Source organism: Mycobacterium sp. Soil_C_30 (genome assembly GCF_057656995.1).
Genome location: NZ_JBDGJH010000036.1, coordinates 1 through 42,261 on the forward strand (window position 1 = coordinate 1; position 42,261 = coordinate 42,261).

41 protein-coding genes are annotated in these 42,261 nt (G+C 67.3%); 24 read left to right on the top strand and 17 right to left on the bottom strand.

The genetic code is table 11. The annotated features are described in order from the left end of the window. Both cofH and AC3A6P_RS34850 read left to right on the top strand, forming a co-directional pair. On the top strand, positions 1 to 747 hold a 747-nt coding region (gene cofH / locus AC3A6P_RS34845), incomplete at its 5' end, for a 5-amino-6-(D-ribitylamino)uracil--L-tyrosine 4-hydroxyphenyl transferase CofH (RefSeq protein ID WP_487697034.1). Positions 748 to 952: 205 nt separating this feature from the next. Next, positions 953 to 1,501, top strand: coding sequence for a YceI family protein (locus AC3A6P_RS34850; protein ID WP_487697036.1), 549 nt, complete (start codon positions 953 to 955; stop codon positions 1,499 to 1,501). 100 nt (positions 1,502 to 1,601) lie between these two features. On the opposite strand, the gene AC3A6P_RS34855 is transcribed toward AC3A6P_RS34850, so the two are convergent. Next, positions 1,602 to 3,614, bottom strand: a complete 2,013-nt coding sequence (locus AC3A6P_RS34855; protein ID WP_487697134.1) for an FAD-dependent oxidoreductase — start codon at positions 3,612 to 3,614, stop codon at positions 1,602 to 1,604. Between the two features lie 337 nt (positions 3,615 to 3,951). On the opposite strand from AC3A6P_RS34855, the gene fdxA reads away from it, so the two are divergent. Further along, positions 3,952 to 4,275 carry a ferredoxin gene (gene fdxA / locus AC3A6P_RS34860; protein WP_487697038.1) on the top strand — a complete coding sequence of 108 codons (324 nt, stop codon included), beginning with the start codon at positions 3,952 to 3,954 and terminating at the stop codon, positions 4,273 to 4,275. 23 nt (positions 4,276 to 4,298) lie between these two features. After that, entirely contained in the window at positions 4,299 to 5,390 is a 1,092-nt protein-coding gene (gene dapC, locus AC3A6P_RS34865; protein WP_487697136.1) for a succinyldiaminopimelate transaminase, read from the top strand. Positions 5,391 to 5,400: 10 nt separating this feature from the next. On the opposite strand, the gene AC3A6P_RS34870 is transcribed toward dapC, so the two are convergent. Continuing rightward, on the bottom strand, positions 5,401 to 6,999 hold the full coding sequence (locus AC3A6P_RS34870) for a PucR family transcriptional regulator (protein WP_487697040.1): 1,599 nt from the start codon (positions 6,997 to 6,999) through the stop codon (positions 5,401 to 5,403). An 82-nt stretch (positions 7,000 to 7,081) separates the two neighbouring features. Here AC3A6P_RS34870 and pruA point away from each other — a divergent pair, with 82 nt between their 5' ends. Together pruA and AC3A6P_RS34880 are read left to right on the top strand one after the other, a co-directional pair. Then, on the top strand, positions 7,082 to 8,710 hold the full coding sequence (gene pruA, locus AC3A6P_RS34875; protein ID WP_487697041.1) for an L-glutamate gamma-semialdehyde dehydrogenase: 1,629 nt from the start codon (positions 7,082 to 7,084) through the stop codon (positions 8,708 to 8,710). Between the two features lie 3 nt (positions 8,711 to 8,713). Next, entirely contained in the window at positions 8,714 to 9,679 is a 966-nt protein-coding gene (locus AC3A6P_RS34880; RefSeq protein WP_487697042.1) for a proline dehydrogenase family protein, read from the top strand. Between the two features lie 102 nt (positions 9,680 to 9,781). On the opposite strand, the gene AC3A6P_RS34885 is transcribed toward AC3A6P_RS34880, so the two are convergent. Then, on the bottom strand, positions 9,782 to 10,255 hold the full coding sequence (locus AC3A6P_RS34885; protein WP_487697138.1) for an Rv2253 family sensor-like surface protein: 474 nt from the start codon (positions 10,253 to 10,255) through the stop codon (positions 9,782 to 9,784). A gap of 580 nt (positions 10,256 to 10,835) precedes the next feature. On the opposite strand from AC3A6P_RS34885, the gene AC3A6P_RS34890 reads away from it, so the two are divergent. The 5 genes from AC3A6P_RS34890 to AC3A6P_RS34910 are packed head-to-tail and all read left to right on the top strand — an operon-like array spanning position 10,836 to position 16,407. Then, positions 10,836 to 12,215: a GntP family permease gene (locus AC3A6P_RS34890; protein ID WP_487697044.1), complete on the top strand. Its 1,380-nt coding sequence runs from the start codon at positions 10,836 to 10,838 to the stop codon at positions 12,213 to 12,215. Positions 12,216 to 12,240: 25 nt separating this feature from the next. Further along, complete coding sequence (locus tag AC3A6P_RS34895) at positions 12,241 to 13,440, top strand: CaiB/BaiF CoA transferase family protein (RefSeq protein WP_487697046.1); 1,200 nt, start codon at positions 12,241 to 12,243, stop codon at positions 13,438 to 13,440. Further along, the gene (locus tag AC3A6P_RS34900; RefSeq protein ID WP_487697048.1) at positions 13,437 to 14,366 is read left to right on the top strand and encodes a beta/alpha barrel domain-containing protein; all 930 of its coding nucleotides are present in this window, start codon (positions 13,437 to 13,439) and stop codon (positions 14,364 to 14,366) included. Before AC3A6P_RS34895 ends, AC3A6P_RS34900 begins: the two co-directional genes overlap by 4 nt. Continuing rightward, positions 14,366 to 15,358, top strand: coding sequence for a 2-hydroxyacid dehydrogenase (locus AC3A6P_RS34905; protein ID WP_487697050.1), 993 nt, complete (start codon positions 14,366 to 14,368; stop codon positions 15,356 to 15,358). The genes AC3A6P_RS34900 and AC3A6P_RS34905 overlap by 1 nt, the downstream gene beginning before the upstream one ends. Then, positions 15,355 to 16,407: a glycerate kinase family protein gene (locus AC3A6P_RS34910; protein ID WP_487697052.1), complete on the top strand. Its 1,053-nt coding sequence runs from the start codon at positions 15,355 to 15,357 to the stop codon at positions 16,405 to 16,407. The genes AC3A6P_RS34905 and AC3A6P_RS34910 overlap by 4 nt, the downstream gene beginning before the upstream one ends. On the opposite strand, the gene AC3A6P_RS34915 is transcribed toward AC3A6P_RS34910, so the two are convergent. Next, the gene (locus tag AC3A6P_RS34915; RefSeq protein WP_487697053.1) at positions 16,295 to 17,080 is read right to left on the bottom strand and encodes an IclR family transcriptional regulator; all 786 of its coding nucleotides are present in this window, start codon (positions 17,078 to 17,080) and stop codon (positions 16,295 to 16,297) included. The two genes, AC3A6P_RS34910 and AC3A6P_RS34915, sit on opposite strands and share 113 nt — an antisense overlap. A 9-nt stretch (positions 17,081 to 17,089) precedes the next feature. Continuing rightward, entirely contained in the window at positions 17,090 to 18,745 is a 1,656-nt protein-coding gene (locus AC3A6P_RS34920; RefSeq protein ID WP_487697055.1) for a nucleobase:cation symporter-2 family protein, read from the bottom strand. A gap of 86 nt (positions 18,746 to 18,831) precedes the next feature. Here AC3A6P_RS34920 and AC3A6P_RS34925 point away from each other — a divergent pair, with 86 nt between their 5' ends. Then, the gene (locus AC3A6P_RS34925) at positions 18,832 to 19,668 is read left to right on the top strand and encodes an oxidoreductase (protein ID WP_487697056.1); all 837 of its coding nucleotides are present in this window, start codon (positions 18,832 to 18,834) and stop codon (positions 19,666 to 19,668) included. On the opposite strand, the gene AC3A6P_RS34930 is transcribed toward AC3A6P_RS34925, so the two are convergent. Continuing rightward, the gene (locus AC3A6P_RS34930; protein WP_487697058.1) at positions 19,665 to 20,210 is read right to left on the bottom strand and encodes an NUDIX domain-containing protein; all 546 of its coding nucleotides are present in this window, start codon (positions 20,208 to 20,210) and stop codon (positions 19,665 to 19,667) included. The two genes, AC3A6P_RS34925 and AC3A6P_RS34930, sit on opposite strands and share 4 nt — an antisense overlap. Positions 20,211 to 20,241: 31 nt before the next feature. Between AC3A6P_RS34930 and AC3A6P_RS34935 the strand changes: the two genes are divergently transcribed. Next, positions 20,242 to 21,642: an acyl-CoA synthetase gene (locus AC3A6P_RS34935; RefSeq protein WP_487697060.1), complete on the top strand. Its 1,401-nt coding sequence runs from the start codon at positions 20,242 to 20,244 to the stop codon at positions 21,640 to 21,642. After that, positions 21,639 to 21,983: a VOC family protein gene (locus tag AC3A6P_RS34940; protein WP_487697062.1), complete on the top strand. Its 345-nt coding sequence runs from the start codon at positions 21,639 to 21,641 to the stop codon at positions 21,981 to 21,983. The genes AC3A6P_RS34935 and AC3A6P_RS34940 overlap by 4 nt, the downstream gene beginning before the upstream one ends. 97 nt (positions 21,984 to 22,080) lie before the next feature. Here the strand turns inward: AC3A6P_RS34940 and dapD are convergent, their stop codons facing one another. Then, positions 22,081 to 23,052: a 2,3,4,5-tetrahydropyridine-2,6-dicarboxylate N-succinyltransferase gene (gene dapD / locus AC3A6P_RS34945; RefSeq protein ID WP_487697139.1), complete on the bottom strand. Its 972-nt coding sequence runs from the start codon at positions 23,050 to 23,052 to the stop codon at positions 22,081 to 22,083. 89 nt (positions 23,053 to 23,141) lie between these two features. Here dapD and dapE point away from each other — a divergent pair, with 89 nt between their 5' ends. After that, a complete protein-coding gene (gene dapE, locus AC3A6P_RS34950) occupies positions 23,142 to 24,206 on the top strand; it encodes a succinyl-diaminopimelate desuccinylase (RefSeq protein ID WP_487697063.1) in 1,065 nt (354 codons plus the stop codon). Here dapE and AC3A6P_RS34955 read toward each other — a convergent pair. Continuing rightward, positions 24,183 to 25,274 (bottom strand): hypothetical protein, encoded by a 1,092-nt coding sequence (locus AC3A6P_RS34955; protein WP_487697064.1) that lies wholly within the window; start codon positions 25,272 to 25,274, stop codon positions 24,183 to 24,185. The genes dapE and AC3A6P_RS34955 overlap by 24 nt on opposite strands. A gap of 59 nt (positions 25,275 to 25,333) precedes the next feature. On the opposite strand from AC3A6P_RS34955, the gene log reads away from it, so the two are divergent. Together log and fadD6 are read left to right on the top strand one after the other, a co-directional pair. Continuing rightward, a complete protein-coding gene (gene log / locus AC3A6P_RS34960) occupies positions 25,334 to 25,897 on the top strand; it encodes a cytokinin riboside 5'-monophosphate phosphoribohydrolase (RefSeq protein WP_487697066.1) in 564 nt (187 codons plus the stop codon). Positions 25,898 to 25,968: 71 nt separating this feature from the next. Next, a complete protein-coding gene (gene fadD6 / locus AC3A6P_RS34965; protein WP_487697068.1) occupies positions 25,969 to 27,756 on the top strand; it encodes a long-chain-acyl-CoA synthetase FadD6 in 1,788 nt (595 codons plus the stop codon). A gap of 200 nt (positions 27,757 to 27,956) precedes the next feature. Here the strand turns inward: fadD6 and AC3A6P_RS34970 are convergent, their stop codons facing one another. Together AC3A6P_RS34970 and AC3A6P_RS34975 are read right to left on the bottom strand one after the other, a co-directional pair. Beyond that, positions 27,957 to 29,333: an HNH endonuclease signature motif containing protein gene (locus tag AC3A6P_RS34970; protein ID WP_487697070.1), complete on the bottom strand. Its 1,377-nt coding sequence runs from the start codon at positions 29,331 to 29,333 to the stop codon at positions 27,957 to 27,959. A gap of 47 nt (positions 29,334 to 29,380) precedes the next feature. Next, the gene (locus tag AC3A6P_RS34975; RefSeq protein ID WP_487697072.1) at positions 29,381 to 29,704 is read right to left on the bottom strand and encodes an ATP-binding protein; all 324 of its coding nucleotides are present in this window, start codon (positions 29,702 to 29,704) and stop codon (positions 29,381 to 29,383) included. Between the two features lie 176 nt (positions 29,705 to 29,880). Between AC3A6P_RS34975 and folP the strand changes: the two genes are divergently transcribed. The 5 genes from folP to AC3A6P_RS35000 all read left to right on the top strand — a co-directional run bounded on the left by folP (position 29,881) and on the right by AC3A6P_RS35000 (position 32,905). Next, positions 29,881 to 30,705 (top strand): dihydropteroate synthase, encoded by an 825-nt coding sequence (gene folP / locus AC3A6P_RS34980; RefSeq protein WP_487697141.1) that lies wholly within the window; start codon positions 29,881 to 29,883, stop codon positions 30,703 to 30,705. Next, a complete protein-coding gene (locus AC3A6P_RS34985; RefSeq protein ID WP_487697074.1) occupies positions 30,702 to 31,655 on the top strand; it encodes a glucosyl-3-phosphoglycerate synthase in 954 nt (317 codons plus the stop codon). Before folP ends, AC3A6P_RS34985 begins: the two co-directional genes overlap by 4 nt. Before the next feature lie 37 nt (positions 31,656 to 31,692). Further along, positions 31,693 to 32,031, top strand: a complete 339-nt coding sequence (locus AC3A6P_RS34990; protein WP_487697076.1) for a DivIVA domain-containing protein — start codon at positions 31,693 to 31,695, stop codon at positions 32,029 to 32,031. Then, positions 32,018 to 32,590, top strand: coding sequence for a DNA-3-methyladenine glycosylase I (locus AC3A6P_RS34995; protein ID WP_487697078.1), 573 nt, complete (start codon positions 32,018 to 32,020; stop codon positions 32,588 to 32,590). The genes AC3A6P_RS34990 and AC3A6P_RS34995 overlap by 14 nt, the downstream gene beginning before the upstream one ends. 147 nt (positions 32,591 to 32,737) lie before the next feature. Continuing rightward, complete coding sequence (locus AC3A6P_RS35000; protein ID WP_005059648.1) at positions 32,738 to 32,905, top strand: DUF3117 domain-containing protein; 168 nt, start codon at positions 32,738 to 32,740, stop codon at positions 32,903 to 32,905. A gap of 52 nt (positions 32,906 to 32,957) precedes the next feature. Here AC3A6P_RS35000 and glgA read toward each other — a convergent pair whose 3' ends face one another. Next, the gene (glgA, locus tag AC3A6P_RS35005) at positions 32,958 to 34,130 is read right to left on the bottom strand and encodes a glycogen synthase (protein WP_487697118.1); all 1,173 of its coding nucleotides are present in this window, start codon (positions 34,128 to 34,130) and stop codon (positions 32,958 to 32,960) included. Between the two features lie 177 nt (positions 34,131 to 34,307). On the opposite strand from glgA, the gene glgC reads away from it, so the two are divergent. Continuing rightward, positions 34,308 to 35,522, top strand: a complete 1,215-nt coding sequence (gene glgC / locus AC3A6P_RS35010) for a glucose-1-phosphate adenylyltransferase (RefSeq protein WP_487697120.1) — start codon at positions 34,308 to 34,310, stop codon at positions 35,520 to 35,522. Positions 35,523 to 35,525: 3 nt separating this feature from the next. On the opposite strand, the gene AC3A6P_RS35015 is transcribed toward glgC, so the two are convergent. Genes AC3A6P_RS35015 through AC3A6P_RS35040 form a run of 6 tightly spaced genes read right to left on the bottom strand, consistent with a single transcriptional unit; the run spans position 35,526 to position 40,626 of the window. Then, positions 35,526 to 36,011 carry an MSMEG_6728 family protein gene (locus AC3A6P_RS35015; protein WP_487697122.1) on the bottom strand — a complete coding sequence of 162 codons (486 nt, stop codon included), beginning with the start codon at positions 36,009 to 36,011 and terminating at the stop codon, positions 35,526 to 35,528. 19 nt (positions 36,012 to 36,030) lie between these two features. Then, positions 36,031 to 36,648: a DUF4126 domain-containing protein gene (locus AC3A6P_RS35020; RefSeq protein WP_487697124.1), complete on the bottom strand. Its 618-nt coding sequence runs from the start codon at positions 36,646 to 36,648 to the stop codon at positions 36,031 to 36,033. Between the two features lie 46 nt (positions 36,649 to 36,694). Next, positions 36,695 to 37,369, bottom strand: a complete 675-nt coding sequence (locus tag AC3A6P_RS35025) for a methyltransferase family protein (RefSeq protein ID WP_487697126.1) — start codon at positions 37,367 to 37,369, stop codon at positions 36,695 to 36,697. Between the two features lie 11 nt (positions 37,370 to 37,380). After that, a complete protein-coding gene (locus AC3A6P_RS35030; protein WP_487697128.1) occupies positions 37,381 to 39,018 on the bottom strand; it encodes an ABC transporter permease in 1,638 nt (545 codons plus the stop codon). After that, positions 39,015 to 39,971 (bottom strand): ABC transporter ATP-binding protein, encoded by a 957-nt coding sequence (locus tag AC3A6P_RS35035; RefSeq protein WP_487697129.1) that lies wholly within the window; start codon positions 39,969 to 39,971, stop codon positions 39,015 to 39,017. The genes AC3A6P_RS35030 and AC3A6P_RS35035 overlap by 4 nt, the downstream gene beginning before the upstream one ends. Beyond that, a complete protein-coding gene (locus tag AC3A6P_RS35040; RefSeq protein ID WP_487697131.1) occupies positions 39,949 to 40,626 on the bottom strand; it encodes a TetR/AcrR family transcriptional regulator in 678 nt (225 codons plus the stop codon). Before AC3A6P_RS35040 ends, AC3A6P_RS35035 begins: the two co-directional genes overlap by 23 nt. 493 nt (positions 40,627 to 41,119) lie before the next feature. On the opposite strand from AC3A6P_RS35040, the gene AC3A6P_RS35045 reads away from it, so the two are divergent. Further along, positions 41,120 to 42,261: PGRS repeat-containing protein (locus AC3A6P_RS35045; RefSeq protein WP_487697133.1), on the top strand; the 1,142-nt coding region annotated here is incomplete at its 3' end.

The window sequence follows — 42,261 nt, forward strand, 5'->3', positions numbered from 1 at the left end:
TTGCCCGTCACCGGGTACGCCGATCTGGTGCGGGCGGTCAAGGCGCGGGTGCCGTCGATGCACGTGCATGCGTTCTCGCCGATGGAGATCGCCAACGGTGTGACGCGGGCCGGGTCGTCGATCCGGGATTGGCTGACGCAGTTGCGTGAAGCCGGGCTGGACTCGATTCCGGGTACCGCCGCCGAGATCCTCGACGACGAGGTGCGCTGGGTGCTCACCAAGGGCAAGCTGCCGACGTCGATGTGGATCGACGTGGTGACCACCGCGCATCAGGTGGGGCTCAAGTCGTCGTCGACGATGATGTACGGCCACGTCGACACCCCGCGGCACTGGGTGGGGCATCTGAACATCCTGCGCAAGATCCAGGATGAGACCGGTGGGTTCACCGAGTTCGTGCCGTTGCCGTTCGTGCACCAGAGCTCTCCGCTGTATCTGGCCGGTGCCGCCCGCCCGGGTCCGACGCACCGGGACAACCGTGCTGTGCACGCGCTGGCTCGGATCATGTTGCACGGCAGGATCCCGTCGATCCAGACCAGCTGGGTCAAGCTCGGCGTCGAGCGCACGCAGGTGATGCTCAACGGCGGTGCCAACGATCTGGGCGGCACGTTGATGGAGGAGACCATCTCGCGGATGGCGGGCTCGGAGAACGGGTCGGCCAAGTCGGTGGAAGAACTCGTCGCCATCGCCGCGGGCATCGGCCGCCCGGCCCGCCAACGCACCACCACCTACGCCGAACGCGCCGCCTGATCACTCACTCCTGCGAGCGAGCGTGTCTGCCCGCGACACGCCGGCGGTTTCCGTACAAAAGCGTGCGTTCGCGCTCCGCTGAGACCTGTGAGCCGGCCTGTGGCTTGAAAGTGGACCATAGTCCGGAATAGATTCGGACCTGGGTCCGGTTGGACTCGACGAGGGCGCCGGACGGACCGACACCCACCTGCCGAAGGAGAACCACATGACCACCGCAGCAGCCACCGGCCTGACCGCCGGAACCTGGGCCATCGACCCGGTGCACTCGTCCATCAGCTTTTCTGTCCGCCACCTCGTGGTCAGCAAGGTCCGCGGCACCTTCGGTGCGTTCAGCGGTGCCATCACCATCGCCGAGGACGGCACCCCCGCAGTGACCGCCGAAATCGACGTCGACTCGCTGCACACCGGCAACGAGCAGCGCGAAGCCCACCTCAAGTCCGCCGATTTCTTCGATGTCGAGAAGTTCCCCACCGCCAGCTTCCGGTCCACCGGCGTACAGGCCAAGGGCGACGACTACGTACTCGACGGCGAGTTCACGCTCAAGGGCATCACCAAGCCGATCAGCCTGGCACTCGAGTTCAACGGCGTGAACCCCGGGATGGGCCACGGCGAGGTGGCCGGCTTCGAGGCCTCAGTGGTGTTGAACCGCAAGGAGTTCGGCATCGACATCGACATGCCGCTGGAGACCGGCGGTGCCGTCGTCGGTGACAAGGTGACCGTCACCCTCGAGATCGAGGCCCTCAAGCAAGCCTGATCCACGCGAGATCCCCTCGGCGAGCGCGCGTGTTGGTACAGAAATGCCCGGCGTTTCGCGTACAAACACGCGCGCTCGCGGGGGAGTGTTTGGTCTGGGGTCAGAGGCGGGCGGCGAGTTCGGTGCCCTGCCGGATGGCCCGCTTGGCGTCGAGCTCGGCCGCCATCGACGCACCCCCGATGACATGCGGGGTTATTCCGTTGGCGCGCAAGGCCTCGTCGAGGTCACGCACCGACTCCTGGCCGGCACACACCACCACATTGTCGACGGCGAGCAGCCGGGACTGCCCCCCGATCCTGATGTGTAGGCCGGCGTCGTCGATGCGCTCATAGCTCACTCCGGAAATCTGCTCCACGCCTTTGGCTTTCAGTGAGGCGCGGTGAACCCAGCCGCTGGTCTTGCCCAGCCGCTTGCCTTGAGAACCCTTGGTGCGCTGCAGCAGATACACCTGGCGGACCGCCGGAGCGGGCAGTGGCGGTACCAACGCCCCGCGGCCGTCCTGGGGATCGCCGGCGCCCCATTCAGCTTTCCATTCCTTGAGGTTCAAGGTGGGGGACTGGTCCGTCGTCAGCAATTCGCTGACGTCAAAACCGATTCCGCCCGCGCCGATCACCGCGACACGGTTGCCGATCGGCCGCACACCGTGGATGGCCTCGGGGTAGGTGAGCACCATCGGGTGATCGATACCCGGGATGTCCGGAAGCCGTGGCGCCACACCGGTGGCCAGCACCACCTCATCGAATCCCGACAGGTCCCCGGCCGTGGCCCGGGTGCTCAACCGCGTGGTGACGCCGTGCTTGTCGAGCATGGTCGAGTAGTAGCGAATCGTCTGGTCGAACTCCTCCTTGCCGGGAATGCGCCGGGCCAGGTCGAACTGGCCGCCCAGGAACTCGTTGGCGTCGAACAACGTCACCCGGTGCCCACGTTGTGCGGCGGCCACCGCCGTGGCCAGCCCGGCGGGTCCGGCGCCCACCACAGCGATCGAGCGGGCGCGCTGCGTCGGCCCCAATGTCAGTTCGGTTTCGTGCCCGGCGCGCGGGTTCACCAGGCAGGACACCGTTTTGTGCACAAAGGCGTGATCCAGGCAGGCCTGATTGCACGCGATGCAGGTGTTGATCTCATCGGCGGCACCGGCGATCGCTTTGTTCACCCAGTCCGGGTCCGACAGCAGCGGCCGGGCCATCGAGATCAGGGCGACGTCGGTGTCGACCAGGATCTGTTCGGCGGCCTCGGGCATGTTGATGCGGTTCGACGCCATCACCGGGATGCTCACGTGCGCGGCCACCGAATGGGTGATGTCGACGAACGCATTGTTGGGCACCGAGGTGACGATGGTGGGCACTCGCGCCTCGTGCCAGCCGATTCCGGTGTTGATGATCGTCGCACCCGCCGACTCGACTTCGGTTGCCAGCGCGACGATCTCATCCCAGCTCTGGCCGTCCTCCACATAATCGGCCATGGACATGCGGTAGCACAGGATGAAATCCGGCCCGACGGCTGCGCGGGTGCGCCGCACGATCTCCACCGGGAAGCGGCGCCGGTTCCGCGGTGTACCGCCCCAGGCGTCGGTGCGCTTGTTGGTGCGCGGAGCCAGGAACTGGTTGAGCAGGTAGCCCTCACTGCCCATGATCTCCACCCCGTCATACCCGGCCGCCCGGGCCAGCAGTGCACACCGGACGAAATCGTCGATGGTGCCGTCGACGTCGCGCAGCGCGCGCGGGCGGAACGGATTGATCGGGGCCTTGATCGAGGAGGCGCTGACCGAGAACGGGTGGTAGGCATAACGTCCCGCGTGCAGCACTTGCAGCAGGATCTTGGCGCCGGCATCGTGCACGGCCGCGGTGATCGTCTGGTGCCTGCGGGCTTCCGCCGAGGACACCAGTTGCGCGGCGAAGGGCAACAGCCAGCCGGTGCGGTTCGGCGCGTACCCGCCGGTGATGATCAGGCCGACGCCGCCGCGGGCGCGTTCGGCGAAGTAGGCGGCCAGCCGGTCGGTATCACGAGCGCGATCCTCCAGGCCGGTGTGCATGGAGCCCATCACCACGCGGTTGCGCAACGTGGTGAAGCCGAGATCCAACGGGGACGACAACGTGGGGTACGGATGCACGTCAATCTCCCGGCGCCGCGTCGCTCAAGCGGCGGGCCGGCTCGTGACTCGATCCGGCCTGCTCACTGGAAAAGATGTGGTTGACAGCCACCAGCGCAGGCTATGCGGTACCGCTGGTCCCAGCAATGAGTTGCCGTGCCGTGCGGTCGGGAATGTCGGTTGCGCAACTTGTATATGCAACGTCTAGTATCAGTAAACGCGTGTCTCGTCCATCGGGGCACGCAAGTTAGGGCACACTGGCACAGATGTCCGGTTTCAGCCTCCGGATACTGGTCAGACCCACCTAGAACGAGAACGACAGCAGCCCGCCCAGTAACCACTGACAGGAGCACGAGGAGCCCCCGTGACATACGTGATCGCTCAACCCTGCGTCGACGTCAAAGACAAGGCGTGCATCGAGGAATGCCCGGTCGACTGCATCTACGAGGGCGCACGCATGCTGTACATCCACCCCGACGAATGCGTGGACTGCGGCGCTTGTGAGCCCGTTTGCCCCGTCGAAGCCATCTTCTACGAAGACGATGTGCCCGACGAGTGGAGCAGCTACGCACAGTCGAACGCCGACTTCTTCGACGAACTCGGCTCCCCGGGTGGCGCGTCGAAGGTCGGGCAGACCGACAACGATCCCGCGGCGATCAAAGAATTGCCGCCCCAGAGCGAGGGCTGAGCGACGGCATGACCCGACGGAGGGTGTCGGCGTCGCTGCCGGTCTTCCCCTGGGACACGCTGGCCGATGTCACGGCGAAAGCCCGCTCGCACGCGGGGGGCATCGTCGATCTGTCGGTCGGTACGCCGGTCGATCCGGTGGCGCCGGTGATCCGGGAGGCGCTGGCTGCGGCCGGCTCGTCGCCCGGCTATCCGACCACCGCGGGAACGCCCGCGTTGCGGACCTCTGCGGTCAATGCGCTGCAACGTCGGTACGGCATCACAGGTCTGGCCGAGAGCGCGGTACTGCCGGTGATCGGCACCAAGGAGCTGATCGCGTGGTTGCCGACGCTGCTCGGGCTGGGTGCCGGCGATCTGGTGGTGGTGCCGGAGCTGGCGTATCCCACCTATGACGTGGGCGCACGGCTGGCGGGTGCCTCGGTGCTGGCCGCCGACTCGCTGACCCAGATCGGCCCGCAGTCGCCGGCGCTGGTGTTCCTGAACTCGCCCAGCAATCCGACCGGGCGGGTGCTCGGTGTCGACCACCTGCGCAAAGTGGTCGGCTGGGCCAGGGAGCGCGGCGTCATCGTCGCCTCCGACGAGTGCTACCTCGGGCTCGCGTGGGACGCCGAACCGGCATCGGTACTGCATCCCGACGTCTGCGAGGGTGACCACACCGGCCTGCTGGCCATCCACTCGCTGTCGAAGACGTCGTCGCTGGCCGGATACCGCGCGGGTTTCGTGACCGGTGATCCGGCTCTGGTGTCCGAATTGCTCGCCGTGCGCAAACACGCCGGGATGATGATGCCGACGCCGGTGCAGTCGGCGATGGTGGCCGCGCTCGACGACGACGCGCACGAGAAGGAACAGCGCGAGCGGTACGCGCAGCGGCGGGACACCTTATTACCCGCGGTCCGCGCCGCCGGCTTCACCGTCGACCACTCCGAAGCCGGCCTGTATCTGTGGGCCACCCGCGACGAGCCGTGCCGTGACACGGTGGCCTGGTTCGCCGAGCGTGGCATCCTCGTCGCGCCCGGGGAGTTCTACGGCGCGCGCGGCTCTCGCCACGTGCGCATCGCGCTGACCGCCACCGACGAACGCATCGCCGCCGCCGCGCAACGGCTCACCGACCGGTGACCCGGACCGCCTAGGTTCGCGGCGCCGACGCCAGCGCCCGCAGGCTCAGTGAGAGCACAAGGCGCACATCGGGATCCGACAGTGACGTGGTGAGCACGTCCTCGATGCGCCGTACCCGGTAGCGCACCGTATTGGGGTGGACGTGCAGCGTGCGCGCTGCCGCCGCGACGTCGCCGAAACTGTCCAGGTAGGCCCCCAGGGTTTCGGCCAGCGCCGGGTCGCTGTCCCGCAGCAGCTGCACCCGCGGATCGATCAGATGGTCGTTGCCGGTCAGGAAGGTCACCATCTCGTCGAGCAGCACCGTGGTGCGTGCCTCGGCCAGTGAGGTGACGGTACCCAGCATCCCGGGATGGCGTTTGGCACTGTCGAGCACCCGGTCCACCTCGACTCGGGCGGCAGCCACCGCCGTCAGCCCCGGCACCGGCGCGGCGATGACCGACCACAACTGCAGTCCGAGTTCGTTGTGCAGCGCGGTGATGGTGCCACGGATCCACGAGGTCACCGACGCGATCCGCGTGGTGCTGGGAAACAGCACGTACACCCGCGAGCCGTGTGCCGCCACCTGCGCGTCGGCGCGAAAAGCGCTGGCGCTCAACGCCAGGACGTCGGCAAGCCGGGGCGTCGCGGCAGCGGTGTCGAACCCGATCAGGGCCGCACGGCCGTCCTCGACGATGCCGAGTTCGCGGGCCAGCGCGCCGAGCTGGGCGGAGTCCATCTCGGTGTCGCGCAAACCCAGCAGTTCCTGCACCTGCACGGTGTGCGTCGACGGCGCCGCCGCCAGCCGCGCCATGACACGGGCGGCCAACACCGCCGCCCCCCGCAATATCTGCTCGGCATCCTCGGCGAGCGGACGTGTTCCCTGCTGTACCCAGATGGTCCCGGCGAACTGCGGGGCGCGGCGGCTGTCGGCGTTCGGTTGCCGGATGCCGACGGCCAGCCGCGGACGCAACCCGAGTTCGGGCCGTTCAGCTACCCGCACCACCTCGTCGCTGGAGCGCAGCGCATCGAAGATGCCCCACTGGCCGATCCATTCCAGGTGTTCCGGGGGCCCGGCTCGACCGAGGATGGACAGTCGACGGAGTTCGTCGGCCTCGTCGTTGGACGCCGAATACGCCAGCACGTGCGAAGTCTGGTCTTCGATGCTGACCATGCCATGGGTGCGGTCGGCGATGGACTGCGCCAGCCCGAACAGATCGGTGCCGGAATCGTGTAACGGGTCGGTGTGATCACCGTGGTGGTCGAACACGTGGTTGACCAAGCGGTACAACCGTTCCCAGCGGGCTCGGGGGTCGACGGCGACGACGGCGGTCCCAGCGCTGACGGCGGCCGCCACCAACGCCTCCGACGGCTCCTTGGCGAACACCGCGATGGGCGGCCGGTCGGCGATCTGGCGCTGCAACCAGCCCGCGGCGTCGTCATCGCTGAGGCCCAGTAGCAGGAACACATCGGCAGAACCGGCAGCGCGGGCCAGGCCGAGCCGTACGTCGTCGGTGTCGATCAGCGCCGCCGACGCCACCGTGGTGTCCAGGCCGCGGGGCGCCTCCACCAGGCTGACCATCGTCGCGTCGAGCGCCAACAGCAGCTGACCGAGGCTCAGGCCCAACTTCATTTGGCTGATCGTACTACCGCGTTGAAGTGTCTTTGTCGGATCGGCTAAGAGCCTGCGGGTGTCGCCGCGGGACCCTTTATCCATGGACGCCATCACCGCTGTGCCGCCGCCGACCAACGAACCGATCCACGATTACGCACCGCGATCCGCCGAGCGCGGGCGCCTCACCACGGCCCTGGCCGACCTGTCCGCGCAACCGCGCGACCTGCCGCACGTCATCGGCGGCCGCCATCAGATGGGCGACGGCCAGCGCATCGACGTCGTGCAACCCCACCGCCACCGCTCGGTGCTCGGCACGCTGACCAACGGCGGGCACGCCGAGGCGACGGCCGCGGTCGAGGCGGCAATCGAGGCGAAAGCCGCCTGGGCCGACACCCCGTTCGACGAGCGTGCCGCGGTGTTCCTGCGCGCAGCGGATCTGCTGTCGGGGCCGTGGCGCGAGAAGATCGCCGCCGCCACCATGTTGGGGCAGTCCAAGACCGCCTATCAGGCCGAGATCGACGCGCCCTGCGAGCTCATCGATTTCTGGCGCTTCAACGTGGCGTTCGCCCGCCAGATCCTGCAACAGCAGCCCGTCAGCGGCCCGGGGGTGTGGAACCGCACCGACTACCGGCCGCTGGAAGGCTTCGTCTACGCCATCACCCCCTTCAACTTCACCGCCATCGCCGGCAACCTCCCGACCGCCCCGGCGTTGATGGGCAACACGGTGGTGTGGAAACCGTCCATCACCCAGACCCTGTCGGCGTACCTGACCATGCAGTTGCTCGAAGCCGCCGGACTGCCTCCCGGCGTGATCAACCTCGTCACCGGCGACGGCTACGCGGTGTCGGAGGTGGTGCTGTCCGACCCCCGGTTGGCCGGCATCCATTTCACCGGGTCCACCCCCACGTTCCAGCATCTGTGGCGCGAGGTGGGCGCCAACATCGACCGGTACCACACCTATCCGAGGCTGGTCGGTGAGACCGGTGGCAAGGATTTTGTGGTGGCTCATGCCAGCGCTCAACCAGATGTGTTGCGCACCGCCCTGATTCGTGGCGCATTCGACTACCAGGGGCAGAAATGCTCGGCCGCCTCCCGTGCGTTCGTGCCGAGATCGGTTTGGCAGAAGATGGGTGACGAGTTCCTGGGCGCCACCGAGGCGCTGACCTACGGTGACGTGACCGACCTGTCCAACTACGGCGGTGCGCTGATCGACGACCGGGCGTTCGCCAAGAACGTCAAGGCCATCGAGCGGGCGAAGGGTGCTCCGGGGGTGACGATCGCCGCCGGAGGTGAATACGACGACACCGAAGGCTATTTCGTGCGTCCCACCGTGCTGCTGTCCGACGACCCGACCGACGAGGCGTTCTCGGCCGAGTACTTCGGCCCCATCCTGGCTGTCCACGTGTACGCCGACGACAAGTACGCCGACATTCTCGACGTGGTGGATCGCGGCTCGAAGTACGGGCTGACCGGCGCGGTGGTGGCCGACGACCGGGCCGCGGTGTTGACCGCCGAGCAGCGATTGCGTTATGCCGCAGGCAACTTCTACGTCAACGACAAGCCGACCGGGGCGGTGGTGGGGCAGCAGCCGTTCGGAGGCTCCCGCGCTTCCGGCACCAACGACAAGGCCGGGTCCTCGTTGAACCTGCTGCGCTGGACCTCCGCCCGATCCATCAAGGAGACGTTCGTGGCGCCCACGCACCACACCTACCCCCACATGGAGGGCTGACCGATGTCCGAACTGTTCACCCGGGTGGCCCGGCCCGTCATCCTCGCCGCGGCGAAGTCCGAGGGCTTACGCCGCACGGCTGAGCGGGTGCCGGCGACCCGGCGCGTGGTGCAGCGGTTTGTGCCGGGGGAGACCACCGCCGAGGCGCTGGATTCTGTTGCCGTGCTGCGGGATTCGGATCGCTTCGTCACCATCGACTACCTCGGCGAGGACGTCACCGACTCCGAGGCCGCCGACGCCACCGTCGCGGCCTACCTGCACCTGCTCGACGGGTTGGGTGGCCGCGGGGACGCCTCGACAGACCCGAAACCCCTGGAGGTGTCGCTGAAGCTGTCGGCACTCGGCCAGGCGCTGCCCCGTGACGGCGCCAAGATCGCCCTGGAGAATGCGCACACCATCTGCGCCAGGGCGCGCGAGGTCGGGGCCTGGGTGACCGTGGACGCCGAGGATCACACCACCACAGATTCCACCCTGGACATCGTGCGGGACCTCCGTGTCGAATTCGACTGGCTGGGCACGGTTCTGCAGGCATACCTGCGCCGCACCCGCGCCGACTGCGCGGAATTCGCCGCGTCCGGCGCACGGATCCGGCTGTGCAAGGGCGCCTACGACGAACCCGCGTCGGTGGCGTTCCGTGACCCCGATGACGTCACCGATTCCTATCTCACATGCCTGCAGATCCTGATGCAGGGCCGTGGCTACCCGATGGTGGCCTCGCATGATCCGGAGATCATCCGGCGCGTACCGGGTCTGGTACGTGAATCCGGGCGCGGCGTAACCGATTTCGAGTACCAGATGTTGTACGGCATCCGCGACGCCGAACAGCGACGCCTGGTGGGTGAAGGCAACCACGTCCGCGTCTACGTCCCGTTCGGCACAGAATGGTACGGGTACTTCGTGCGCCGTCTCGCCGAACGCCCGGCGAACCTGACGTTCTTCCTGCGGGCGCTGGCCGAGCGACGGCGGTAGCGCACGGAGTCGCGACCGTGAGGTGGTGACTGTCTCCAGGTTCGGCAAGCGGTCGCGTGCTGCGCTGGTGGCGCGGCACATCCGGGAGCTGACGGGTCTTCCTCAGGCCGGGTAGGCCGCCACCGGCATGATGACGTTGCCGCGGCAGGCTCCACCGAGGATATCGGTGTGCCAGGTTCCCTGCAGGGAGCCATCCGGCTGTGGGGTGTAGAAGACCCAGGACTGGGCGGGGCTGAACAGGCGCGGCGCATTCTCGCCGTGATAGCACTCCCATTGCCAGTCGTACGTGAACGACCACTTCGTGCCGTCCCACAGGTAGCGCTGCGGTTGCGGGATCGTCGGATTGCTCGGGGCGGGGCCGTCGACGGCGGTGGCGACACAGCGCGACGAGCACTGTGTGAGGAAGGTGTACTGGGCACTGAAATCCGGCTCCGACTGCCGCGCCGCGGCGCTGGTGCCCGCCTTCTGCGAGGCGTAGGTGACCACCGTGTACCGGCCCGACCAGTTCTGTCCTGCGGCGTGGGCGCTGACCACCGATCCGCACATGCCGACCACGATTGCCAGCACCGCGAACATCACCCGCCGGCGAGTGCGCAGACGACGGACGGCCATGTTTCTTGCGCCCTTCCTCTGCGAAAATCTGTTTGCTCGAACCTCACCGTAATGCGCGGATCTGACAAGTTGTGCCCTCGAATCGACGCCGGCGTCAGTCGTTATGGAGTCGATGCAGGACGGTGTCCGACACGTTGTCGCCGCGGGGAACCCCGGCTCGTTCTCGGCGACGACCACGGGGTGGCCCAGCCCAGTTGGTCGATATCGTGCGGTAGCAGCGTGATACCTGGTGCAACGCAGGGCTTTTCGGGGTTGTCCTGCTCACCGTCGCCCTCGGCGCTGACACCCAAGAGCCCTTTCGCGGGGCGCTGCTGTTTGAGACTGCGGTGACGCCGTCTTTTCGGCCCGAATGCGGGCGTGAGCGCAGTCTCAACCCCGGGGAGCGGGGCGCTGCGTTGGCGCAAACCCGTGTCGACGTCTCTTGCTTATATTGTGGGTGTGTGCTCATATTGTAAGCGTGACGTGGTTCGCGTCACACCCCGCGTACCGTGAAGCGGGGATCATGCATCCGCACCGACGCGGTGCGAATTGATGGAGAAAGCGCATGTCAGACATCGCGATCATGATCAACACCGCCGTGGCCATCCTGGCCGTGGTGGTGCTGATCGTCAGGTTCAAGTTCAACCCCGTGGTCTCGCTGGTCCTCGGATCGCTGTACCTCGGACTGTCCACCAAGCTGGGCATCGAGAAGACCATCGAAGCCGTCACCGGCGGTTTCGGCGAGATCATGGCCGAGGTGGGCCTGCTGATCGCCTTCGGTGTCCTGATGGGCGCGATGCTGCAGGAGATGGGCGCCATTCAACGGCTGGTCGGCACCCTGCTGCGGTGGTTCGGCCCCAAACGCATGCCGTACGCGATGTCACTGACCATCGCCACCTTCCTGCAGTCGATCTTCCTGGACGTGCTGCTGGTGATGTCGGCTCCGCTGGCGCGTGACCTCGCCAAGAAGATCGGCAAGAACGGCACCGCCCGGATGGCGACCGCAATGGCGATCGGCTTGGAGTGCGGCATCGTCCTGACCGTTCCCGGCGTGGCGGCGCTGGCGCTGGCCGGCGTGCTCGGTGTCCCGCTGGGCAAGATGCTGCTGTTCGGTGTGGCCCTGGTGATCCCGACGGTGGCCATCTCGGTGGCCATCATGTCGTTCCTGTTCAACCGGGGCTGGTGGGATCCGGAGAAGGACGAGCAGGAATTCCTGGGCGGCGAGCCGGCACCCGAGGACAGCCCTGAGCCCGGCACAGGCGGTGGCGTCGCCGTGGCCACCAAATCCCGGGTGCGGGCCCACACGCCGTTGCTCGTGCTGCTCGGGCCGCTGCTGGTCTCGCTGATCCTGATCGCCACCGGAGCGATCCTCGACGTCGCCGGCGTGCACACACCGGTCATCACCTTCCTCTCACAGCCGGTGGTCGCGCTGCTGCTGGGGCTGATCGGCACCAGCTTGATCGGCCGGTTCGCGTTCGGCGCGCAGCACGTCGAACGGGCCATCGCCACCGGCTTCAAGGAGAGCGGACAGATCCTCATCCTCACGGGTGTGGGCGGTTCCCTGGCCGCGACCATCAAAGCCACCGGCTTGGGCGACATCCTGGGCCAGTACTTCACCGCCAGTCACGCGGCGCCGCTGCTGATGGTGTGGGCCGTCGCCGCGGTGCTGCACATCGCCGTGGGCTCGGTGACCATCTCGGCCATCACCGCAGCGGGGATCCTGGCCCCGGTGGCGCCGATCCTGGGTATCGACCCGGTGATGCTCGCACTGGCCGCCGGCGCCGGTTCGCTGTTCGCCGTGCACGTCACGAGTAACACCTTCTGGCTGCTGCAGTCGCTGCTCGGCCAGACCTCCCGGGGCACCTTGAAGACCTGCACCGTGGGTGTCTCGGTGGCCTCGGTGGTGGCAATCCTGCTCATCCTGCCGATGAGCGCCCTGATCTGACCGATATCGATACCGGAGAAAACTGATGAGTCACAGCGCAATTCGCCCGCTCGAGGGTGTGCGCGTCCTCGAACTCGGCAACTACATCGCCGCCCCCACAGCGGGCCGGATGCTCGCCGACTTCGGCGCCGAAGTCATCAAGGTGGAGCGGCCCGAGACCGGCGACGAACTCCGCAACTGGCGGCTGTACGCCGGCACCACCTCCATGCTGTTCCGCACCATCAACCGGAACAAGAAGTCGATCGTGCTCGACCTGAAGACCGAACGCGGCCGCGAACTGGTCCTCGAACTCGTCGCGCACTGCGACGTGCTGTTGGAGAACTTCCGGCCCGGCACCCTCGAGAAGTGGGGCCTGGGCCCGGACGTGCTCAACGAGGCCAACCCCGAACTGGTGATCACCCGCATCTCCGCGTTCGGGCAGACCGGGCCGCTGTCGGCCCGGCCGGGTTTCGCCGCGGTGGCCGAAGCCGTCGGCGGGCTGCGGGAACTCGTCGGCGACCCCGACCGCCCGCCGGTGCGGGTGGGGGTGTCGATCGGCGATTCGATCGCCGGCATCCATGCCGCGTTCGGCACGGTCATGGCACTGTTCCAGCGTGAGGTCAACCGGTCCGGAACCCCGGTTCCGCTGCAGCAGCGCATCATCGACGTCGCGCTCAACGAGTCGATTCTGTCGGTGATGGAGTCGCTGGTGCCGGACTACCTGGCCTACGGTGTCAAGCGCGAACGTGTGGGCGGGAGGATGGAGGGTATCGCCCCCACCAACGCCTATCCCTGTAATGACGGGTCCAGCATCATCATCGCCGGCAACGGCGACGCCATCTTCGGCCGTTACATGCAGCTGATCGGACGGCCGGACCTCGGAGCCGATCCCGATCTGCAGACCAACGCCGGACGGTGGTTACGCCGTGACGAACTCGACGGTGCGATCGCTGACTGGACCATGCGGCACAGCCGCGACGAAGCGCTGACCCTGCTGGACGAGGCCGGGGTTCCGTCGGGGCCGATCTACACCGCGGCCGACATCTGCGCCGACGAACAGTACGCCGCCCGGAACATGATCCAGGACTTCGACGTCGACACCGGCGGGGAACGGCCGGCGTCGGTGGGCTTCCCCGGCATCGTCCCGGTGATCGGCGGCGCCTCGCTACCCATCCGCACCGTCGGACCCGATCTCGGTGAACACACCGACGACGTGCTCGCAGAACTGTTGGGAGTCAACCGATGAACTATTCGTACCAACCGCACGCGGTCCTGCGCGACGTCACCCTGCGGGACGGACTGCAACTCACCGGCAAGCTGCTGTCCACCGGGCGCAAACTCGAGATCGCCAGGCAACTGCTGGCTCTTGGGGTGCCGGAACTCGAGATCGGCTCGATGGCCCGCGGTGACCTGGTGCCGCCGATGGCCAACACGCTCGAGGTGATCAGTGAGCTGACGGCCGAGGAACTCCAGCGGTGCTGGGTGTGGGTGGCCACCCCGCGCCACATCGAGAAGGCAGCCGCGGCCGGTGCCAGGAAGTTCCAGTACTGCCTGTCGGCCTCCGATGCCCACAACCGGGCCAACATCGGGCGTACCACCGAGGCGAGCCTGGCGGCATTCCCTGACGCCGAACGCATCTCGAAAGACGTGGGCGGCACCATCGAACTGTGCATCGCCACCGCCTTGACCTGTCCCTTCGAAGGCGAGGTGCCGGTAGAACGGGTGATCGCGATCGCCGATGATCCCCGCACCGAGGGCGCTGCCGACCTGGTGCTGTGCGACACCCTCGGTCAAGCCGTGCCCGTCCAGGTGGCCCGGCTGTTCGATGCGGCCCGCAGGCGTACCCCGAAGCGCCGCTTGGTGTTTCATGGCCACGATACCTGGGGACTGGGGGTGGCCAACACCCTGGCGGCCATCGGTGCCGGAGCGCAGATGGTCGACGGCTCACTGGGCGGTCTCGGTGGCTGCCCGTTCGCGCCGGGCGCCAGCGGCAACACCTCCACCGAGGACCTGCTGTTCGCCACTCAACCGTCGTGGTTCACCCCCGACACCCTGGAGTCCATGGTCGGCCTCACCGACAAGATGTTGGCCGAACTGGGAGAGCCCAACCGGTCCAAGACCGCCCAGGGCGCGCGCTCCGAAGCACACGCCTTCCCCTGGGTGATCACCTGATGCCCACCGATTTCCTGGTCACCACCGCGTTGCCCGAGCCTGGGATGACGCTGCTGGAACAAGCCGGCAGCGTCGTCGTCCCCGACACGCGACTCGACAACGACGAGCTCGCCTCGGCATGTCAGTCAGGTGAGTTCCGGGTGGTGGTGGCGCAACTGGGCGATATCTTCGACAAGCCGCTGCTGGATCATGCCGATATCGTGGGTATCAGCAATTTCGCGGTGGGCGTCAACAACATCGACATCGCGGCCGCCACCCGCCGGTCCATCATGGTGGGCAACACCCCCGGTGTTCTCACCGATGCCACCGCCGACATCGCGATCCTGCTGCTGCTGGCCGTGGCCCGAAGGTGTGTGGAGGCTGATCAGTTCTTGCGCGCCGGCAAGTTCACCGGCTGGCAACCCGAGCTGCTGCTGGGTTCAGATATCAGTGGAAAGGTCTTGGGGCTGGCGGGTTTCGGCCGGATCGCCCGGGCCACCGCGCGCCGCGCGATGGCGTTCGGCATGCAGGTGGCGTTCTGCCCCCGCCCGCCCGGCGACCGGCCCGTCACCGATGACGAGCTGGGTGAGTTCGCCGGCCGGGTGCGTCACCTCAGTTGGCCGGAGTTGGTGCAGACCAGTGATTTCCTCTCGCTGCACGTGCCTTTGACCCATCAGACCCGTCATCTGGTGAACGCCGACGTGCTGAGCCGGATGAAACCGTCGGCCATCCTCATCAACACCGCTCGAGGCCCGGTGGTCGACGAGCACGCCCTGGTGCGGGCCCTCGACGCCGGCCAGATCGCCGGCGCGGGGCTCGATGTCTACGAGGCGGAACCGCATCTGGCACCAGGACTGGCGCAACTGTCCAACACCGTGCTGCTGCCGCATGTCGGCAGCGCCACCGTCGCGGTGCGCGCGGAGATGGCCCGGCTGTGTGCCGGTAATGCGGTGGCGATGGCTCGCGGCGAGATCCCACCTCACCCTGTCAACCCGGAGGCCTGGAACCGGTGACGGTCCTGATCGCCCCTGACAGCTTCAAGGGCACCTACAGCGCCGCCGAGGTGGCACGGGCCATCGCGGACGGTGTGGAATCCGCTGGTGGCCAGGCGATCACGATGCCTGTTGCCGACGGCGGCGAAGGAACGCTCGACTGTCTGCGCCAGCCGCTCGGCTTGGCCGTGGTCACCGCCGAGTGCCGCAACCCGTGGGGTGCGCCGATGACCGGGCGTTATGGGCTCTCGGAGAGTGCGGCGCTGATCGAACTCGCCGAGGCAAGCGGAATTACCACCGCGCACAGAGGGTTCCGCGACCCCGTCACCGCCGACACCTTCGGCACCGGCATGCTGATCGCCGACGCGGTGCGGCGCGGGGCCCACCACATCATCGTGGCCGCCGGGGGATCCGCCACCACCGACGGTGGCCTGGGTGCGCTCACCGCGTTACACGACGCCGGCGTCGTCCCCGCGAGGATGAGCGTGCTGACCGACGTCACAACGGTGTTCAATGACGCCGCACGAATTTTCGGGCCGCAGAAGGGCGCCGACCCTGCGCTCGTCCACCAGCTCACCCAGCGGCTGATCGGATTGGCCGCCGGCTATTCTCGTGATCCCAACGATGTCCCCGGCAGTGGTGCCGCCGGTGGATTCGCCGGCGGTATGTGGGCGCAGCACGCCGCCCAGATCGTTCCGGGCGCCGACTTCGTGCTCGACCACTGCGGGTTCGACGAAGCAGTTCGCGGCGCGACGGCCGTCGTCGTGGGCGAAGGCCGCCTGGATTCGCAAACCCTTGCAGGCAAGATCATCTCGGCGATCCTGCGGCGTCGGGGCGACTGCCCGGTGTACGCGGTGGTGGGGTCCGTCGGCGACTACGAGGGGGAGGATTTCCAGAGTGTGATGGTGGCCTCGGACGCCGCGGCGATGACGCGCGCGGGCACCGAGATCGCCGGTCTCACGCGACGATTCGACCGCCGATGGTCCGGGTCACCTGCTCGGCATACCCCACCAGCAGATCGACCCATTCCTCACATTTCTGCCGGGGCAGACGCAGGGTGGGACCGCTGATCATCAACGCGCCCACCACTTCACCGGAGGCGTCGAACACGGGCGCCGACAGCCCGGAAGCCGAGTCTTCGCGTTCACCGGTACTGATGGCGTATCCGTCGGCCTTGGCCCGGGCGATCAGCTCACGCAACTCGGTGGCATCGGTGACCGTGCCGTCGGTCATCGGTTCCAGGGGACCGGACAGGATCTTCTCGGCCAGCACCGGATTCCACGCCAGCAGGACACGGCCGGCCGACCCGGCGTGCAACGGGATGATCTTGCCGACGTGCATCTCCCGACGCAGGGCATGGTGTGTCTCGGCGATGGCCACACACACCCGGTAGGTCTGCTCCACCCGGAAGAAACACGCCGTTTCGCCGGTGATGTCACGCATTTCGGTCAGTACCGGTTTGAGGATCGTCAGGATGTCGAGATCTTTCATGGCCGAGGCCGCCCAGTACGCCATCCGGGTGCCGACGCGCACCTGATCACCGGCCCGGTCCAGGAACCCCTGCGCCGCCATGTTGGTGACCAGCCGTTGCACCGTCGACGTGGGCAGCCCGGTGGCCTGTTGCAGCTCACCCAGAGTCATCGACGGTTTCGCCAATGAGAAGGCGTCGAGGATCTCGGTGATCTTGCCGAGGACCAGCAACGGCTTCTGTTTGCCCGAAGCCCCCTCGGTGTCGAGTGACATGGCGCCATGTTACTCGCGGCTGCGTCTGGAGAACCGGCCCTCGGTCACGTCGTCCCACTTCTGGTAGACGGTGGCGACCTGCGGGTTGCCCTGCCGGCGAATCCATTCGCAGGTCTGCAGGTCCGTCGATGGATTGGTGACGATGATGGTGTGCAGTTCGGGCCGCTGCTCGGCCAGCGTCCGCAGCCGTTCCGGTGGGGTCGAGGGATCTGCGGCGCGCAGCGCGTCCAGCGGGTCGGGCAGCGCTCCACGCGGAGCGTCGAACGCGGCCAGATCCGAATCTTTTTCGGGCTCATCGCTTTTCCTGCTCAACAGCAGATTCAGCACGATCGCGGTGATGGCACCGGCCGAGATACCCGAGTGGAAGATGGTCTGGAACCAGTCGGGGAACTTCGCGTACAGGTCCAATGCCACGTTGACCGGCGCGTCCCCCAATGAGCGGTTGGTGTAGTACAGCTTGGCTTCCGTGAGCATCGCGACACCGATGGAGATGGCCACCACCAGGATGTTGGTGTTGTCGAACTTCACCTTCGTCAGCGTGCGGATGCCGCTGGCGGCCACCATGCCGAACAGAGCCACCCCAGCGCCGCCGAGCACCGGAAGCGGGATGCCTTCGACGACAGCCGCCATCTTCGGCAGCAATCCGAGCAGCACCAGGATCAGCCCGGCGACGGTGGCGACGTGGCGGGTCCGCACGCCGGTGATGGCCACCAGCCCCACGTTCTGCGCGAACGCCGTGTAGGGGAAGGTGTTGAACACGCCGCCCAGCATGGTTCCCAACCCGTCGGCGCGCAGCCCGTCGGCCAGCCGTTGCGGGGTGATCTTCTCGTCGACGATCTCGCCCACGGCCACGATGTCGCCGGTGGTCTCGGTCATGATCACGATCGCCACGATCAGCAGCGCGATGATGGAGCTGACCTGGAACGTCGGCAAGCCGAACTGGAACGGCGTCACGAATCCGATCCAGTTGTACTCACCCATGTGGCTCCAGTCGGTCATGCCCAGCGGCACTGCGACCACGGTGCCGATGATCAGCCCCAGCAGAATCGACACCCGGCGCAGGTTTTCCGGGGCGAACCGTTCGATGGCGATGATGACCGCCAGTGTGAAGAAGCCCATGCCGATCGCGGCGGGATCACCGAAGTCCGGCCCGGTACCGCCGCCGAACCAGCCGGCGGCCACCCGCATCAGCGACACGCCGATGATCAGGATGATGGTGCCCGTCACCAACGGTGGGAAGAACCGGATCAACCGGCCGAACACCGGCGCCAGCACGATCATGAACAGCCCGCAGGCGATCACCGACCCGTAGATCGCCGTCACCCCGTGGTTGGCGCCGATGGTGATCATGGGGCCCACCGCGGCGAACGTCACGCCCTGCATCAGCGGCAACCGCACCCCGAACCGCCAGAACCCGACCGCCTGGATGATGGTCGCGATGCCGGCGACGAACAGGTCGGCCATGATCAGGTGCACGATGTCGGACTGCTGCAGCTGACCGGCGCTGACCATCGCGCCACCCACGATCAGGGGCACCGCCACCGCACCGGCGTACATCGCCAGCACGTGCTGTACCGCCAACGGCAGCAGGCGCTTGAGCGGGGGGATGTCGTCGACCGGCCGCGGCGCGGGCCGGCCCTGGGTGACAATTCTGGCCAGGGTCATCGGCCAATCTTTGGGGCACCGCGTTTCGCGGTGTTCTCGCTGCGGTGACCGCAGCATTACGGGGGCCGCGGGGGTAAGGAGGGGTCATGACCGACGACGCACGCATCTGGCTCATCACCGGTGCCAATTCCGGCTTCGGACGCGCTCTGGCCGAAGCTGCGCTGGGCGCCGGTGACACCGTGGTGGCGGCCGCCCGCCGTCCCGAGACGCTCGACGATCTGGTGGCGCGCGCACCACAGCAAGTGCGGCCACTGCGCCTCGACCTCACCGACCAGGCGCGGATCGCCGAAGCTGTCGACGAGGTGTTGCAGCAGCACGGCCGGGTCGACGTACTGGTCAACAATGCCGGCCGCGGCGCGATCGGCGCCGCCGAGGAGACCACGGACGCCGAACTGCGCGCCTTGATGGATCTGCACTTCTTCGGGCCGGCGGCGCTCACCAGGGCGGTGCTGCCGCAGATGCGTGAGCGCGGCAGCGGGGCGATCGTCCAGATGAGCAGTATGGGCGGGCGGTTCACCTTCCCCGGTGTCGGCGCCTACTCGGCCACCAAGTTCGCGCTGGAGGGCTGGTCGGAAGCGCTGGCCAAAGAGGTCGACCGGTTCGGTATCCGGGTCATCATCGTCGAGCCGGGCGCGTTCCGGACGTCGTTCAACGGACCGGGCGCACTGCTGATGTCCCGACCCCTCGCGGCCTACGACGAGCTGATCGCGCCGTTGCGCACCGGGTTTCCCGAGGACGACGGGAAACAGCCGGGTGATCCGGCCAAAGCCGCCCAGGCGATCCTGCAGGCGGTGACCGCTCAGACGCCTCCGTTGCGGCTGGTCTTGGGCGAGGACGCGGTCGACGGGATCTACGGGGCGCTCAGTGCCCAGATCGAGGAACTGGATGCCTGGGCCCCGGTGGGCAGGGCAACCGGCTTCTAGCCCACGGCGCGTTCGTGCAGCAACAACAGCGTCCACGCGGCCAGTGACTGGGCATCGGTGATCTCACCGGACCGGATCATCGCCTCGACCTGCTCGCGGCCGAACCACGCGCTGCGCAGGTCCTGCTCCTCGTGTTCGAGATCCGGTTCACCCTCGCGCAGCCCCGTCGCCAGGAAGACCCGGCCGCGCTGGCTGCTCATCCCGGGGGCGACGTCGAGCAGTCCGAGCGGGGTCATGGTGTCGGCGCGCAGGCCTGTTTCCTCCCGCAGCTCACGGGCCGCCAGCTCCGCCGGTTCCAACTCCGCCATGCCGGGAGCCGTGCCCTGCGGGAACTCCCAACGCCGCAGGCCGAGGGGATACCGGTACTGCTCCACCAGGCGGTATTGATCGTCCTTGGTCGCGATCACCAGGGCATACGTCGGCTTGTCCACGACGCCGTAGATGCCGTCTGAGCCGTCGGGGCGGCGAATGCTGTCTTCCCGCAACGTCATCCACGGATTCCGGTACACCTCGCGGGACCCTGTCCGCTGGATGTGATTCATCCGGCCATTATCGCGGGGTAGCGTCACCTGCGTGCTGTTGGCCTCTCTGAACCCTGCGGCGGTGGCCGCGGGTGCCGATATCCCGAACGCCGTGACCGTCGGCGGTACCACGCTGAGCCGAAGCGACCTGCTGGGAGCTGCGACGTCGGTCGCCGAACGGGTCGGCGGAGCATCGCGCGTGGCGGTGCTGGCGACTCCCACGATGACAACCGTGCTCGCCGTGACGGGCTGCCTGATCGCCGGGGTGCCGTTCGTCCCGGTGCCGCCGGATGTGGGCGTCGCCGAACGTGCGCACATGCTGACCGACTCCGGTGCCCAGGCCTGGCTCGGGGAACTGCCCGAGTACACCGGCGGGCTGGCGCACATCCCGGTGCGGCTGCACGCGCGGTCCTGGCACCGTTACGCCGAACCGCACCCCGACCGGGCCGCCTACGTCATGTACACCTCGGGCACCACCGGACTGCCCAAGGGAGTGCAGACCTCTCGGCGCGCGGTGGCCGCCGACATCGACGCCTTGGCTGCGGCGTGGCAGTGGAGTCCGGACGACGTGCTGGTGCACGGGCTGCCGATGTTCCACGTGCACGGGCTGGTGCTGGGGCTGCTGGGCTCGCTGCGCATCGGAAACCCGTTCGTACACACTGGAAAACCGAAACCGGAGCTCTATGCCCAGGCCGGTGGCACGCTGTATTTCGGGGTGCCCACCGTGTGGTCGCGGGTGGTCGCCGACCCGGCCTCGGCGCGGGCGTTGTCGTCGGCGCGACTGCTGGTGTCCGGCAGTGCGGCCTTGCCGGTGCCGGTGTTCAACGGCCTGACCGAACTGACCGGCCGTGCGCCCATCGAGCGGTACGGCAGCACCGAGTCGTTGATCACCATCAGCACACTCGCCGGCGGGGAACGCCGGCCCGGCTGGGTGGGTTTGCCGGTGGCCGGTGTGCAGACCAGGCTGGTCGACGACGCCGGTGCTGAGGTTCCGCACGACGGAGAAACCGTGGGGCAGTTGGTGGTTCGAGGGCCGATGCTGTTCGACAAGTACCTGAACCGGCCCGAGGCCACCGCCGAAGTGCTCGACGCCGATGGCTGGTACCGCACCGGAGATGTGGCCGTCATCGACGCCGACGGTATGCACCGCATCGTCGGCAGGGAATCGGTGGACCTGATCAAGTCCGGAGGCTTCCGCATCGGCGCCGGTGAGATCGAGACCGCCCTGCTGGGGCACCCCGGTGTCAGCGAAGCCGCGGTGGTGGGTGTGCCCGACGACGACCTGGGGCAGCGGATCGTCGCCTACGTGGTCGGCGATGCCGGTGCCGACGAGCTCATCGCGTTTGTGGGAGAACAGCTCTCGGCGCACAAGCGGCCACGCGAGGTGCGTTTCGTGGAGGCGTTGCCACGCAACGCGATGGGCAAGGTGCTCAAGAAGGAGCTGATGCAATGACTCTGCGGTTCACCGAGATGTGCATCGACGCCACCGACGTGCACAGCCTGGGGCACTGGTGGGCCGAGGCGCTGGGCTGGCCCTCGGAGGTCACCGAGGACGGCGACGTCCTGTTGCGTCCACCCGACGGCGGGCCGGTGTGGCTGTTCCTCCCGGTTCCCGAGGGCAAGGCCGTCAAGAACCGGCTGCACGTCGACTTCACCCCGGATGATCAGGACGCCGAAGTGGCCCGGCTGATCGGCCTCGGCGCCCGGCATGTCGACATCGGTCAGGGCGAGCAGTCCTGGGTGGTGCTGGCCGATCCCGAGGGCAACGAATTTTGCGTGCTGGCTGGGGACTGACTGACTGCCTGACTGCCTGGTCCCCTGCGCGAGCGCGCGTGTCTGTACGCGACACTCCGTGTCGGGGCGTACAGACACGCGCGCTCGCGCAGGACTGTCAGTTGGCGTGCAGGGCCTCGTTGAGTGTGATGCCCTTGCCTTCGCGGGTGACGACCTCGACGGCGCCGGTCAGCGAATTGCGCCGGAACAGAAGGTTGTTCGCACCGGAGAGCTCGCGGGCCTTGACTGTCTTGCCGTCCGAGAGCGTCACCTTGGTGCCCGCGGTGACGTAGAGACCGGCCTCGATCACGCAGTCGTCGCCCAGCGAGATGCCCAGCCCGGCGTTGGCGCCCAGCAGGCAGCGCTTGCCCACCGAGATCACCTCGCTGCCGCCGCCGGACAGGGTGCCCATGATGGACGCGCCGCCGCCGATATCGGAGCCGTCGTCCACCACGACACCCGCGGAGATGCGGCCCTCGACCATCGACGAGCCGAGCGTGCCGGCATTGAAGTTCACGAAGCCCTCGTGCATCACGGTCGTCCCCGAGGCCAGGTGCGCACCCAGGCGCACCCGATCGGCGTCGGCCACGCGCACGCCCGTGGGCACCACGTAGTCGACCATCCGGGGGAACTTGTCGACGCCGAACACGGTCACCGGGCCGCGCTTGCGGAGGCGGGCGCGGACCAGCTCGAAGCCCTCGACTGCGCACGGGCCGTGGTTCGTCCACACCACATTGGCCAGCAGACCGAAGAACCCGCCGGCGTTCAGGCCGTGCGGTGCCACCAGCCGGTGGGACAGGAGGTGGAGACGAAGGTAGACGTCGTAGGCGTCGGTGGGCGCGTCGTCCAGGGAGGCGATCGAGGTGCGCACCAGCACGGTTTCGACATCACGATCCTCGTCGCGGCCCGTCAGCGCCGCCAGATCCTCGGTGGCTTCGGCCACCGACAGGCGCGTGGTGCCCGCGGTATCGACATCTCCGAGTTCCGGCGCCGGGAACCAGGCGTCGAGCACCGTTCCGTCCGCGGCCAGCGTTGCCAAACCAATACCCGAGGCTCCAGTCACGGTGCACCAGGCTACTGGATCTGACAGGGCGGCTAGAGAGCTAGCCGGGCCGACGATGCGGGTGAGGAACGAGCCCGGGGAGAGAGGGCCCGGCAAGAGAACTAGCCTGGTCCATTGTGCTGGACTTACGCGGGGATCCCATCGCCTTGACCGCAGCGCTGGTCGACATCCCGAGCGAATCGCGCCACGAGAGCCGGATCGCCGATGCCGTGGAAGCGGCCCTGCGTGATCAGACCTCCGGCTTCGAGATTGTGCGCAACGGCAACGCGGTGTTGGCCCGGACCCACCGTGGACTGCCCACCAGGGTGATGCTGGCCGGGCACCTGGACACGGTGCCCGCCGCCGACAACGTGCCGTCGCGCCGCGAGGGGGAGATCCTGCACGGCTGCGGCACCGTGGACATGAAATCCGGCGACGCCGTCTTCTTGCACCTGGCGGCCACCATCACCGACCCCGCGCATGAACTGACGCTGGTGTTCTACGACTGCGAGGAGATCGAGTCGGCCGCCAACGGGCTGGGCCGCATCGAGCGTGACCTCCCCGAGTGGCTGCAGGCCGACGTTGCGGTGCTGGGTGAACCGACGGACGGTTTCATCGAGGCAGGCTGCCAGGGCACGCTGCGGGTGGTGATCAGCGCCACCGGCATGCGAGCGCATTCGGCGCGATCGTGGCTGGGCGACAACGCTATTCACAAACTCTCCGACGTGCTGGGCCGGCTTTCCGGGTACCAGGCGCGCAGCGTGGACATCGACGGCTGTGTGTACCGCGAAGGCCTGTCGGCGGTACGCGTGGACGGGGGAGTGGCGGGCAACGTCATTCCCGATGCCGCGTCGGTGACGGTGAACTTCCGCTTTGCGCCCGACCGAACCCCGGCCCAGGCGCTGGCGCATGTGCGCGAGGTGTTCGACGGGCTCGACGTCACCATCGAACAGACCGACTCGGCGGCCGGGGCGCTACCCGGGTTGCGTCAACCCGCCGCCGCGGCGCTGGTGAACGCCGCCGGCGGGCAGGCGCGAGCCAAGTACGGCTGGACCGATGTGTCCCGCTTCGCCGCACTCGGCATCCCCGCCGTCAACTACGGACCCGGCGATCCGAACCTGGCCCATCGGCGCGACGAGCGGGTGCACGTCGGACAGATCACCGAGGCGGTCGACATGCTACGCGGATATCTCAGCAGCTAGCCGCTCCAGCGCGTCGGCGGCGCGGGCATCGCCGAGCCGCGCCGCATCCCGCCACACCAAGATCGCCACCGCCGTCTGACCGGTCCGTTCCGCGGTCTGTGCGGCCTGCCGTGCCGCGGCGATGGCGTCGTGAGGTTGGTGTGCGGCGGCCAGACGCCACGCGCGGGCCAACTCGAGCTCCGGGGCGAACAACCCCGACTTGGTGCCATGACGAGACTCTGCGCCCGACAACGCTTTTGCTGCATCGGGCAGCTGCCCACGGCGCGCGAGCGCGGTGGCCAGCAGCATCAGTGCCAGCGGGCCCCATGAGTAGCCGGTGCGTTCCAGCCTGGGCGCCGCCGGAATCAGGAGTTCGGCCGCCGCGTCATCGTCGCCGCCGGCCATGGCCACCACCGCCATCAGAACGTCGGCGATGGAGCGACCCGGTTGCTGTTGGTGAGCGTCGCGCAGTTCGCGGGCGACGCGCGTGGCGGCGTCCACGTCGTCCGCCAGCAGCGCGGCCGTGATCCGGCCCAAACCGATGGTGTAGCGCAGCAGCCCAGGATGTTCGGCGGCGATGGCGCGCTCGGCGAACGCGTCGACCTGATCGAGCCGGCCGGTGCGGGCGGCGCTCAACGTGGAAGTGCTGGCCGCCCACGCCACCGCCATATCGGCGGCGTCGGGTGCCTCGAGTACGTGGGCGGCGATGTTCAGCGCGCGCACCGGCGCACCGGTGTTCATCGCGAACGTCGCCAACAACGCGTCGACGGTGTGGGCGGTGCTTTCGGTGACGCGGTTACGGACGTTGCGCAAGTAGGCGGTGGCCCGTTCGGGTTCGCCGAGCATCCAGAACTGATTGGCCGCCCGCGGCAGCGCCACGGCCATCAACTCGGTTTCGGAGAGGCCATCGGTCTCGAGGGTTGCCAGCACGGTCTCGGCGTCGCGCCCGCGGCCCTGCCACGCGACGGCCTGGGCCAGCACCAACCGGCACTCGGGATCGTCGTTGTGCTCCGCGGCCTCGCGTGCCAGCTGCTCGGCCAGCACCATGTCACCGGTGCGCAGTGCCTCAGCGGCCGCGGTTATGGACACCGCCGGAGTCTATGGGCGGCGTTGGCGTTTCGAGGCCCAAACCGACTACGTTTTCTCCGGTGCAGTCTGATCGAGAACCCGACCGGCAGTGGGCGGTCTGCGTGTACTGCGCCTCCGGGCCGACACACTCTGACCTGCTGAAATTGGCCACCACCCTGGGAGAGGCGATCGCCGACCGGGGCTGGACGTTGGTGTCCGGGGGAGGCAACGTCTCCGCCATGGGGGCCGTCGCCTCCGGGGCACGCGCCCACGGCGGCCGGACCGTCGGCGTCATCCCGAAAGCTCTGGTGCACCGCGAACTCGCTGACGTCGACGCCGAAGAGCTGATCGTCACCGACACCATGCGGCAGCGCAAGCAGATCATGGAAGACCGGGCCGACGCATTCATCACGTTGCCCGGCGGGATCGGCACCCTCGAGGAACTGTTCGAGACATGGACCGCGGGCTATCTGGGTATGCACGCAAAGCCTGTCGTGATGCTTGACCCCAGCGGGCATTACGACGGGCTCCGCGAGTGGCTGGCGGGACTGGTGGAGACCCGTTACGTCAGCACGGTGGCGTTGGACCGGTTGCTGGTAGTACGCGATGTCGAGGCGGCGCTCGACCTCTGCGCACCCAGATGACAACAACGATTGCCCCTCGCAGTTAGGCTGGCCTGCGAATCGATGCAGCTGAAGACGAGGGGCGCACGCGCATGTCCGAGCAGAACGGTTCCCGATCCTCTGTCGGTCTGACCGACATCGTCAGCCAGGTGCCGGGGGTGCTGGTCGACGTTCCGCAGATCCTGCGGGGGGTTACGACGGGGTTCCTGGCAAGGCCCACCTCCAAGACATCGATCGGCAAGGTGTTCCAGGAGCGGGCCGAGAAGTACGGTAACCGCACCTTCCTCCGGTTCGAGGATCAGTCGCTGACTTACGCCGAGGCCAATGCCGCCGCCAATCGGTACGCCGCGGTGCTGGCTGCGCGTGGTGTGGGCCACGGCGATGTCGTCGGCATCATGCTGCGCAACTCGCCGGACGCGGTTCTCACCATGCTCGCGGCCGTCAAGTGCGGCGCAGTGGCAGGCATGCTCAATTACCACCAGCGCGGGGAGGTGCTGGCGCACAGCATCGGCCTGTTGAAGGCGACGGTGATCATCGCCGAGGCGGAGTTCGTCGAGCCGATCGTCGAGTGCGGAGCGGTGTCTGACGGTGCGCCCGAGCCCACCACGATCGACGAGTTGCACCGGATCGCCGAGACCGCGCCGAACACCAACCCGGCGTCGGCGTCGGCGGTGCTGGCCAAGGATGTCGCCTTCTACATCTTCACCTCCGGAACCACCGGGCATCCCAAAGCCAGTGTGATGACCCACTTCCGGTGGCTGCGCGCGCTGGCCGGTTTCGGCGGTCTCGGCCTGCGGCTGCGCAGTGACGACACGCTGTATTCCTGCCTGCCGCTCTACCACAACAACGCACTGACGGTCGCGCTGTCGTCGGTGCTCACCTCGGGTGCGACGCTGGCATTGGGTAAGTCGTTCTCGGCGTCGAAGTTCTGGGACGAAGTGATCCGGTACGACGCAACAGCTTTCGTCTACATCGGCGAGTTGTGCCGTTATCTGTTGAATCAGCCGGAGAAACCGACCGACCGTCAGCACAAGGTGCGCGTGATCGCCGGTAACGGTCTGCGCCCGGAGATCTGGGATGAGTTCACCACCCGGTTCGGTATCAAGCGCGTCGCCGAGTTCTATGCCGCCAGCGAGGGCAACACCGCCTTCATCAACGTCTTCAATGTCCCCAGGAGCACCGGGATCAGCCCGATGCCGTTGGCCTACGTCGAATACGACGCCGAGACCGGCGAACCCAAGCGTGACGATTCCGGCCGGGTGCGCAAGGTGCCTGCCGGTGAGCCCGGCTTGTTGATCAGCCCGGTGAACAAACTGTCGCCGTTCGACGGCTACACCGACAAGGAAGCCAGCGAGAAGAAGTTGGTGCGCAACGCCTTCAAGGACGGCGACGTGTGGTTCAACACCGGCGACGTGATGAACCCGCAGGGCATGGGGCACGCCGCGTTCGCCGACCGACTGGGCGACACCTTCCGGTGGAAGGGTGAAAACGTCGCCACCACTCAGGTCGAAGGCGCCCTGGTCGATCTGCATGACATCGAGGAATGCACGGTCTACGGCGTCGAGGTGCCTGACACCGGCGGCCGGGCCGGTATGGCGGCCATAAAACTGCGCGACGGTTCGAGCTTTGATGGCAAGGCCCTGGCCGCGGCGGTCTACGGCAAGCTGCCTGCGTACGCGGTGCCGTTGTTCGTGCGGGTGGTGGAGTCACTCGAGCACACCTCGACGTTCAAGAGCCGCAAGGTGGATCTACGTAAAGAAGCCTATGGACCCGACATCGAGGATCCGCTGTATGTACTCGCCGGCCGCGACGAGGGCTACGTGGAGTTCTACGAGGAGTACCCGAACGAGGTGGCGGCCGGGCAGCGTCCGAAGGGCTGAGCTTGCGAAGCCCTGAAGGAGCGCTGACCTGGTGACGCGGAAGCGTCCGAAGGGCTGAGCTTGCGAAGCCCTGAAGGAGCGCTGACCCATGGACGCGGAAGCGTCCGAAGGGCTGAGCTTGCGAAGCCCTGACCTGCGGGCAGCCTTGAGCCGGCCAGTGACTTGTGTTGCCGGCGGCCGGCTTTGAGGTCGCCCTCGGGTTAGGGATCGTCGGGGGCGAGGATCCGGTCGGGGTGGTGATAGACGTTGATGCGGGTTTGTCCGCAGTCCAGTTCCGGGGGTGGGATCCATTCGGTGATGCCGTCCTCGGGTCGGTTGCGGGTGGTCCAACCGGTGGTTTCGACCATCCGGTTGTCCGGCCCGCAGGCCAGGGTGAGGTCTTCGATGTTGGTCTGGCCGCCGTCTTTCCAGTCTTTGTTGGCGTGGTGGACTTGGCAGCGGTACCCGCAGGCGGTGCATCCGGGCATGGTGCAGCCACCGTGTTGGGCCAACAGCATGATCCGCTGCCCCCGGGAAGCGGTCCGGCGGGCCCGACCCAGGTGCAACGGCACCCCTTTGCCGTCGAACAACGCCAGGTAATGAAACGCGTGAGAAGCCATCCGGATGACCTCGGGCATCGGGATCAACGTGCCGTCGGCGGTCAGGCCGTGCCCGACGCCTTTTTCCAGGTCGGTGAGGTTGGCTTTGACGATGACGGTGACGGGCAGGCCGTTGTGCTGGCCGAGGTCACCGGAGGCCAACAACGCCCGACCCATCGCCAGCAACGCATCATGATTGCGTTGGCCTTGAGTGCGGGCATCGGTGCGGGCGCGCTCCGGATCCGGTTCCCCGTCGACCTGCGGGGCCTCATCGGCGGGGTTGCACATACCCGGGGCGGCCAGTTTCGCGTGCGCGGCGTGCAGGGTGGCCGCGCATTCCGGGGTGAGCCTGCCGTGCACCGGCACGTTACCGTCGGCGTCCTGCTTACCGATGGTGAAGTACCGGCCGGCCTGACGATCGACATCGCTGTACTCACCGTCCTGGTTGAGGAGATACTTCAGTCGGTCGGCGACTTCGGTGAAGCCGTCGACATCCAGGGTCGAGGCGTGGCGGGCCAGGTCGGCTTCGGCGGCTTCACGGGCCGAGAAGTCCACCGATGCCGGCAGTTTTTTGAAGAACGCCTTGACCTTCGCCACATGTTCCGGACCGATCAGGCCGTGGGCCTGGGCGGCGGCGATGTTCGGCAACGCCGGCTCCAACGGTTCCCCGGTCAGCGCGGTCCGCGGGCCCAAAAGTGAGGCCGACGTGAGGCGTCGGCCGGCCTCGCCTTCACTGATCCGCAACCGGGCCGCCAAGACCTTCTTGAAGCTACTCGCCCCCAACTGTTTCGGCGCGCATTCCGCCCTCAGCCGTTGATACACCTTGTGATCCAGGGCCGGCTGCATCCAGGTGACGGTTTCACGGCGCTGCATCAGCGCCAACAACTCCAGCGGAGTGAACGCATCGATCGACAACGAGTTCATCTGCGCGGTCAAGGCTTCGATCTGCGCCTGGGCAGCCAGCATCGCCTCCTTGTCGGCGATGGCGGATGAACTCATGCTTCGAACACTAGTTCGAAGCGCCGACAAAACGGCACGCCGTGTGACTACTGATACTGAAGTGACACAGGGGTTTTGGCGTAGCTGTCAGCGCCCGCTAGATGAGTTGGCCCGGAGATGTGGTCGCGCAATCCTGTCAACGGCGCGCAGACCTGGTGCAGTGTCGCGAAGGCAAATTCCATCTCGGACTCGACGCCGGCGACTCGGAGCAGGCCGCAGTCTGCGGCGTGACCCGCCAGCGCGTCCAGCAGCGCCGTCTTCCCGATGCCCGGCTCGCCACTGACCACCAGCGCATGGCTGCTACCCGCGCGCACGGCGTGCAGCACGCCCTCCACCGCGCGGCATTCCTCGCGCCGACCGACCAGCTCCACCAAGCCCTCCTGCAGGCGAAGTGTGCCCCCGGGGTGACGGTAGCGGTCTGACGTGCGTTTCGGGAGTGACAACGCCCGTGAGCGAGCGTGAACACGCCAAATCCCGCGCGGTTAGCCTGGGTAACGTGCAGGCGACGTTTCTGGGCCGTCCGGTGGCCGCTGATCGTGCTCTCATCATGGCGATCGTCAACCGCACCCCGGATTCCTTTTATGACCGGGGTGCCACCTTCACCGACGAGGCCGCCAAGGCTGCCACGCACCGCGTCGTCGAGGAAGGGGCCGACGTCATCGACATCGGCGGCGTGAAGGCCGGCCCCGGGCAGGTGGTCGACGCCGATGAGGAGATCGCGCGCGTCGTCCCGTTCATCGAGTGGCTCAGGGCCACCTACCCCGATCAGTTGATCAGCGTCGACACCTGGCGTGCGTCGGTGGCCAAACTGGCCTGCGCCGCCGGCGCCGATCTGATCAACGACACGTGGGCCGGCGCAGATCCAGGCCTGCCGGAAGTGGCAGCGGAATTCAGCGCCGGCCTGGTGTGCTCACACACCGGTGGCGCCACCCCGCGGACCCGGCCGTTCCGGGTCAACTACGGCACCAGCACCCGCGGTGTGGTGGACGCCGTGATCGCCGATGTCACGGCGGCGGCGGAGAACGCCGTGAGCAAAGGTGTGGACCGTGAACGGATTCTCATCGATCCGACACACGATTTCGGCAAGAACACTTACCACAGTCTTAGTTTGTTGCGGCATGTAAAAGATCTTGTTAAGACCGGATGGCCGGTCCTGATGGCCCTGAGTAACAAGGATTTTGTCGGGGAGACTCTAGGGGTGGGCCTGACCGAACGACTGGACGGGACCCTGGCGGCGACTGCCCTGGCAGCCGCCGACGGGGCGCGAATGTTTCGGGTACACGAGGTCGGACCCACTCGGCGCGTTCTCGAAATGGTCGCGTCGATCCAAGGAGTGCGTCCACCGACGCGCACGGTGAGGGGACTGGCATGACGACTACACCTGACCTGGCCATCGAGAGCAGAATGCGCACCGAGACCTGGCTCGCCGAGAACAGTTGGAACCGCCCCACCTGGACCGTCGACGAACTGATCGCCGCCAAGAAAGGCCGGACCATCTCGGTGGTCCTGCCCGCCCTCAACGAGGAAGAGACCGTCGCCTCGGTGATCGACACGATCTCACCCATGCTCGGTGGCCTGGTCGACGAACTCATCGTGCTCGACTCCGGGTCCACCGACGACACCGAGATCCGGGCCATCGCCGCAGGGGCCAAAGTCGTCAGCCGTGAACAGGCACTTCCCGAACTTCCACCCAACCCCGGCAAGGGTGAGGTGCTGTGGCGGTCGCTGGCCGCCACCACCGGCGACATCATCGTCTTCGTCGACTCCGACCTGATCAACCCCTCGCCGATGTTCGTCCCGAACCTCGTCGGACCGCTGCTCGTGCGCGACGGGGTGCACTTGGTCAAAGGTTTCTACCGGCGCCCCCTGAAAGTCAGCGGCAGTGAGGATGCCAACGGCGGCGGACGGGTGACCCAACTGGTCGCGCGCCCGATGCTGGCTGCGCTGCGCCCGGAACTCGGCGGCGTGTTCCAGCCGCTGGGCGGGGAGTACGCCGGCACCCGCGAGCTGCTGATGTCGGTGCCCTTCGCACCCGCCTACGGCGTGGAGATCGGCCTGCTGGTCGACACCTACGACAAGTTGGGGATCAACGCCATCGCCCAGGTGAACCTCGGCGTGCGCGAGCACCGCAATCAGCCGTTGACCGCGCTCGGCGACATGAGCAGGCAGGTCATCGCGACGCTGCTGTCACGCTGCGGGATCACCGACTCAGGCGTCGGGTTGACACAGTTCTTCGCCGACGGTGACGGCTTCTCGCCGCGGGTGTCACGGGTGTCGTTGGAGGACCGACCGCCGATGAACACCCTGCGCCCCATGAGGTAGTCCAGGCTTGTCGTACCGGTAAGGCAGTATCGGTGACGTGACAATGGTTCTGCTGTACCTGGTCGTACTCATCCTGATCGCCACCGTGCTGTTCGGGGTGGCCAGTGTGGTGTTCGGCCGCGGCGAGCAGCTGCCGCCCCTGCCGCGCGGCACCACGGCGACGGTGCTGCCGGCGTCCGGCGTCACCGGGGCCGACGTGGAGGCGGTGAAGTTCAGCCAGACGCTTCGCGGTTACAAGACCAGCGAGGTCGACTGGGTGCTCGACCGGCTGGGCCAGGAACTGGACTCGCTGCGGGCCGAAGTGGCGACGCTGCGCGGGGACACACTCGACTCCTCGGCTCTCGACGCCGAGGCCGTTGACGATGCCGCTCGCTGAGGACGGCCGGACCCGCTGCGGTTGGGCCAGCGGCGACTCGCAGCTCTACCGCGACTATCACGACAACGAGTGGGGACGTCCGCTCCGGGGCACCACCGCGCTGTTCGAACGGATCAGTCTCGAGGCGTTCCAGAGCGGGTTGTCCTGGCTGGTGATACTGCGCAAGCGGGACAACTTCCGGGCGGCGTTCGACGGCTTCGACGTCGATGCGGTGGCCGGATACGGCGAGCGTGACATCGACCGGCTGCTGGCCGACACCGGCATCGTCCGCAACCGCGCGAAAATCGAGGCGACGATCGCCAACGCCCGAGCGGTGGCCGCCCTCGACACCGATCTGTCGGACCTGCTGTGGTCCTACGCCCCGGCGGCGCGCCCCCGCCCGGTGACAATGGCTGATGTCCCGGCGATCACGCCGGAGTCCACCGCCATGGCCCGAGACCTCAAGAAGCGGGGGTTCAAATTCGTCGGTCCCACCACGGCTTACGCCTTGATGCAGGCCACCGGCATGGTGGACGACCACGTGCAGTCGTGTTGGGTTCCGGTCTTGGCGGACCGTTAACGGCCGGGTCTTGCACACGTAGCGGGGCCGATAAGGAACAATGGATTCGTGAACTGGCCTTTCGGCGCGGCTGGTTACACGGGTGAGCACCCGGCGCGCCGATGGTCCACGACGGGGACGAGTAGTCCAACTTGGAGGGAGCACTCGATGGCGGCCATGAAGCCCCGGACCGGTGACGGTCCACTGGAAGCAACCAAAGAGGGGCGTGGCATCGTGATGCGGGTGCCGCTCGAGGGCGGTGGCCGTCTCGTCGTAGAACTGACACCCGATGAGGCCGCCGCGCTGGGCGACGAACTGAAGAACGTCACCAGCTGAGGCGGGTCCACTCGAAGATGATCGAACCCCGCGCAGAGGCGCGGGGTTCGATTTACGCCGACACCTTGCGGTAGATCTCCACCGTCTGCTCGGCGATGTGCGCCCAGGAGAATTCGTCGATGCAACGCTGGCGTCCGGCGATGCCGTACTGAGCAGCGCGTTGCGGGTCGGCCACCAGGGCGTTGACGGCCTCGGCGATGCCGGCTTCGAATCCCGGCGCATCCGTCGCGTCGTAATGCACCAACAAACCGGTGATTCCGTGCGCCACCACCTCCGGGATGCCGCCCACGTCAGAGGCCACCACCGCCGTCGAACAGGCCATGGCTTCGAGGTTCACGATGCCCAGCGGCTCGTACACCGACGGGCAGACGAAAACCGTTGCCGCCGAGAGGATCTCCCGGATCTTGCCGATGGGCAGCATGTCCCGGACCCAGTACACGCCGGTGCGAGACGCCGACAGCTGTTCGACGGCACTCGCCACCTCGGCGGCGATCTCCGGAGTGTCGGGTGCGCCGGCGCACAACACCAGCTGGATCTCGGGGGCGAACCGGTGCGCTGCGGCCACTAGGTGCGCCACCCCCTTCTGCCGGGTGATACGTCCGACGAACGCGACCACCGGACGCGACGGGTCGACTCCCAGCTCGGCGAGCACGGACTCGGCTGGATCCGAGGAGGTGGGCGGCGCCGGGTACCAGACTTCTGTGTCGATGCCGTTCTTGACCACGTGCACCCGGTTCGGGTCCAGCGCCGGATACACCTTGAGCACGTCCTCGCGCATCCCCGCGCTCACCGCGATCACGGCGTCGGCGGCTTCCATGGCCGTCTTCTCCACCCACGACGACAGCCGGTAGCCACCGCCGAGCTGCTCTGCCTTCCACGGGCGCAACGGCTCCAGTGAGTGCGCCGTCACCACGTGCGGGATGCCGTACAGCAAGCCGGCCAGGTGGCCCGCCATGCCGGTGTACCAGGTGTGCGAGTGCGCCACATCGGCCTGCCCCGCGGCATTGGTCATCACCAGGTCGGTCGACAACATCGACAGCGCGGCGTTGGCGCCCGCCAATCGCGGGTCGGGTTGATGCACTATCGCGTTCGGCCGGGGCGCGCCCATGCAGTGCACGTCGACCTCGCACAGATGGCGAAGCTGATTGACCAGTTCGGTGACGTGGACGCCAGCGCCCCCGTACACCTCAGGTGGATACTCCCGAGTCATCATCGCCACCCGCATACGCCCGACCGTAGTAGTCCGCGCGCGCGAGCGCAGGCATTGGGTCAACCTGACGGGCATTCTTTGGGGCGCTAACTCCAAATACCTTGACGGGCAAGCGTCCATACCACGTAAGAACCGCCACAAAACTCGGCGATTGCCCTAGCCGCGGCTTGATGGTGCGGATAGGTTTGTCTCATGAGGGAAGCGCCACATGTGCTGGGAATCGTCCTGGCCGGCGGGGAGGGCAAGCGGCTGTACCCGCTGACAGCGGATCGGGCGAAGCCCGCGGTTCCCTTCGGTGGTGGTTACCGTTTGATCGATTTCGTCCTGTCGAATCTCGTCAACGCACGGTTCCTGCGGATCTGTGTGCTCACGCAGTACAAGTCGCACTCGCTGGACCGGCACATCTCGCAGAACTGGCGGTTGTCGGGTCTGGCGGGCGAATACATCACGCCGGTGCCGGCACAGCAACGCCTCGGGCCGCGCTGGTACACGGGTTCGGCGGACGCCATCTACCAGTCGCTGAACCTGATCTACGACGAAGATCCGGACTACATCGTGATCTTCGGCGCCGACCACGTGTACCGGATGGATCCCGAGCAGATGCTGCAGGCGCACATCGAGAGCGGCGCCGGCGCCACCGTCGCTGGGATACGCGTCCCGCGGGCAGAAGCCTCCGCGTTCGGCTGCATCGATGCCGACGACTCGGGACGTATCCGCGGTTGGGTGGAGAAACCTGCCGACCCGCCGGGGACCCCGGACGATCCCGAGATGACGTTCGCGTCCATGGGCAATTACATCTTCACCACCAAGGTGCTCATCGACGCGATCCGGGCCGATGCCGACGAAGACCATTCGGACCACGACATGGGCGGCGACATCATCCCGCGTCTCGTGGCCGACGGAATGGCCGCGGTGTACGACTTCAGCAACAACGAAGTTCCCGGCGCCACCGAACGCGACCACGGGTATTGGCGCGACGTCGGAACCCTGGACGCCTTCTACGACGCCCACATGGACCTGGTGTCGGTGCACCCGATCTTCAACCTCTACAACAAGCGCTGGCCCATCCGCGGTGGCTCGGAGAACCTGGCGCCCGCCAAATTCGTCAACGGCGGCTCCGCGCAGGAGTCCGTCGTCGGCGCGGGCAGCATCATCTCGGCAGCGTCCGTGCGCAATTCGGTGTTGTCGTCCAACGTCGTGATCGATGACGGCGCGATCGTCGAAGGAAGCGTGCTGCATCCTGGCGTACGCGTCGGGCGCGGGGCCGTGGTGCGCCGGGCGATCCTCGACAAGAACGTCGTCGTCGGGCCGGGGGAGATGGTCGGCGTCGACCTCCAAAAGGATCGGGAGCGCTTCGCAGTCAGTCAGGGCGGCATCGTCGCCGTCGGCAAGGGTGTCTGGATCTGACGCTCAGCTGCTGACCGGCACCCGACGCTCGCGATCCGACGACGGCCACACGTAGGGCAGGTCCTCGGGTACGTCGGGGAACAGTGGCCGGTAGTGCGCCGGATCCTTCTTCACCAGCGCGGCCTGATGGCTGCGGTGGAAAGCCGGATCGCCCAGCCAGGGCGGCAATTCCCCGGCGCCGGCCAACTCCGTCTGCGTGCGTACGCGACTCAGCCCCGTGGCGGCGGTGAGATCCACCACGAGCGTGGTGGCACACGTGTCCGCCTTGCCCAGCGCTGACCACACGTCGCAGATGTCGAGTCCGTAGCGCACCAAACCCTCTTCGTAACCCGCCCACATCGCGGCCGCGGGGTGGTGCCGCCAGCCGTACCCCGGAACCGTCAGAGCACGCAGCACCTGGATGGTCTCCACCCGCTGCTTGCCGAGCCGTCGCAGGTCCAGGAGACGCGCCGACTCCGCGAAGCCGGGACACGGCAGGAACGTCTGCATGCCCTGCGGATACCCCGTCTCAGCCGGTGTTGCCCCACTGAGTCTCGGGTTGCTGCGCTCGCCGGCGTCGGCGACGCCGACGCAGCAGTGCAGCACCCGCCCACGCCAGGATCACCACTATCACCAGCACCAGCACCGGGATGAGCAGGGCCACCAGGACCAGCGAGACGCTGACACCGTCTTCGACCGTCGACAACACGGGAGCGGCCACCCCGGCGGTGGCGACGTTGGCCGCCGGACGCACCGCGGTCTTGACCAGGTGGACCACCAGAGCGATCACCACCCCGATCGCGACGGGGATCCACTGGCCCGACCGGGCGAACTCCGCGGGGTCGGCCACCGCAACCGTCTGGGCCGTGGTGCCCGAGCCGAAGACGATGCCGCCGGCGGTGGGCCGCACCAACGTCTGCACGGTGTCGTTCACCGAATCCAGCGCGGGCACCTTGTCAGCGACGATCTCCACCACCAGCAGCACGGCGACGATCGTCAACACCCAGCCGTTCTCCATCCACGCCCAGTTACCGGGCAGCGACACGATATCGGTGAACCGCGCGAGCAGTCCGAGCATCAGCATCGGGATGTAGGCGTTGAGGCCGGCGGCGGTCGCCAGTCCCAGGCCCGTCAGCAGCTGCTCCACGGATTCAGTATGCGACGGCTCGGCGGTCAGCCGGCCGGATCGGCGGTCACCAGATGTGGGGGACCAGGCGGTAGGGCACCCGCCTGGTGTATTCGCGGTAGCCGTCCAGCTCGGCGGACAGCATCTTCTCTTCGTCGACGATGCGCATCGCCAAGGCCAGGAGGCCGGGGATCAACACCACTGTCCCCCAAAAGGAGTCCAACGCCGGCGGCGTGCCGATCAGCATCACCAGCGCTCCGAGATACATGGGATGGCGCACCACGCCGTACAGTCCCGTCGAGACCAGGCTCTGTCCGGCTTCGACGGTGATGGTGGCGGCGGCGTACCGGTTCTGGAACACCACCCACTGGGCGACGATCAAACCGGCGGCCACCAGGACATTGCCCGCCACGATCACACTCAGCGGCACGTGCGACCAGCCGAACCGGTGATCGAGGGCGCTGACCACCAACAGTGCCACCACCGAGACCACCGTCGCGGTGACCGCCACCCGCTGTATCGGCCGTTCCTCGGCGACCGGCCCGGCGTGCATCCTCCGTCCCAATGTCGCCGGATCGCTGTACGCCAGATACGCGCTGGGAACCAGGGTGCAGACGGTGAACACCGCGATGAAAAGCCAGGCCTGCCAATAGTCCAACGTCGATGCGGGGACGAACAGGGTGACGCCGAAGAAGATCACGCCGACGACAGTCGAGACCAGTACCTGCGCGACGAGTTTCATGCGGCACCCCCTCAGCGCACGTCACGCCGGCGAAACGTCAGCACGCCCACCGCGATGAGTGCGGCGTCGATCAGCAGTAGCCACAGCAGCGGCACGGCGGTGAACGTGCCGGTCCCGACGTGCGGAACATGGGTGAACGGCTCGAGGTCGATGAGCCACTGCGGGGCACCCGACAGGGAGCCGAGCAGGTAGACCGCGATCACGGCGACCAGCACACCCCAGGCGACCGGAGCGAACCGGGGGAGTGCGCCGAACAGGGCAAGCGCGACGCCGGCCAACAGCCATACCGCCGGAAGCTGCACCGCAGCGGTCCCCAGAACCGTCGGCAGGATGCCTGCCACATCACCTGCGGCCACTCCGTAGGACAGGCCCGCGCCCAGACCGGCGATCAGGATCGCCGCGCCCGAACCAAGCAATGCCATCATGAGATGACCTGCCAGCCAACGGGTTCTGCTGACAGCGCCGGCCAGCACCGTTTCGGCGTGCTGGCTGGTTTCCTCCTGGTGCAGTCGCAGTGTCAGTGACACGGCGAAGGCCCCGGCCACCATGGCCAGCATGGTGAAAGCGACGGCGATGAAAGCCTGCTCCATCGCCGAGGTGCCGCCCAACCGCGTCACGATGTCCTGTGCCAGTTGGCTGTTGCCGATCTCGTCGCCGATACCGTGCACCACACTTCCGATCAACAATCCGTACAGGATCAGGCCGACGGTCCACAGCACGATGGCACCGCGGTCGAGGCGCCACGCCAGGCTGACACTTCCGCGTAACCCCTTGGAGGCCGATCCACGCCCCGGGCGCTCGGCTATCAGCCCGGCGCCGACATCGCGACGGCTCAACAGCACGTAGGCCACGGCGGTCAGCGCCGCCGCGGTGACAAGGTGCAACACCAGCACCCACCACCGGTCGCCGGCGAAGGGGCGCACCTGCAGAGACCAGCCCAGCGGCGAGAGCCAGGACATCCACTCCGCACCGGCGTCACCGACGGCGCGCAAGGTGAATGCTGCGGCGAGCACCGAGAAGGCGGCGCCCCGGGCGAAGCGTGCGCTCGGCGACACCTGCGCGGCCACCGCCGCCACCGCTGCGAACACCAGGCCGGAACCCGTCAGCGCCACGCAGAACGCCAGCGACCCGGCGGCCGGGATGTCCAGGGTGAGCAGCCCGGCGAATCCCACGGCGCCCGTCAACACCACCGCGCCGAAAGTCAGTGTCAGCGCCGCGGTCAACCCCGCGAACCGGCCGACCACCGTCGATTCGAGGAGCTCCGTGCGTCCGCTCTCCTCGTCTGCACGGGTGTGCCGGATGACCGTGAGAATCACCGCCACCGCGATCAGCAGGTGGAACATGCCGGCTTTCCAGATACCGACGGCACCCAGGCTGTCGCCGTACACATTGCCGTACAGCGCGCGTTGCGCCGGGCTCGCCATGATCGACGCCGCGAAGGCCGCGCGGTCGGCGGCATTCGGGTACACCGCTTCGGTGCTGCCGACGTAGACGGTGGCCAATGGGACCGACAGCAACAGGATCCACGCCGGGGCCACGATCCGGTCCCGGCGCAGATACAACCGCAGCAGGCCGGCGGTGCCGGTGAAGCCGGAGGTGCGGGGGACTGCGCGGTGCTGGTTCGGGCGGTCGACGGTTGCGGTGGTCATGCGTGCACCCGGTGCGAATTGTGTTGGTTGCCGGACTCTTCCGCGTCGATCCCGTAGTGCCGCAGGAAAAGGTCTTCCAGAGTCGGTGGTTGGCTGATCAGACTCTTGACACCGGCTTCACCCAGGACGCGGATCAACTCGCCGAGGCCGGCGCTGTCCACCTGGGCGTGCAGGGTGTGTCCGTCGACGCTCACATCCTCGACACCGCTGATTCGGCGGACATCACCGGGATCGCCGATCATCTCGGCCTTGATCGCCGTGCGGCTCAGGTGCCGCAGCGACTCGAGCGTGCCGCTCTCCACTGTCTTGCCCGCACGGATGATCGTCACGCGGTCGCAGAGGGCCTCGGTCTCGGCCAGGATGTGGCTGGAGAGCAGCACGGTGACGCCACGGTCTCGTGCTTCTGCGACACATTGCTGAAAAACGTTCTCCATCAACGGGTCCAGCCCGGTGCTCGGCTCGTCGAGCAGAAGCAACCGCGCGTGGGACGAGAACGCCGATACCAGTGAGACTTTCTGTCGATTGCCCTTCGAGTAGGTGCGGGCTTTCTTGTGGGGGTCGAGTGCGAATCGTTCGAGCAGTTCCTTGCGGCGGGTGTCATCGATGCCACCGCGCATGCGGGCCAGCAGATCGATGGTCTCACCGCCGGTCAGCGAGGGCCACAGCGTGACATCGCCGGGTACATAGGCGATTTGGCGGTGAAGTTCTACGGCGTCCGTCCACGGATCGCCGCCCAGCAGGACGGCGTGGCCGCTGTCGGCTTTGATCAGGCCGAGCAGAATCCGGATGGTGGTGGACTTGCCGGCGCCGTTGGGGCCGAGGAAGCCGTGCACTTCGCCTTGTTGCACTGTCAGGTTCAAACCGTCCAGTGCGGTCATGCTTCCGAATTTCTTGACCAGGCCTCGAATGTCGATCGCCGGCGCCGTGGCGTCAGACTGTTGGTTCGCTGTCATCGGAGATCCTTTCGGTGGATGTCGGAATGGTCAGTCCCTGCTCCTGCTGCGCTGTAAAGGCGTCGTACATGGTCGAGTCCGTCATCAGGCCCTGGGTGTAGACCTCCAAGGCGGGCAGCACCATGTCCTGTGCGTAGTCGTGCAGCACCTTGCGCATGTCCTCGGGATGCTCGTGCAGCTGTAGGTACAGCAGGAATGCGCCCCCGCCGGACATGGCCAGGAAGCGTGCGCGGGCTCGGGGGTTCCGGGAGGGTTTGATGGTCCCGGCGCGCACGCCCTCGTCGATATAGGCCTCGGCGTTGTCGATCATGCTGCGCCACAAGCCTTTCGCCAGGTCGCTGCCGGACTGCATGCTGCGGACCAGGTAGGACATCGCGGGCGCGAAGTCTTCGATCTCGGCAAGCTGGGCGAACCAGGCGGCCGGTTCGTGCGTCTTCAAGGACTCCGACTTCGTATCGCGAATCAACGCGGCGATGTGTTGGTCACAGGCGGCGCGCAAACCGTCCTTGGAGCCGAAATGGTGGATCACCAGCCCCGGACTCACACCCGCTGCTTCGGCGATGGCCCGCACGCCCACCCTGAACCCGTGCTCGCCGAACTGGGCGATGGCGGCGTCGCGTATCCGGGCCGGTGCGGTCATGTCCGTTGAACGCATGTTCAGTATTCTAAACGCGCGTTCAGTGGCCGTCAACAGTGCGGTGTGGACGTGCTGGTTTGAGTTTGCTCGGGCGGGGTATTCGGCGGAGTTATTTACGACCCCGACAGAAATTCGGGTGCTCACAGCAATGTGCTGTGACGGGCCCAGCGACTCACTCGCTCCTGAGTCTCAGCTGAGAGAAACGAGTTCACGCACGCTCGCAGGGCCTGTGAGGGGCCAGTCCTCAGGTTCGCCAGAAAGCTCAGTTAGTGCGGTACTGGGTGCTGTTTTGCGAGGTCGTTACATAGCTCTGAGCTCGACCGCGGCATAGCTAGCTCTCTCAGCTTCTCTCAGCATTCAGGTGAACGTCTTAGGCCCAGTTACATGAATTCACGCGTTGTGCAAATGACGAATTCAGATTTTGGTTCCGCCGCGAGCGTTCGGGTGATACGTTGCTGCGACATGCTCCAGTTGTGGGGTATGTCGCACCTGTCGTGGAGGGGATCCATACATGTCAAAGCACTCACAGAAACCCGGCGGTCGTAAGCCCTCGTTGCGGGCGACTGGCGCTGCCGTCGCGGGCGCCGGGCTGATCCTCGGCGCACCCGCGGTCGCCATGCTGGCCACCGCAGGCGCGGCACAGGCCGCTCCGGTGGAAGAGGCCTGCGTCCAGCTCTTCGGCTGCGACACCGACACCAGTTCGGTGTTCAGCGCCGCCGCCTCCACTCCGACCCCGAACTCGCTGTTCGGTGCTGCGCTCGCCCCGGACCCCTTCGCCGACCCGATCGAAGACTTCCTCGACTTCGCGGGCACGATTCCCGGGCTGAACTTCTTCATCGGCAACGGTGCGGACGGCAATGCCTTCCACGTCGACGGCTTCAACGGCGGCATCTTCCTGGGCAGCGGCGGCGACGGCTGGACCGACCCGACCGGCATCCAGGCGGGTGGCAACGGCGGTAACGGCGGCCTGTTCTACGGCGACGGCGGTGACGGCGGTGACAGCGCCTTCGGCCGCAACGGCGGCAATGGCGGTAACGCCGGCTTCTTCTCGTTCTTCGGCAACGGCGGTAACGGTGGCAACGGCGGCAACGGCGTCGCCAACCCGCTCGGCCCGAACACCGCCGGCGGCAACGGCGGCAACGCCGGCAACGCCGGATTCTTCGGCCTGTTCGGCCAGGGCGGTAACGGCGGCAATGGCGGCGACGGTGTCGATGGCTCCAACGCCCCGATCAACATCCCGCTCCCAGGGCTGCCCGGGGCGCCCGGCACCCCGCAGGTGCCTGGTGTTATCGGCGCCGGCCCGGGTGGCACGGGCAATCCCAGCCTGACCCCCGGTGGTGCGGGCGGCGCTGGTGGTGTCGGCGGTGCCGGTATCGGTGCTGTCGGGATCCCCGCGGTAGGTGGTAACGGCGGCACAGGCGCCGACGGTAACGCCGGTGTGGACGCCGAGGATGGCACCGCCGGTGGTGCGGGTGGCGCCGGCGGTAGCGGCGGCCTGTTCGGAGGCGGCGGCAAGGGCGGTAACGGTGGCGTCGGCGGCGACGGCGGCGACACCAGCAGCGCCGGCGGGGCCGGCGGTAACGGTGGCGCCGGCGGTGAAGCACTCGGCGCCGTCAGCGATGCGACACTGGGCTTCGACGAGGTGCGCCATGG

Bases quoted from the DNA above. Each gene is read 5' to 3' on its own strand.
- AC3A6P_RS34850 (WP_487697036.1), top strand. From the start codon at position 953: ATGACCACCGCAGCAGCCACCGGCCTGACCGCCGGAACCTGGGCCATC.
- AC3A6P_RS34870 (WP_487697040.1), bottom strand. From the start codon at position 6,999: ATGAAGTTGGGCCTGAGCCTCGGTCAGCTGCTGTTGGCGCTCGACGCG.
- pruA (WP_487697041.1), top strand. From the start codon at position 7,082: ATGGACGCCATCACCGCTGTGCCGCCGCCGACCAACGAACCGATCCAC.
- AC3A6P_RS34880 (WP_487697042.1), top strand. From the start codon at position 8,714: ATGTCCGAACTGTTCACCCGGGTGGCCCGGCCCGTCATCCTCGCCGCG.
- AC3A6P_RS34885 (WP_487697138.1), bottom strand. From the start codon at position 10,255: ATGTTCGCGGTGCTGGCAATCGTGGTCGGCATGTGCGGATCGGTGGTC.
- AC3A6P_RS34890 (WP_487697044.1), top strand. From the start codon at position 10,836: ATGTCAGACATCGCGATCATGATCAACACCGCCGTGGCCATCCTGGCC.
- AC3A6P_RS34895 (WP_487697046.1), top strand. From the start codon at position 12,241: ATGAGTCACAGCGCAATTCGCCCGCTCGAGGGTGTGCGCGTCCTCGAA.
- AC3A6P_RS34900 (WP_487697048.1), top strand. From the start codon at position 13,437: ATGAACTATTCGTACCAACCGCACGCGGTCCTGCGCGACGTCACCCTG.
- AC3A6P_RS34905 (WP_487697050.1), top strand. From the start codon at position 14,366: ATGCCCACCGATTTCCTGGTCACCACCGCGTTGCCCGAGCCTGGGATG.
- AC3A6P_RS34915 (WP_487697053.1), bottom strand. From the start codon at position 17,080: ATGTCACTCGACACCGAGGGGGCTTCGGGCAAACAGAAGCCGTTGCTG.
- AC3A6P_RS34920 (WP_487697055.1), bottom strand. From the start codon at position 18,745: ATGACCCTGGCCAGAATTGTCACCCAGGGCCGGCCCGCGCCGCGGCCG.
- AC3A6P_RS34925 (WP_487697056.1), top strand. From the start codon at position 18,832: ATGACCGACGACGCACGCATCTGGCTCATCACCGGTGCCAATTCCGGC.
- AC3A6P_RS34930 (WP_487697058.1), bottom strand. From the start codon at position 20,210: ATGAATCACATCCAGCGGACAGGGTCCCGCGAGGTGTACCGGAATCCG.
- AC3A6P_RS34940 (WP_487697062.1), top strand. From the start codon at position 21,639: ATGACTCTGCGGTTCACCGAGATGTGCATCGACGCCACCGACGTGCAC.
- fadD6 (WP_487697068.1), top strand. From the start codon at position 25,969: ATGTCCGAGCAGAACGGTTCCCGATCCTCTGTCGGTCTGACCGACATC.
- AC3A6P_RS34970 (WP_487697070.1), bottom strand. From the start codon at position 29,333: ATGAGTTCATCCGCCATCGCCGACAAGGAGGCGATGCTGGCTGCCCAG.
- folP (WP_487697141.1), top strand. From the start codon at position 29,881: ATGGCGATCGTCAACCGCACCCCGGATTCCTTTTATGACCGGGGTGCC.
- AC3A6P_RS34985 (WP_487697074.1), top strand. From the start codon at position 30,702: ATGACGACTACACCTGACCTGGCCATCGAGAGCAGAATGCGCACCGAG.
- AC3A6P_RS34995 (WP_487697078.1), top strand. From the start codon at position 32,018: ATGCCGCTCGCTGAGGACGGCCGGACCCGCTGCGGTTGGGCCAGCGGC.
- AC3A6P_RS35000 (WP_005059648.1), top strand. From the start codon at position 32,738: ATGGCGGCCATGAAGCCCCGGACCGGTGACGGTCCACTGGAAGCAACC.
- glgA (WP_487697118.1), bottom strand. From the start codon at position 34,130: ATGCGGGTGGCGATGATGACTCGGGAGTATCCACCTGAGGTGTACGGG.
- glgC (WP_487697120.1), top strand. From the start codon at position 34,308: ATGAGGGAAGCGCCACATGTGCTGGGAATCGTCCTGGCCGGCGGGGAG.
- AC3A6P_RS35015 (WP_487697122.1), bottom strand. From the start codon at position 36,011: ATGCAGACGTTCCTGCCGTGTCCCGGCTTCGCGGAGTCGGCGCGTCTC.
- AC3A6P_RS35025 (WP_487697126.1), bottom strand. From the start codon at position 37,369: ATGAAACTCGTCGCGCAGGTACTGGTCTCGACTGTCGTCGGCGTGATC.
- AC3A6P_RS35030 (WP_487697128.1), bottom strand. From the start codon at position 39,018: ATGACCACCGCAACCGTCGACCGCCCGAACCAGCACCGCGCAGTCCCC.
- AC3A6P_RS35035 (WP_487697129.1), bottom strand. From the start codon at position 39,971: ATGACAGCGAACCAACAGTCTGACGCCACGGCGCCGGCGATCGACATT.
- AC3A6P_RS35040 (WP_487697131.1), bottom strand. From the start codon at position 40,626: ATGCGTTCAACGGACATGACCGCACCGGCCCGGATACGCGACGCCGCC.